We start from the raw sequence: 55,606 nt of genomic DNA, 5'->3' as shown, positions 1-55,606 counted from the left end.
CGACGGCTGCCACAACGAGGACGACGCCTACACCTTGTCGCGCAGGCGCATGCACCACCTCACGTTCTACGGATTCATGCTGTGTTTTGCGGCCACCAGCGTGGCCACGCTGTACCACTACCTGCTTGGCGCGCCTGCACCGTACGACCTGCCCAGCCTGCCCAAGCTGCTGGGCGGCGTGGGCGGCATCAGCCTGGCGATTGGCACGGCCGGCCTGTGGCGGCTGAATCTGCGCCGCCACCCGCAACACGGCGATGCCGCACAAAAGCCCATGGACCGCGCCTTCATCGCCCTGCTGTTCCTCACCGCCACCAGCGGCCTGGCCTTGTGGGCCGCGCGTGGCACCGCAGGCCTGCCGCTGCTGCTGTGCCTGCACCTGGGCGCGGTGATGGCGCTGTTCGCCACCATGCCCTACGGCAAGTTTGCGCACGGCATTTTCCGCACCGCTGCGCTGCTGCGCCACGCGGTGGAAAAGCGCCAGCCCCACCCCATCGGTTTGAGCGCCGACTGAGCCAACGATCCATACACCACCCACGATGAAGGAGACACCCATGAAAAAACGCACCCTGCTGCACTGCGCCCTGGCGCTGGCGACCGCCCCCCTGGCGTTCGGCGCTGCTGCGCAAGACTTTCCGCCCAAGAAGCCCGTCACGCTCGTCGTGGGCTTTGCCGCGGGCGGTGCAGCCGACGCGGCGGCGCGACTGATTGCCAAGAAGCTGGGTGAGAACATCGGCCAGTCGGTGGTGGTGGACAACAAGGGTGGCGCCGGCGGCAATATCGCGCACCAGTTCGTGGCCAATGCGGCACCCGACGGCACGGTGCTGCTGTTCGGCTCGGTGGGCCCGCTCACCATTGCGCCGCACTTGATGAAACTCACCTACGACCCGTTCAAGGACCTGGCGGCGATCTCAGGCGGCGTGAACTTCCCCAACGTGCTGGTCGTGCACAAGGCTGCAGGCGCAAAGACGCTGGCAGAGTTTGTGCAGCTGTCCAAGAAGAAGCCTGGCAGCGTTGACTTTGCCTCCACGGGCGCGGGCTCGGCATCGCACCTGGCGGGCGAGCTTTTCAACCAGCGGGCGGGCATCGACATGACCCACGTGCCCTACAAAGGTGGGGCACCCGCCTTGCAGGATTTGCTGGGCGAGCGCATCACCTCCTACTTTGCAGCCCCACCCACGGCCCTGCCGCACATCGAAACGGGCAGGCTGATCCCGCTGGCCACCACGGGTCTCACGCGGCCAGCCTATCTGCCCAATATCCCCACCGTGGCGGAATCGGGCTTTCCGGGCTTTGAGGCGCTCAACTGGTATGCGTTTGTGGCGCCGGGCAAAACGCCGGTGCCGCTGCTGGAGCGCTGGAACCAGGAGATCGTCAAGGTGCTCAACGACCCGGCCGTGAAGGACGCACTGAACAAGCACGGCCTGACGCCCCAGCCCACCTCACGCGCCGAACTCACCACCTTCATGAAGAAGGAGTCGACCCAGTGGGCTGCCATCATCAAGGAGCGCAAGCTCACGGCGGACTGAGCTGGCCTCTGCGGCAAAGCGGTGCCCCCGCCGCCCCATGCAGGTCAGGCCATCTTCTTGCGCGCCGCGCTGCCGCGTGCAGAAAAGCCGGCCCGTTCGCTGCTGGCCTGGGCCTCACCCAGCAGCCAGCGTGTGAACTGCGCGACCGCTTCGTTCTCGGCCAGTGCTGCACGGCTGCACAGGTAATAGCCCCGGTCCGTGTTCACGGCCGGGCTGAAGGTCAACACCAGCTGGCCCGACGCCAGTTCGGCTTCGATCAGCATGGGCTGGATCACCGTGACCCCCATGCCCGCACAGGCTGCAACGATCAGGTTGTTGCCCAGATCAAACCCCGGGCCCAGTACGGGGGCTAGGTCTATCCCTGCGGCCTTTTGCAGCCACAGCGCCCAATTGCCGGGAAAGTTGATGTGCTGCAGCAGCGTTGCCTTGAGCAGATCACGCGGTTGGCGCAGCTTGGCCGCCAGCGCCGGGGTGCAAGCGGGCACGATCTCCCGCCCCGCCAAGTAGCGTGCACGGATGCCGCGCGGCCAAGTGCGCCCGGGGCGCTTCACATTGACCCACAGGTCCACGTCGTCGCGCGTGAAGCTCTCATCGTGGTGGAACGGCCGCAGCTCGATCTCGATGTCCGGGTGCAGCGTGTGGAACTGGCCCAGCCGTGGGACCAGCCAGCGGGTGGCCAGGGTGGGTACTACGCTGACCCGCAGCCGACGCTTTGAAGCACGCACCCCGAACCGGCTCACGGCGGTCTCCAGGCCTGCCACATGGGCCTCCACCAATTGCTGGAACTCGCGGCCCCGTGCGGTGGGTAGCACCCGGGGGCCGGAGCGGTCCAGCAGCGTGCATTCCAGCCGCTGCTCCAGCCGCTGCACTGCCCGGCTGACAGCCGCCTGGGTCACGAACAGCACACCCGCCGCCTGTCGAAAACTGCCCAGCTGGCAGACCGCAAGAAAGGCGTGCAACTCGGGCAGTGAGGGGGACTTGAACTGCATGGTGGTGATTACATCCGGTTATCAGCGCAGATCAAATTGTCGTTTGCCCGCAGGCACCTGGCTCCCTACGCTTCGCCCATCTGTCCCACCTTGATCCCCGAGAACCATGCAGCTACCCGAAGCCCTTCTTCCCGCCACGCCCGTCCAGGTGCTCCGGCCCGCCACCGATGCCCCCATCCCTTTGGTCTGCGACTCTCCGCACAGCGGCACCGACTATCCGCCCGACTTTGGCTATGCCGTCTCCACCGCCGATCTGCGCAAGTGCGAAGACACCCATGTGCACTGGCTGTGGGACGCGGTGCCGCGTGTGGGCGGCACGCTGGTGCACGCCACCTTTGCGCGCAGCTACATCGACCCGAACCGCCATGAGTACGACATCGACCCCATCATGCTGGCCGATGCCTGGCCCGGCAATACCGCCCCTACCGCCCGCACCCTGGAGCTGGGCATGGGGCTGGTTCCCAGCCACACCCCCACGCACCAGCCCATCTACGCGCGCCGCCTGTCGGCCCAGGAGGTTGCGCACCGCATCACCCACTACTGGCGCCCATACCAACATGCGCTGGCGCAGGCACTGGAGGCCGCCGCCCAGCGTGGCCCGCGTTGGCACCTGAACTTGCATTCCATGCCCAGCAACGCCTACGAGCGGCTGGGCCGCGTGGCGCCCGGCCCGCTGGCCGACGTGGTGCTGGGCGACCTGAACGGTCGCAGCTGCAGCAGCGCATTCACCCAGCGCGTGGCCGAAGCTTTCCGCCGCCGCGGCTACTGCGTGGCCATCAACGACCCCTACGCAGGCCAGGAGCTGCTGCGCCGGTTCGGGGCGCCTTCGCGGGGTCATGAAAGCCTGCAGATCGAGATCAACCGGGCCATCTACCTGAACGAGCAGACGCGGGAGCCGCTGCCACACGCTAACCGCGTGCGCGCGGACATCACCGACCTGCTGCACGAGATGGCCGCCCATATCCGCAGCGCTTGCCTGGACAACGCCTGATTTCAACCAAGAGGACCCACCATGCCCACCCCCATGAACCGCCGCCGCTTTATCGCATCGACCAGCGCCGTGACGGGCGCCATTGCCCTGCCGGCACTGGCCCAGGCGCCCGACCGCTATCCCACACGTCCGATCACACTGGTGGTGCCGTTTCCGCCCGGAGGCGCCGTAGACAACTCCGGCCGGGCGATAGCCGACAGGCTGGGCCGAGTGCTGGGGCAGCCCGTGATTGTGGAAAACAAAGGGGGCGCTGGCGGCACCATCGGCACCACACAGGTGGCCAAGGCCCAGCCCGATGGCTACACGCTGATCGTCACCTCGCAGACCACGCATGTGATCAACCCCGCCCTGTCGCCCAGCCTGCCCTACGACGCGGTCAATGACTTTGCCCCCATCACGCTGATTGATCGCCTGGCCAATGTGCTCTTGATCACCCCCGGCCTGCCCGTGAAGAACTTCGCCGAGTTCGTGAAATACGTGAAGGAGAACCCGGGCAAGCTGAACTACGCCTCCTCGGGCAATGGCTCGCTGGCGTACCTGAGCATGGAGCTGCTCAAGGCCAAGCTGGGGCTGTCCATCACCCACATCCCATACAGGGGCGCTGGCCCCGCGCTGACCGACCTGCAGGCGGGCCAGGTGCACATGACCTGGAACAACCTGTCCTCCAACCTCAGCATGGCTCAGAACGGTCGCCTGCGCGCGCTGGCGGTGGCATCGCCAATCCGCGCGCCCCAACTGCCGGATGTCCCGACCTTCGACGAGCTGAAGTTGCCGGAGCTGAACCTGACTTCCTGGACAGGTCTTGCCGCACCTGCAAAAACGCCGGAATCCATCGTTGCGCAGCTCTACGAAGCGATGCGTACCGTGTTGCGTGATCCGCAAACACAAAGGGCATGGAATGACCGCGGCGCTATGCTGCCTGATACCGTGAAGCCCGCAGAGTTTCGCAATGAGATTCAGCAGCGCATCGGTTTTTACAAGAACATCGTGAAGACCCACAAGATCTCCGTGGATCAATAGTGCCCACTCCCCATCCGTGCGGAATGGACGAAACATATCCCCGACCTCGTGCGCATGTGTGCATGTGGGCAAGCCATCAGTACGTTGGAACATCGCCTTCAACAGGCCCATCCGCTCGCACCAGCCCATCATCCAGCAACTGCGCAAGCCAGCCGCCGAGCACAGTGGGGTCGCCTTGCCACAGGCCGCTGCCCAGCAGCGCCGCGCAGGCGTCGTGGACCGAGGCACCGGCGTGCAGCGCTTGCACCCAGGCGGCCTCGGCCGCGTCGAGCGTGCGAAAGTGCGGCTGGTGGCCTTTGCGCCAGACCAGCAGCGTGGCCGGTGCAGGCAGGGCCACGGCCTCGGGCACGTCGTCGTCGGTATGGATGGCGTTCCACACCCCCACAACGTTCGTCGTGATCGCGCGCAGCAAGGCGCTGGGGTGCAGTACACCAGGGCGGGTGGTCCAGGTGTCCGACGCCTGAGCAGCCGCAGTCTCCAAGGTCGGCACATCGGCACTGTCAAAGCGGGTGCGCAGGTCCCAGTCGAGCTGGGCCAGTTCGTGCAGCTCGGGGTTGTCGGGGTACGCCGCGCGCAGCGTGCCCACCAGGCCTTCGCCATAGCGGTTCAGGCTGCGCGTGCGCGGCGGATGGGCCACGGCGTAGTCGCGCGCATGGGCCTCGAAGGTGTCGGACCCCATGTAGAGGCAAGTCTTGGCATAGGTGTCGGCCAGCACCTCGGCCAGCCGGGCGCGGTAGGCATGGTGGTAGATGGGCAGGCGACCTGTGATGAGGTCTTCGGGCATTTCAGGCGGCAGCGCATTCGCCAGCACGCGGTCGGCAAAGTGGCGCTGCACCACAGCCAACCCTGCCGGTCCCACTATGGGGTCCAGGGTGATGGCGGAGATAGCGGGGATGGCGACGGGCACAAAAGAGGGGACAGGCGAGGCCACATGCTCAGCGGCAATGCGACGGGCAATGGCCATTTCATCCAGCAATTCAGCCAGCGGCGGGATGTGGTCGTCGCGCTCGATCATCGCGGCCACAGCGCCAAAACGCTGGCAGGCCTGTGCATACAGGTCCCACACCGGCAGCGCCACAGGGTGGTCGTGCGTGTCGATGATGTGGTCGCCTTTGTCGCTGTGCCCAGCCAGGTGAATTTGCTGCACCCGGTGTGCGGGCAGGGCATGCAGATAGCTCAGTGGGTCAAAGCCATGGTTCACGCTGCTCACGTAGATGTTGTTCACATCCACGAGCAGCAGGCAGTCGGCCTCTTGCGCAATGTGGGCCAGAAACTGCCACTCGCTCGCGCTGTCATGCCGGTAGCGGATATAGCTCGACACGTTCTCCAGCACCAGCCTGCGTCCCAGCACATCCTGTGCGCGACGGATCTGTGCGATCACATGGCGTGCAGATTCGTCGGTGTAGGGCAGCGGGTACAGGTCGTGCAACTGCTCGGGGCCAGGGCCCGTCCAGCACAGGTGGTCGGACACCCACAGCGGCTCGATACGGTCGGCCAGCGCCTTCACGCGTTGCAGATACGGCACATCCACGCCCTGCGACGCACCGATGGACATGGCCACGCCATGCATGGCCACGGGGTAGTCGCGCCGGATGGCATCGATCACCGCCAGAGGTTTTCCACCGTCGATGAGGTAGTTGTCGGTGATGATTTCCAGCCAGTCCAGTGGCTGCTTGCGCGCCAGGAAATCGGCGTAGTGCTGCGTGCGCAGCCCCAGGCCAAAGCCGGTGCCGCGCGTAGCGATGAGGTCATGTGCCATGGCGAAATCAAGGTATCAAAGTGCGGGCACTGGGCAGGATCGCCGAGACTGGCACGCCCTAATGCCAGCACCGCCGCGCAAGGGCCGCCCCGCCGCGCTGGCGGTGTCCCCCTGGGGGGATGGCGCGCAGCGCCTCAGGGGAGCTTGTTGCCTTATCCCTTGATGTCGCCGATGGTGCCCTTCTCCATCAGGCACTGGGCCGCGGTCTTGGCCTTGAAGCCGTGGCCCTTGCAAGCGTTCTGGCCCTTGCAGCTGTGCTCGGCCGTGGAGCAGTCGCTATTGCCCTTGCAGTCGTGCACGTTGTAGCAGTGCACCTTGTCGTTGGCGCCGATGGCGGCGCCTTTGGAGCCCTTGGGCGCGTCGGCTGCAAAGCTGCTGGATGCCAGTGCCAGCAGGGCGGCAGACAGGGCAAAAGAAGCAGTGGACTTGGCTTGGGTAGACAGCATGGTGGTAACTCCGAAAACGTTGAGGGATGAATAAAGCGGGTAGATCACGCTGCACAACACAGCGCTCTCTGCCTGGTAATTCGTCCCCCGCGCGCTGCGGGTTACATGCAATCCAAAAATTTTTGCGTTGCGCCTCAGCGCTCCTGCGCTACTGCACAGAGGGTTCGGTCACAGAGATGTCGGTGTGCACCAGCGTGAGCGGAAAGCGCTGGCCCGCCAGGTAGTCCTCCAGGCAGCGCAGCAGCAGGGGGCTGCGATGGCGCTCGGGGCAGGCGCGGATCTCATCGGCCGTGAGCCACAGCGTGCGCACGATGCCGGTGTCGAGCGTGCGCCAGTCGTGGTGCGTGCCCAGCGAGCCCGCAAACGCAAAGCGCATGTAGGTGATGTCGTCGCCCGTGCGCGTCTTGGTGAAGCGGTTGAGGTACACGCCGATCAGCGCCGTGGGCTCGAAGTCGTGCGCGGTTTCTTCCAGCACCTCGCGGGCGCAGGCCTGGATGGGCGATTCGCCCGGGTCCAGGTGGCCGGCGGGGTTGTTGAGCTTGAGGCCGTCGGTGGTTTCTTCCTCGACCAGCAGAAAGCGGCCATCGCGCTCAATGAGGGCGGCCACGGTGACGTTGGGTTTCCAGCGGTGGGGCATGGCGCGCATTATGACGAGGGGCGGTGACGCCAAGCCTACAGCGTGCGCGCCATGTACACAGCGCCTTCGCCGTAGCTGGCCAGGCGGGCCTGCTGGGCGGCGTCCGGCAAGGGGTGCAGCGCGTAGCCCTGCCGCTCCCAGTAGGCCTGCGAGCCCTGCACCGAGACCAGCGCGCTGTGCCGCAGCCCTTCTGCACGGGCCTGCGCCCACAGGGGCTGCAGCAACGCGTGGGCCAGGCCTTGCCCCGCATGGGCAGGGAGCACGGCCATGTCGTGCAGGTACAGCGTGTCGTGTAGGGCCACGGCCTCAAAGTCGCCGTGCAGCGGGGTGACCTTGCCGCGCACGCTGCGGTAGGCCGCCAGGTGGGCGCACACCATGCCGCCGCGCTCCAGCACCACCGAGCAATTGGCGGGGCTGGCGAGGCGGCGGGCAAACACCTCGCCACTTTCCACAAACCCCTCGCCATAGCAGGCCAGCTGCACGGCCAGCAGGTCGGCCAGATCGCTCAGCGCCAGCGGGCGCACCACCACAGACATGAGTGAGCTTGGTTCAATCAGTGCGGCAGCACGGGCGCCTGCACGAAGTCGTCGAGCGACAAGCCCTTTTCCTTCAGCAGCGCCTCCAGCACGGGCTGCAGGCGGCCCAGGCTTTCCTGCACGGCCTCGCGGACGGTGTCCACCACGACCTGGGTGCTGCGCTCGATCTCGATGTTCAGGCGGTCGCCCACCTTCTTGGCTTCAAACACCGTGGCACGGCGTGTTTCGGGAATCATCCAGATCTCGAACCAGCCCTCCTGCCGGTTCACCTCGGCCACCGTCAGGCTGGCCCCGTGGATGGCGATGTAGCCCTTGGCAAAGATGTAGCGGCGAAACGCCTCGGGCACGGCCACGCGCCACACCAGGTTGTTGTCGAACTCGCGCCGCTCGATGAGCGTGCCGGTGAAGTCCACATGGCCCGACAGCGGGTGGCCGCCAATCTCGGCACCGTCCTTGGCCGCGCGCTCCACGTTCACGCGGTCGCCCTGGCCGTAGCTGCCCAGCGTGGTGATGTTCAGGCTCTGCAGCATCACGTCGAAGTTGGCCCGCGTGGGCGACAGGATCTCGGTGACCGTGAGGCACACGCCGTCGGTGGCCACGCTGGCGCCAATGGCCAGGTCCTGGCAGAAGCCTTCGGGAAAATCGAGCGTGAAGGTGCGCAACCCTGCGCGGTCGTGGATGGCGGCAATGCCTGCCGTGGCTTGGACGATGCCTGTGAACATGGTGGCGCGGCTTGTGGAGCGTTGGAACGGGAACCGGGAATTTTGCCACCCGGCCCCCACCGCGCGCTGGTGCCGGGTTACTTGGCGCGCAAGAGTTCGCCCACTTCCAGCAGCACCAGCTCGTTGTCATCCGCCTTGTTGGGGTCGCGACTGCTGCTGAAGGGCAGGTTGTTGTCGTTGCCCACCACGATGTGCGTGCTGTCCACGATGTCCACGTTCTCGATGGTGAAGAACGGGAAGGTGAGCACGCCGTTGTTCAGCGGCTTCTTGGCCAGGCGCTGCGGGTCCTGGATGTTCATGAGGTCGATGTAGCCCACCTTGCGGATCTCGCCGCCCACGTTGGCGTCGCTCATCTCCACCTTGTAGACGCGCTTGAACTTGGCCAGGTCGTGGAAGCAATCCGTGCGCTTCTGGCCTTCGGGGCAGGCCTTGTCGGCCGTGCCTTCGCCGTTGTCGCGCTCGATGATGAGGCCCATGCTGGCGTCGATCATGTTGAAGTCGCCAATCGCGTGGTGGTTGGCCTCCAGCACGTACTTCCAGTGGCGGCCGGTCCATTGCTCGGTCTTCACGTCGAACTCCAGCACGCGCAGGTACTGCTTGCCGCCCACGTTTTCATACGCCTTGGCATCGTCGTTCCACAGCGCGCCTTCGAGCAGGGCGTAGAGCTTGCTGCCGTCCTTGCTGGCGGCCATGCCTTCGTAGCCCTTGGAGCGCTTGACCACAAACGCAGTGGGCTTGGCATCAGGCGCGCCGGGCATCAGCACGCCGGGCGCATCGGGCGATCGCACGGTCTTGCCGTCCACCTGGGTCTCGAAAACGCCGAGCACCTTGCCATTCAGGTCGGCCTTGATGAGGAAAGGGCCGAACTCATCGCCAATCCACAGCGCGCCACCGGCGAACTGGAAGCTTTCGGGGTCGAAGTCGGCGCCGGTCAGGTAGCGGCTGCTGGTGCCTTCGTGCGTGATGCGAAACGGGATCTTCTTGTCCGGGTCGTGCAGGAAGATGGTCTTGAGGCGATTGAACTGGCCGCTTTTGAAGTCCACGGTGTAGTGGCTCAGGTGCAGCATGAAGTCGGGCGAGTTGGCCTTGGAGCCGGCACCGTTGTCAGTCAGGATCCAGAACGATCCATCGGCCATGCGCTTGATGCCCGAGTGGCCCTGGATGGGCTGGCCCTGGAACGGCAGCGACGCGCCGGTGTCGCGGCCGCCCGACTGGCCCATCACGCTGCCCACGGCGTCCACCCGGCGGGGTGTGGTGAACTTGCCCGCCACCTGCAGGTCGTGTGGCGCGTCCTTGGGGGCGGCAATCATCGTCAGGGCGGGCAGCACCGCGTGGCCGGTCAGCGTGGCGGGGTAGGCCTGCTGGGCCAGGGCTGCAGAAGAGGCGGCGCACAGCAGGGCTGCACTGGCGGCGATGAAGGAGAGTCGGGACATGTTCATGGGGAATAAAGCCAAAACCCGCACGATGCCGCGCCCTTGTGACGCCACCATGAAAGGCAGGCACCAGGATATGCCCTGGCATGCAGCCGATGGACACGGACCTTTTGCCAGGTTCGAGAGTCACACCCGCCTTGCGCTCCCCCACCATTCCCCACCCAAACGCTGGACAGCACCTATTCCCTATGGACACCCTTTCTGCATTGCAATCCCTCGGACTGGAACTGCCCAGCCCCGCCTACATCGCGGGCGCCATCGTGTTTGGCCTGATCGGCATGGCGGCTTACTGGCACGGCAAAAGAGCGCAGCTGCCACGCACCCGCTGGTGGGGCGTGGCGCTCATGTTCTACCCCTACGCGGTTTCGCGGACCTGGATGCTGTTTGCGGTGGGCGTGGCGCTGTGTGCGGGTCTGTGGCTGGACATGCGGCGCGGCTGAAACGCAGGCCAGGGCTGCGCAAACGCTATGATTTTCATAGCTTATTGCGCTTGATGGATAAGCGACAGGGCCATTTTTAGTGAAAATTTCTGGCGCATCACACCAGCCGCTGCAATGCCTGGCGCCGCCATACCCCGTGGAAGTACAGCCCCTGCAGCACCAGGGCGCACAGGTACGTGGCGGGGTAGGCCACCCAGGTGGCCACCAGCCCAAACTGGCGCCCCAGCAGCCAGCCCAGCGGCACGATGAGGCAGGCTAGGCACCCCAGTGAAATGAGCGTGGGTGCCAGCACCGTGCCACTGGCACGCATCACGCCGGAATACACGCTGGCCCATCCAAAAAACACCGCGCCCCACACCGTGATGGGCAGCACGCGTGCGGCGATGTCGATCACGCGGGCGTCGGCCACAAACAGGCCCACCACCCAGGGCGCTGCGCCAAACATCAGCAGGGCCAGGCCGCCGGTGAGGAGCAGGTTCATGCGCATGCCGGTGCGCGTGACGGCCGCCAGCTGCTGCCCGTGGCCCGCACCAATGGCCTGCGCCGCAAACACCGACGACGCAATGGCTACGGCCATCGCCGGGAACAGCACATACGACATCACCTGGCTGGCGGCCCCCCACGCCGCCGTGGCTGCCGAGCCGTGCGCGTTGACCAGGCTGAGCAGGCCCAGGTCGGCCAGCGAGCCGGTGATGAAGAACAGGCCCGTGGGCACGCCCAGCCGCACCAGGGTGCGCAGCAAGGCAGCGTCCAGCCGCAGATGCACGGCCAGCGCCCGCGTGGGGGCCAGCACATGCGCGCGGCGCCGCAGGTGCCAGGCCGTGTAGCCCAGCGAGCACAGCGTGGCCAGCAGCAGCGCGGCCACGCCACCCAGGATGCCCAGCGCAGGCAGCCCGAGGGCAGGCACGCCCCGGATGAACAGCGGCGCGCACACCAGCGTGACCGACAGCGACACCACCAGCGCGCGCAGCGGCGTGACGGTGTCGCCCGTGCCACGCAGCAGCGCCGCCGTGAGCATGGAGGTGAACAGCACTGGGAACAGCACCATCATCCCCCGGGCATAGGCCACCGCCTGGGGCAGCACGTCGGCCGGCGTGCCCAGCAGCAGCATCAGAGGCCGCACGGCCAACAGCCCCAGGGCGGCCAGCACCAGGCCCAGCAGCACCCCGGCGCACAGCGTGGTGCCCGCCACGGCATGCAGCCGCGCGTGGTTGCGCGCGCCAAAGGCCTGGCCCACCAGGATGGACGACCCATTGCCCAGCCCAAAGATGAAGGCACTGAGCAGCAGGAACAGCGGCATGAACGAGGCCACCGCCGCCAGCGAGCCCGCACCCAGCAGCCGCCCCACGTAGATGTGGTTCACCGTGCCGGTGAGCGCCTGCAGGATGTTGGTGAGCACCAAGGGGCCCAGGAACACGAGAAAGCGCCGGTCGAGCGAAGGCGGCGGGCTGCCGGGGTGGGCCTTGTCCGTCATGGTGCTGCGCCCTCCATGAGCTTGGGGGTCTGGGTGCTGTGGATGCACACCCGCGTGCCCACGGCCACCCGGTCAAACAGGTCGATCACATCCCCGTTGGTCATGCGCACGCAGCCGTGCGAGGCGGGTACGCCCATGGGCAGGCCATCGGGGCAGCCGTGCAGGTAGATGAAGCGGCGCAGCGTGTCCACCGCGCCGCCCCGGTTCACGCCGGGCTCACAGCCGGTGAGCCACAGGATGCGGCTCAGGATCCAGTCGCGGCCGGGGTGTGCTGCAGCCAGCTCGGGGGAATACACCTCGCCCGTGGCCCGCCGCCCCACAAAGACCGTGCCAGGCGCACAGCCCGCGCCCACCTTGGCGCGCACGCGGTGCAGACCGCGGGGAGTGCAGCCGCTGCCGTTGTGTTCGCCCACGCCGTTCAGGGCGGTGGATACCGTGTAGCTGCGCTCTGTGGCCCCGTCCAGCATCAGGTGGAGCTGCTGCCGCGCCACGTCGATGTGCACTTCGGGGCCCGCCATCGGCATTCAGCCCGCAGCCACCAGCCCGGCACCGTGCCCGCGCGTGAAGGCCTCTTCAAACACCGAATAGCCCGACCAGTCGCTGTGCGCAAACGCGAGCCGTGCGGTGGTGGGGGTGGGAATCCAGGGCGATTGCTCACCATTTGATAGCTGTTTGCGCTTTCCAGGCAAGCGCTGGAGGCCAATTTGGCTTAAAAACTGCTGCGTACCCGGCACCGGGATGGCCATGGCGTGGCCGTAGCGCGTGATGTCCACGCGTGTGGCGCGCTGGCGCAGGTCGGGGTGGGGCACGGCCAGGGTGGCCAGCGCGGCCTCGGCCCATGGTTGCCAGGGCTGGGTGGCCAGCTGCTGGCGGCCGCCCTGCACATCGCCCAGCGCCTGGTAGTAGGTGAGCACGGTGGGCCCGGCCAGCGCAGCGCCCGTGTCCAGCCGCTGGTGCCCGGCGTTCACGTACCCCAGGCCGCCGGCGGTGGGGTCGGCGTAGAGCACGTTGTCCCACGCGGGGGCGGCGCCGGGGCGGTCGGTGAGCGGGCTGTCGATGTGGATGTTGGCCACCAGCCAGGGGGCCGACTGCAGGCGCTGCGCTGCGCCGGTCAAAAAAGCGGGCGGATTGTGCACCACCCGCGCCGCCACGAACACGGGCAGCGCCACGACGCAGCGCGGCGCCTGCCAGCGCTCCACGCTGTCGGTGGCATGGTTGAAGGCGTCCACCTCCACGCCGTGGCGGGTTTCGGTAATGCGCAGCACGCTGGTGGCAGTGCGCAGCTGGCCGCCCCCATTCACAGTGTTGGCAAGCGGCTCGGCCAGGCGCTGGGTGATCCAGCCGTTGCCTTCAGGCCAGGTGAGCACGCTTTCGCGCGCCTCATCCACCGCCTCGCCCGGCGCGTGAAAACCGTGGCGGCTGGCAAAGTAGTGGATGCCCGCCCAGGCCGACACGCGCGCCACGCCCGCGCCGTAGTCGTCGCGGCAGCAGTAGTTCAGGTACCAGAGCAGGTGCTCGTCATCCAGGCCCTCTTGCGCCAGCCAAGCACTGAAAGTCATGGCATCCAGCGCTTGATGGGCGGGCGTTAGAGGCTTTTTTGGCCCCAACAGCTTGAGCGCAGGCATGGCAAACCGCGCGGCCTTCGCCTCCCCCTCCACCGCCTCTGCAAAGCGGCGGTATTGGGCCAGCGTGGCTTCGCCCACACCGTGCACGGGCAGCAGGCCTTCTTGCCACTCGCCGTCAAAAAACAGGCGCTCCTGCGGGCTGTGGCACAGGTGGCGTTCGTCGTACTGCCAGCGGCCAGCCACGCGGCGGCGCAGGCCCAGCTCTTCCAGCAGATCCTGCACCTCGCGCGCATCGTCGCCGGGCACGGGCAGGTAGTGCGCGCCCAGCGGGCAGGCAATGCCGCTCACGGCCCCGCCCCGGCTGTTGCCGCCAGCACCGTCTTCCAGCTCCAGCAGCGCAAAGTCCTCCACCCCCGCCAGCCGCAGCGACCGCGCCGCAGCGAGCCCCGCCACGCCACCGCCCGCGATGATGACCTGGGCACGGCGGACTACGCTGGGGGCGGGCAAGGTGCCGGTCTTGAGCAGGTCGCGCAGCTGGTGGCCACGCGCCATGTCGATGCCGGTGAAGCCGCCTTCCAAGACGCGAGGGGCCTTGTCGCAACCCGGCAGGAGCACTGCGGCGGCAGTCGAGGCGGCGGCGGTGGCTAGGAAATGGCGACGTTGCATGGCGTCAGTGTCTCCGGGTGTACTCAACGCCTGCGCCGCTTGCGACCGGCGCGGCCCAGACCAGCGGCCCCCGCGCAAGGGCCGCCCCGCCGCGCTGGGGGCGTCCCCCTGCCCGCTGCGCGCAGCGCTGCGAGAGTGGGGGGATGGCGCGAAGCGGCTCAGGGGGGCTTCTCAATGTTTTCCCCATTCGCGTTCGTACGTGTGCACCAGCGCCTGGTTCGACAGCCGGTTCACCTCGGCCGGCACGCGCGCCATGTCGAGCGGAAAGTCGAACAACAGCGGCAGCGTGTCGGCACCCAAGAACCGCAAATCGGCTGGCAGTGCCTCCGGCAGGCGCCAGGGCCTGCGGCTGGCGATGATGAAACCCCATTCGCCAAAGCTGGGCACATGCGCGTGGTAGGGCGCCGTCTGCAGGCCGATGGATTCGATGGTCTGCGCCACCGTCCAGTAGCTTTTGCGCGCGACCAGCGGGGAGGTGGTCTGCACCACCGCGTAGCCGCTGGCGGCCAGGCGCTTGTCCAGCAGCGCGTAAAAGCTGTTGGTGTAGAGCTTGCCGATGGAGAAATTGGTGGGATCGGGAAAGTCCACCACGATGACATCAAACGTGTCCGACTCATCCTGCAGCCAGCCAAATGCATCGGTGTTGACGATCTTCACCTTGGGGTTCTGCAGCGCGTGGCCGTTGAGCTGCGCAAGGCGTGGGTTCTCGCTGAAGATCTTCGTCATGGCCGGGTCCAGCTCCACCAGCGTCACGGACTCGACCGAGGGGTACTTGAGGATCTCGCGCACGGCCATGCCGTCGCCGCCGCCCAGCACCGCCACCTTCTTGGGCGCGCCGTGGGCGGCCATGGCGGGGTGCACCAGGGCCTCGTGGTAGCGGTACTCGTCGGCCTGCGCAAACTGCAGGTTGCCATTGAGGTACAGCCGGTGGCCTGCGCGCCCCTGCGTGACCACGATGCGCTGGTAGGGCGACGCAGTGCTGAAGACGATGCGGTCCTGGTAGAACTTGTCTTCGGCCACGCTGGTGATCTGCTCGGCCCCCGCCAGCGCGGCCAGCAAGATGCCCAGCACCATCACGCAGGCCGCTAGGTGCGCCTTCAGGCGCCGCAACTCGTGCCGAAACAGCCACACCGCCCACAATGCGACGGCCGCATTCATCACGCCAAACAGCAGCCCCGTGCGGATGAGCCCCAGGTGCGGCACCAGGAGCAGCGGAAACGCCATCGACACCGCCAGCGCGCCCAGGTAGTCAAACGTGAGCACCTGCGAGACCAGGTCCTTGAGCGCCACGTTGCGCTTCAAGATGCGCATCACCAGGGGGATCTCCAGCCCCACCAGCGTGCCCACCATCAACACCATGCCGTACAGCAGAAACCGGAAAGCGCCAGGCGTGTACGCATTGGCCAGGAACAGCGTGGCTGGCAAGGCTCCGCCAATCAGCGCCACCAGCAATTCGATGCGCAAGAAGTGCGCGGGCAGTTGCCGCTCGAAGTACCGCGACAGCCACGAGCCCACGCCCATGGCAAACAGGTAGGTGCCGATGATGGTGGAGAACTGCAGCACCGAATCGCCCAGCACATACGACGCCAGCGCGCCCGCAGCCAGCTCGTACAGCAGGCCGCAGGCGGCCACCACGAACACGCTGATGAGCAGGGCGATTTCGATGGGGCGGGGGCCGGCGGTGGCGCCCGGGGCCTCGGACGGCGAGGCAGGAGAAGTCAGGTCGGATTGCAAGGCAGGTACCGGCGCGCCGCAGGGGCGCGCGCCGTTTCAGGCAAGGTGCGTCAGTGAATGGCCGCCGCCACGATGATGCTGATCCCCAGGCACATCGCCGCCACCACCATGGCCAGGGCCTTGTTTTGTTTCTCGACGATCTCGCGCCACAGGTCGTAGGGCGTGATCTTGTCCACGATGACAAAACACAGCCAGAAAATGACCACGCCAATCAGCGCGTACAGCATGGACCCGAGGAAGGCTGCGGGCCGGAGCCATTCGATTCCCATCATGGTGTGAACTCCTTGAAACGGTAGTGTGTGGGGGGTGGTGGGGTGGTGAAGACGGGGCTCATGGATCTGTCTGCAGGCAGGCGCCTTGGAGCGCCCGCCTACTTGTGGCTTCCGCCGGACGAGTATCCGCCGAACGAGCCGCCCGAGCTGCGGTAGCCGCTGCCCGATGACCCCGAACAATTGCTCAGGATGATCAGCAGGATGATGATGATGATCGCAATCAGGATGATGGTGCCGCAGCCCAGGCCCGACTTGGCCGTGAAGGGGCCCGGGTCGTCGCGCTGCAGTACATCGGCCTTGTCTTCGAGCTTGAAGGCCTTGGCCACGGTGTCGCTGGCCAGCTTGTCACCGGCGGACCAGGTGACTTCGTTCGGCGTTTGCTCCAGCGACAGCAGGCCCTTGGCGCTCGCAAAGTCGCGGTTGCTGGTTTTCTGGCCCCGCGTGACCTGCCAGTAGAACTCGCCCAGCACGTAGGTGGTTTCGGCCTCGTAGGTGTACTTGAGCTCGTACTTGGTGCCCATGTAGGTGGCGGTGCGGCCGTTGGACGAGAGCTGCGGCGCGCCGGTGGTGGGGCGCACCATGCTCCAGCCTTCTTCGGAATCGACCAGGAAGGCAAACCCGCGCTTCTGGTTGTAGAGCAGGTATTCGCTCCAGCCAAAGTGTTCATCGTCGCCCGGCTCCACGCCCATGCGGTGCTGAAAACCCACCACCTGCCAGTGCACACCCTGCAGCTGCCCCTTGCTGCCCAGCGGAATGAGGGGCTGCACGGGCTCGTCCTGCTCGGCCGAGCGCAGTTCGCCGCCCACGCCGCTATCGAGGCTGATGATGCTGGCGCAGGAACCGCAGGTGATGCTTTTGGTGCCCGCCAGCTTCACCTGCACGGGCGCGCCGCAGTGCGGGCAATTGAACTGGCGGCCTTTTTCGTCCTTGGCGGATTCGTCTTTCAGGCCCTGGAGCTGCAGGTCTTCCAGCAGTACCGACTTGCCGCGCTCCACGTTGGGCGGGGTGTGGCCGTAGTCGATGCTGACCACTTCACCGTCGGCGCTGCGCAGCTCGACCATGCCGAACGGCTGGCCCAGCGGGGGCAGCTTGGGCAGCTCGCCCTGGGCAGAGATCAGCGATGCCTGGCCGGTGTAGGCCACGCTGTAGGGCTTGCCGTTGATGGCGGTGGTGGTGCCGATGCGAAAGCGCTCGGGCGCAGGCATTTCGCGGCCGGGGTCGATGGGGCGCGTGAAGACATAGGCACCGTTGTCCTCGCCCAGCGTGGCCAGGGTGCCGTCGTTCAGGAAGGCGGCCCATTCGGTCCAGACCCCTGCATCGCCTTTGTATTGCAGGCGACCCACCAGGGTGAAGGGCACATCCTTGCCGTCGAGCTGGATGCGCCCGCTGGCCATGAGCTGCAGGGGGCTGTGGTCGTCGAACAGCTCGGCCATCTTGCCCAGGCGCGTGAGCACGTCGCCGCTGCGCACGACGGTGCTCTGGCAGTAGCCGCAGACGGCGTGCGTGGACTGCGCGCTGCGGAACTCAACCGGCGCGCCGCAGCCCGGGCAGGGCGCGCGGTAGTAACGCTGTGTGGGGTCGGTGGCCATCGTGGGGCTGCTGCCTGCGCCGCGCTACACGGCTTTGAGGCCTTTTTGGCCTCTAGCGCTTATCCCTTCAGCGCAAACAGCTATATTTATGATAGCAACCGGGTTCAGACCAGCTTCTTGAGCAGCTCAGCCTTCTTGGCGTCGAACTCTTCCTGCGTGAGGATGCCCTTGGACTTGAGTTCGCCCAGCTTTTCCAGCGTTGCCATGACCTCTTCGGGCTTGACACCCACCGGGGTCGCAGCGGCCTGCGCTGCCGCAGCAGCAGCGGGAGCCACCGGGGTCTGCAGGCCCTGCTGCAGGTTTTGCGCCAGCACCTGGCCCAGCGCCACGCCCGCGCCGAGGCCCATCGCATCGCCCGCAATGCCGCCACCACCGCCACTGGCTTCGGCGAACTTGGGGATGGCCTGCGCCGTCTGGTACTGCATGAATTTGGCCATGTCGTTGCCCACCATGCCCATGCCGATCTTCTGGTCGAGGATCTTTTGCAGCTCTTCGGGCAGCGAGACGTTCTGCACCGTGAGAGATTCGATCAAGATGCCCAGCTTGGCAAAGATGGGCGCCAGTTCCTTGACCATCGCCTCCGCAAACATCACCTGGTTGGCCGCCAGGTCGAGGAACGGCAGGCCGCTGCCCGCAATGGCGTTGCTGATGTTCTGCAGCACCAGGCCGCGCAGCTGGCCTTCCAGGTCGGCCACGGGATACGACTCGCGCGTGCCCGAGATTTCGGTGTGGAACGCCTTGGGGTCGGCAATGCGGAAGGCGTAGTTGCCGAACGCGCGCAGGCGCACGGCGCCAAAGTCCTTGTCGCGGATCGTGATGGGCTGGGGCGTACCCCACTTCTGGTCGATCTGCTGGCGTGTGCTGAAGAAGTACACATCGCTCTTGAAGGGGGACTCAAAGAGCTTGTCCCAGTTCTTCAGGTACGTGAGCACCGGCAGCGTCTGCGTGGTGAGCTTGTAGGTGCCGGGACCAAACACGTCGGCCACCTGGCCTTCGTTCACGAAGATGGCCATTTGCGACTCGCGCACCACCAGCGTGCCGCCGTTCTGGATTTCCATGCCCGCCATGGGGAAGCGCCAGGCCAGCGTGCCGTCCCCCTCTTCGGTCCATTGAATGATGTCAATGAACTGTTTCTTGATGAAGTCCATGAGGGCCATGTGTGCTCCCAAAGCAAAAGAGGGGGTTGAAAAGAGCGGCCATCATAGCAACGGGGGCATGGCGCGGAGCGGCTTTTTTTGAGCCCCATCGGTGAACTGGTTCACGCGCTGAACCAGTTTGCTTGGCATGGGGCCGCCCGACCGGGATGCATGGCCGCTTGATAGTGGCTATCTCCGGCTTAGTGATGATCAATTAGCCAACGCTATTGAGAATTACTACCATTTCAACATCCCTGCTCACCGCCGCAGGCCCTGATGAAGAAGTGAAAAGGAGTCCGCCATGTCCCACATCCGCCGCGCTGCCCGCCAGAACAAAACCATGCTGATGAAAACTGGCAGCTACTACGTGATCCACATTTGCGTGGCCGCCCTGGTGGCCTATGCCGTCACGGGCAACCTGTGGGCCTCGCTCACGCTGAGCCTGCTGGAGCCCACGGTGCAGGCGGTGGCGTTCTTCTTCCATGAAAAGGCGTGGGACCGGGCTGCGCGGCGCGGCGCTGACGACGCCACACAGGCACCCAGCCCAGCCGCCTTGCAGGCCGTTTGAACCACCGTCTGAACCACCCGTACGAAGGAGCCCCCATGTACAGCATTCCCTTGCGCAGCCGCACCGCTACCGGCTTGGCCTTTCAACGCTGGCTCGTTCACCGGCTGGCCGGGCTGGTTGTAGCCAGCTGAGGTCGCCCGAGGCCACTCCAGCACTGGCGCTGAAAACAACAATGCCCCGGCTGGCGGGGCATTGTCGGGAGCGCGGGAGAAACGACTCAGGCCTTCACGTCGAGCAGCGAACCCATCATTTCGTCTTGTGCCTTGATGGTCTGCAGATTGGCCTTGAAGGCGTAGGTGGCCGACATCTGCTCGACCGCCTCCTTCTCCAGCGCCACGCCCTCGGCCTCTTGCTGGCGCTGCACGGTGGCGCGCACGCCAGCGCTGTCGGCGGCCTCTTCCTGCGCCACCACCTGGCGGCGGTAGTTGGGGGTGTTCATGTTGGCCACGTTGTTGGCCGAGGCATCCAGCCGCAACTGCGCGGCCTGCAGGCCGGAACTGCCAATCGAAGAAATGGTTGCCATGGTGTGCCCCGCTCAAAAGCGCCAAAGAGCTGGCATTGTCTGCCTGCGCCGCGCTGCGGGCAAGTCATCAACCATGGGCCTCCAGTAGGCATTGTGCAAACGCCTGCGCCGCCCTCGGCGGTTGCGGCGACTTGCGCAGCACGCTCACAAACTGGCAGCGGTAGTGGAACTGCGCGGGCAGAACGGCCTGCATGAGCCCCTGGCGCTCGAAGCCTTCGGCGTAGTGGTCGGGCAGAAAACCCAGGTAGCGGCCTGAGAGGATCAGCGTGGCAATCGACTCCTGGTCGAACCCGGTGGCCTTGCGCGGCAGGCGGGTGCTGTGGCTCAGCTCCATGTTGGGGGAGTGGTAGCCCAGGCCCGCAAACTGGTAGGCGCGCAGGGATTCCCAGGTGAGCGCAGCATGGTCGGTGCCATACAACGGGTGGCGCGCGCCGCAGTACAGCAGCATGGTTTCGGTGAACAGGTCGGCGTAGACCAGGCTCTGCGACGTGCGGTGCGCGGGGATGATGCCCACGTGGAAGCTGCCGTCGATCAGCCCACGCTCGATGGCCGGGATGGACGCCACGTGCATCTGCAGGCTGACTTCGGGCGCTTGGCTGGCAAAGAGCGCAATCGCATCGCCAATGTGCGCCGCCGGGTTGCTGGCCGTCTTGTCGAACACCGCCACCTCCAGCCGCCCGCCCATGCGGCGGTGGATGTCGTCGATGCTGCTGCGAAAGGCGTCCACGGCCGACAGCAGGCGCAGGGTCTCGTCGTACACGCGCTGCCCCTCGGCCGTGAGGGCAAAACCGGCCCGGCCCCGGCGGCACAAGGTGAGGCCCAGGCGGGTCTCCAGGTCCTTCATGTGGCGGCTGACGGTGCTGGTGCCAATGTTCAGCTCCAGCTCGGCGGCCGACATGCCGCCGCACTCGACCACGCTCTTGAACACCTGCAGCAGGCGCAGGTCCATGTCGCTGAGCTGGCCCAGTACGGCGCGGTGTTTGGGGGAAGGGTGGGGTGGAGGTGTTTTTACTTGCATAAACCGTCAAGTAAACATTGATATTGGAGTATTGGAGAGATTAACAGGCAGCGCAACAATGCCCTACGTCAAGCCCCAGACCGCTGGGGTTGCCCGCCTTTTTTCGCCGCCTTTGCACTGGAGAACCCCATGAGCTTCGTCAACATCGAAAAACCCGCCGCTGGTGCCGAAGGCCCCCGCATGGACGCCGAGTGGCTGGACGCGCACTGGATGCCCTACACGGCCAACCGCCAGTTCAAGGCCAACCCGCGCATGATCGTGGAGGGCAGCGGCGCCTACTACACCGACGCGGACGGTCGCAAGATTTTTGATGGCCTCTCGGGCCTGTGGTGTGCGGGCCTGGGCCATGGCCGTCGCGAGATCGCCGAAGCCATTGGCAAGCAGGCGATGAAGCTGGACTACGCGCCCGCCTTCCAGTTCGGCCACCCCCTGTCGTTCGAGCTGGCCAACCGGGTCAAGGAACTGACGCCTGCGGGCTTGGACTATGTGTTCTTCACCGGCTCGGGCTCCGAGTCGGCCGACACCTCGCTGAAGATGGCGCGCGCTTACTGGCGCAACAAGGGCCAGGCGAGCAAAACCCGCCTGATCGGCCGCGAAAAGGGCTACCACGGCGTGAACTTCGGCGGCATCTCGGTGGGCGGCATTGTTGCCAACCGCAAGATGTTCGGCCAGGGCATTGAAGCCGACCACCTGCCCCACACCCAGCCACCCGCTGGCTCGTTCCACAAAGGCATGCCGCCCACGGGCAAAGAGCTGGCCGACCGCCTGCTGGACGTGATTGCGCTGCACGACGCATCGAACATTGCCGCCGTGATCGTGGAACCTTTCTCGGGCTCGGCCGGTGTGGTGATCCCGCCCGTGGGCTACCTGCAGCGCCTGCGCGAGATCTGCACGCAGAACAACATCCTGCTGATTTTTGATGAAGTGATCAGCGGCTTTGGCCGCAGCGGCGCCTGGACCGGGGCCGAAGCCTTTGGCGTGACGCCCGACATCCTGAACTTTGCCAAGCAGGTGACCAACGGCGCGCAACCGCTGGGCGGCGTGGTGGCCACCAAGGAGATCTACGACACCTTCATGGCGGCGGGCGGCCCGGAGTACATGCTGGAGTTTGCGCACGGCTACACGTACTCGGCCCACCCTGTGGCCTGCGCGGCGGGCATTGCGGCGCTCGACATCCTGCAGAAGGAAGACATGATCGGCCGCGTGAACGCGCTGGCGCCGTACTTCGAGCAAGCCGTGCACAGCTTGAAGGGCGCCAAGCATGTGGCTGACATCCGCAACTTTGGGCTGGCTGCTGGCTTCACCATTGCCGCGCTGCCGGGCGAGCCGGCCCGCCGCCCCTATGAAATTGCGATGAACTGCTGGAAGAAGGGCTTTTACGTGCGTTACGGTGGCGACACTATCCAGCTGGCGCCGCCCTTCATCAGCGAGAAGGCCGAAATCGACCGCCTGATCAACGCACTGGGCGATGCCCTGGCGGAAACGGCGTGATGCCACACCCCCGGCCCTTGCACGGCGGCCGCGGGCCTGGCGCGCGCCGTTTCATCCGCCAGCGGGAATCCTCCTGATTCAATAGCTGCTAGCGCTTTCTAGATAAGCGCTAGCGGCACTTTTTACCCATATTTTTGCCATGAACCACGACAAGAACGTCACCACCACCGTCGGCCACCTGATCGACGGCAAGATCGTTGCGGACACGGCGCGCACGCAGCCGGTGTTCAACCCCGCCACGGGCCAGTCGACCACCAGCGTGGCGCTGGCCAGCAAGGCTACTGTGGAGGCCGCCATTGCTTCGGCCGAAGCCGCCTTCCCGGCCTGGCGCAACACGCCGCCCCTGAAACGCGCCCGCGTGATGAGCAAGCTGAAAGTCCTGCTCGAAGAAAACGCCGACAAGATCGCCGCCCTGATCACCGCCGAACACGGCAAGGTGCTGGCCGATGCACACGGTGAGCTGCAGCGTGGCATTGAAAACGTCGAATACGCGAGCTACGCGCCCGAGCTGCTCAAGGGCGAGCACAGCCGCAACGTGGGCCCCAGCATCGACTCATGGAGTGAGTTCCAGGCGCTGGGCGTCACCGCAGGCATCACGCCCTTCAACTTCCCGGCGATGGTGCCGCTGTGGATGTGGCCCATGGCCGTGGCCTGCGGCAACACCTTTGTGCTCAAGCCTTCGGAGCGCGATCCCTCCTCCACGCTGTTCATCGCCCAGCTTGCGCTGGAAGCGGGCCTGCCGCCCGGCGTGCTGAACGTCGTCAACGGCGACAAGCTGGCCGTGGACACCCTGCTGCAGGACCCGCGCGTGAAGGCCGTGAGCTTTGTGGGCTCCACGCCGATTGCCGAATACATCTACAGCGAAGGCTGCAAACACGGCAAGCGCGTGCAGGCCCTGGGCGGCGCCAAGAACCACGCCGTGCTCATGCCCGACGCGGACGTGGACAACGCCGTGAGCGCCTTGATGGGCGCGGCCTACGGATCGTGCGGCGAGCGCTGCATGGCCATCCCGCTGCTGGTGGCCGTGGGCGACGAAGTGGGCGACGCCGTGATCGCGGGCCTGAAGACCGAGATCGCCAAGATGAAGGTCGGCCCAGGCACCGACAACAGCAACGACATGGGCCCGCTGGTCACGAAGCCGCACTTCGAGAAGGTGAAGGGCTATGTCGACCAGGGCGTGGCAGAGGGCGCCACGCTGGTGGTCGATGGCCGCGGCGTGAAGGTTGCGGGCCATGAGGAAGGCTACTTTTTGGGCGCGTGCCTGTTCGACAACGTCAAGCCCGGCATGAAGATCTACCAGGAAGAGATCTTCGGCCCCGTGCTCGGTGTGGTGCGCGTGAAGACGCTGCAGGAAGCCATGCAGCTCATCAACGACCACGAATACGGCAACGGCACCTGCATCTTCACGCGCGACGGCGAGGCCGCCCGCTACTTCACCGACCACATCCAGGTGGGCATGGTGGGCGTGAACGTGCCCCTGCCCGTGCCGGTGGCTTACCACTCGTTCGGCGGCTGGAAGCGTTCGTTGTTCGGCGACCTGCACGCCTACGGCCCCGACGCCGTGCGCTTCTACACCAAGCGCAAGACCATCACCCAGCGCTGGCCCAGCGCCGGTGTGCGCGAGGGCGCGGTGTTCAGCTTTCCGAGCAGCCGATAGAGCGCAGCGCGCGCCCAGGGCCCGTTCAAAGTCCCCCCGAGGGGGTGACAGACAGGCCGGGGAGTGCGTTCGCGTGTGTGAAATGCCTCTTGCAGCATATTCGTTGACCGCTCCCGTGTTGCCGTCATAGTATTCCTGAGCCTATCACTCACTAATGGAGGAGAACTCATGGAAGCATTTATGGGGATGATCATGCCGGTCGGTTTCAACTACGCGCCGCGCGGCTGGGCGTTCTGCAACGGACAGACGGTTCCTATTCAGCAAAACTCAGCCATGTTCGCCTTGCTGGGAACCACGTACGGGGGGGATGGCGTGAACACCTTCGGCCTGCCGGATTTGCGAGGCAGGGTCCCCGTCGGATCACAAGCCGCTGGACCAGGATTGACCCCCATTGCACAAGGCGAGAAGGCGGGTACCAACACCAACACTGTGATTGGCACGGGCTCGGCCACGGTGACACTCAATGCCTCGAATCTGCCACCGCACACGCACCCGGCCACCTTCGACCCCGCAGGGCTCACGGGCACAACGCATTTGCAGGCGTCCACGGGCACCACGGGCACCAGCACGACTCCCGCCAATGGCTCTTTCCTCAGCGCATCGCCGAGTGGCCCGAGCAGCGCATCCATCTACTCACCGACCGCAACGGGTCCTGTCAACCTGGGCGGCGTCAGCACCGCCATTGGTGGTACAGGTGCGGTGACGGTGGGCGCCAATACCGGCGGCCAGCCGTTGGCCGCCCCCGTGACGACCACATCCATGGTGTCCAACATGCAGCCGTATCTGGGCCTCAACTACATCATTTGCATGGAAGGCATCTTCCCGTCGCGCAACTGAGATCGTTGGACGGTCTCGCGCAAGCAGCGCTGCGGTCGCTGCGGTCGCTGCGTGCGGCGTGGGCACCTGTGCGGCTGTCGCATAGCTGCACTGGGGCACCTGGTCTGGGGCATGGATTGTCTGCAGCCAGGTGGCCAGCAAGCGCCGCAGCTTGTTCTGCGGCCCCCGGCACCGTGATCTACTTGCAGTGTGTCCCCGTTGGCGATGCAGGAACCGCCCCACCGATGGCGTTGCCTGCAAGCGCTACGCGGTCAGGCACATTTCATTTCCCCCGTCGAAGATGGCTTCAACAACGGGGCGATTGCGCTGGCAGGTCTCACTGCGAAGTGCTTCTCCAGATCATCTGTACGAACAGATCGTCTTCGGTCACGGAAGTGAATCCGCATTTTTGATACAGGCACTGCGCTGGACCGTTGTATCGCCCTACCGCCAGACACAGTGGCAGGCCCTGCGCTGCTGCATGGCGCTGCAGCGCAGCCAACGCAGCCATTGCGGCGCCGCTGCGGCGAGCTGGCGGCGCAATGGCGATATCCACCAGACGCAATTGTTCGGGTGAGGCGTCTACCACCATGCGCCCTATTGGGTGGCCGGAACGCAGCAGTACCAACTGGCGGGCCAAGGGGAACTGGTGGCGGTAGCCGGTCTCCTGTGCATTGAACTGCATGGCTATCAACTGCTGGAGCAGCGCGAGGTCGGGGATGGCCTGCTGGAGGTCATCGCGGGTAGACAGATAGAGTTCCAGCAGAAAAGGCTGATCGTCGTCGGCCCTCTCACGCAGGGCGAATGGTTCAGATAGCAAATACACAGTGGATTCTCGGCTGTAGGATGTTGAGTGGGTCGTGGATACCAGCCCATTCTGGCGACTCAATGGCCTGTATCCAACCCTTTTGTGATCCCTCAACACACGCCATCGATGAGCACCACTTTTGAATCCGTCAACACCCTGGTGGGCAGTCCCTTCGTCGCACTGACAGAGCATGGCCCTGTGGAGCTGGTTTTGGTAGAAGCTACCGAACGGGCGCGCGGCCATTTGCCAGAGCAATTTCGGACACCGTTCACACTGCTATTTCATGGACCAGATGTTCCAAGGCTTTCTCAGGCAACGTACACCCTGAGCCACCCGCAATTGGGAAGTGTGCAGTGGATGCTGGTGCCCAGCATGCCGGATACGCGCTCGCCGAACATCGCCCGCTATGAGGCGCTGTTTGGCTAACAGCTTGCCCCCATGGGAAGCACCGCTAACGATAGCGCCCGCTTCGATCTGTTGCCCGCTGGAGCTGGAAACGAACTGGAAACCGTCGATGACAGAAGGACCTCTGCAGTCCATTTCAGCGGTCTTTTTTCCGTATCTCGGCCATGGACTGCGCTGACCGCAAAACAGCCCTGGCTGGGAATGATTGTGGTGAAGCCTACGGTTTCGCAGTTCGAAGCCCAGGCTGGACGGGCTCGAAGCGGAGCTCCAGACCACTTCGGCAGCGGTTGCATAAAGGTTGCACTTCGCGCTGGAGCGATACGCCGCATTCCAACCCAGACGGCAAAGCTGAATTTCCCATGTAAGCAGATTCGCTTACTAGGGTTTTTACCGAACGCGGCCTACAATCGCCCACCCTTACGAAAGCTGACAACCTGCGCCGGACCTGCTTGAACCGGCGTGGCATTGACACCCCAAGCTGGAGACAATTGAATGCCCGAAAACACCACGGCCCAGAACAACAACGATTCCGACAAGCGCGCCCAGTTGCGCCGTGCCGCTCTCGAGTACCACGAGTTTCCCAAGCCCGGCAAGATCGCCATTGCCGCCACCAAGCAGATGGTCAACCAGCATGACCTGGCGCTGGCCTACTCGCCCGGTGTGGCTGCACCTTGCGAAGAAATCGTCAAGGACCCGGCCAATGCCTTCCGCTACACCTCGCGCGGCAACCTCGTGGCCGTCATCACCAACGGCACTGCCGTGCTGGGCCTGGGCGACATCGGCGCGCTGGCCTCCAAGCCTGTGATGGAAGGCAAGGGCGTTCTGTTCAAGAAATTCGCCGGCGTGGATGTGTTCGACATCGAGATCGACGAAAAAGACCCCCAGAAGCTGGTGGAAGTGATCGCCGCGCTGGAGCCGACCTTCGGCGCCATCAACCTCGAAGACATCAAGGCCCCCGATTGCTTCTACGTGGAACGCGAGCTGCGCAAGCGCATGAAGATCCCGGTCTTCCACGACGACCAGCACGGCACGGCCATCACGGTGGCGGCGGCCATCGTGAATGCGCTGAAGGTGGCGGGCAAGAAGATCGAGGAGGTGAAGCTGGTCACCAGCGGCGCGGGTGCAGCGGCGCTGGCCTGCCTGAACCTGTTGCTCAAGGTGGGTGTGCAGCGCAAGAATGTGTTTGTCACCGACTTGGCTGGCGTGGTCTACGAGGGCCGCGAAGAGCTGATGGACGACGACAAGCGCCAGTTCATGCAAAAGACCGACGCGCGCAAGCTGGCCGAGGTGATGGTGGGCGCGGACGTGTTCCTGGGCCTGTCGGCGGGCAACGTGCTCAAGCCCGAGATGGTGGCCACCATGGCCGAGCGCCCGGTGATCTTCGCGCTGGCCAACCCTAACCCCGAAATCACGCCCGAGCTGGCGCACAGCGTGCGCAGCGACATCATCATGGCCACGGGGCGTTCGGACTACCCGAACCAGGTCAACAACGTCCTGTGCTTCCCGTATATCTTCCGTGGCGCGCTGGACTGCGGCGCCACCACCATCACCGATGAGATGGAGATTGCCGCCGTCCACGCGATTGCCGAGCTGGCCCAGGCCGAGCAGAGCGAAGTGGTGGCCGCCGCCTATGTGGGCGAGAAGCTGTCGTTCGGCCCCGAATACCTGATTCCCAAGCCGTTCGACCCGCGCCTGATGATGAAGATTGCGCCGGCCGTGGCCCAGGCCGCCATGGACAGCGGCGTAGCCCAGCGCCCCATCGCCGACATGGACGCGTACCGCGACCGGCTGCAGACCTTTGTCTACGCCTCCGGCACGACGATGAAACCCATCTTCGACGCAGCACGCACCGCCGCCAAAAAGCGCGTGGCCTACGCCGAGGGTGAGGAAGAACGCGTGTTGCGCGCCGCGCAGATCGTGGTGGACGAAAAGGTGGCCCGCCCGACGCTGATCGGCCGCCCCGCCATCATTGCCCAGCGCATCGAAAAGTTTGGTCTGCGCCTGAAAGAAGGCGTGGACTACGACGTGGTCAACACCGACTTCGACCACCGCTACCGCGACTTCTGGCAGACCTACCACCGCATGACCGAGCGCAAGGGCATCACCCAGCAGGTCGCCAAGATCGAAATGCGCCGGCGCCTCACGCTCATCGGCGCCATGATGCTGCACAAAGGCGAGGTGGACGGCCTGATCTGCGGCACCTGGGGCACCACCGCCAACCACCTGCTCTACATCGACCAGGTGATCGGCAAACACGCGGGCGGCGCCGACAGCACGGCGCAGGATGTGCCGGTATACGCCTGCATGAACGGCCTCATGCTGCCCGGCCGCCAGGTGTTCCTGGTGGACACCCACGTCAACTACGACCCGACACCCCAGGAGCTGGCAGAGATCACCGCCCTGGCTGCCGAGGAAATGATGCGCTTTGGCGTCAAGCCCAAGGCCGCGCTGCTGTCGCACTCCAACTTCGGCACCAGCAACCACCCCAGCGCCGTCAAAATGCGCCAGACGCTCGAACTGCTGCGCCAGCAAGCCCCCTGGCTGGAAGTGGACGGTGAAATGCATGGCGACGTGGCGCTGGACGGCAAGGCCCGTGCGGCCCTCATGCCCAGCAGCGAACTGACGGGTGACGCCAACCTGCTGGTGTTCCCCAACATCGACGCCGCCAACATCGCCTACAACCTGCTCAAGACCGCCGCAGGCGGCGGCATCGCCATCGGCCCCGTGCTGCTGGGTGCGGCCAAGCCGGTCCATATCCTGACGCCCAGCGCCACCGTGCGCCGCATTGTGAACATGACAGCACTTACCGTGGCCGATGCCAACGTGTCAAGATAAGCCAAAAATTGATAGCAAGCGCTAACTTAAAGAGCTTGTTTTTCCCTTCAGCGTCTGCCCAATCTTTGTGCAGACGCTTGCTTTTTGGGGGCCGTTGAGCGACACTAGCGGCTCGAAATTTCGGGTTAACCCGTAGTTTCTGAAAGGTTCGTTGATGCTGAAGGCTGTAGCCACCCGGGCGCGCAAAGCAGGGTTTTTGTGTGTTTTGGGTGTTGCGTTCGTGTTGTCCCCGGTGGCGGGGCATGCCCGGAACTCCCCGTCCACCGACGGCTCCATCCCCCCTATCGCATTGGCCGAGTTGCCGCCCCAAGGGCGGGCGACGTATGCGCTGATCCGTGAAGGAGGGCCCTTTCCGTATGACAAGGACGGAACAGTTTTTGGCAATCGCGAGCGGCTGTTGCCCGCCCACAAGCGGGGCTACTACCGTGAGTACACCGTCAGAACACCAGGATCGCGCAACCGGGGAGCCCGGCGCATTGTGTGTGGCGGCAAGCCCCGGGTTCCGGACGCCTGCTACTACACCAGCGATCACTACGCCAGTTTTCGCGAGATCGTCGAGTGACCCCCGTTGCGCTGCACGCAGGCCAGAGATACGCTGGCAGCGGTAAGCGCGCCCCCTTGAATCCCCCACCCGCAGGCTGCATCCCGCAGCCCTGCGAAATGCCAGAAGTTTGTGGACTTTAAAAAGAAAGAGTAGCGGAGATGCAGACGCCACTTCGTAAAGACCTGGAAACGCCACTGCGTGGCGTGCGCACCAACATCGTGCAGTCCATTCGCGCTTTCCGCGTGCAGGACCTGCAGGATGCGGCCACCTCCATGGGTCACCATTTCTTGTACGCCAACCTGGCCCACGCACAGTCCAAGCAGGATGTGCTGGACCTGATTGCCGGGCAATTCACCTTCCCGTCGCACTTCGGCAAGAACTTTGATGCGTTGTACGACTGCATGACGGATCCCTTGCATAAATCGGGCCCGCAGCCTGGTTTCATCGTGGTGCTGGAGCAGATCCCCGCCACGGGCAAGTTCGACAAGGAAGCGCGTGAACAACTGCTCGATATCTTCCGCGACGCCGCCGACTACTGGGGCGACCGCAAGATACCGTTCCGGTGTTTCTATTCTTTTCTGTAGCCCGTTCTGCATCCACCAGCCAAGCAGAACGGGCGAACGAGGCTACCGGCACCCAACAAGGTGTCGAGGGCATTGAAATCGGCACGGATTCCGCCGAAAAAATGCCGACCGACAAGCTTGTCGATGTCTCCCCGATGGCGCTGCGCATGAGCAGCCCTTTCAACGCGGGTTACTGGCTGAGCGCGGCGTAACTCGGTATATCCCCCTGAGCGGCTACGCCGCTTCCCCCTTCTCTCGGCTTCGCCGGGAAGGGGGACGACACCAGCGCGGCGGGGCGGCCCTTGCGCGGTGTCACTGGCCTGGGCCGTGACAGTTGCCAGGGTCGTGGCGAAATGAGGGGCCGAAGCTGTAGGCGCGACGCCATCGCATCTACGGCAAAAATGGCGCCTTGCGCGCGCCCATCAAGCGCCAACAGCTATCAATTCAAGAGCAAACCTGCGCCAGCGCCACGTATTCGGCCACGGGCACTTCCTCGGCGCGGCGCTGGGTGTCGAAGGTGCCAGCGAACTGGCGCGCTTCGAGCCAGCGGCCCAGGGTGTGGCGCAGCAGCTTGCGGCGCTGGCTGAAGGCGACCTGCACCAGTTCTTCCAGCAGGGGCACCGACAAAGGCGCAGGCTCTGCGTGCGGCACCATGCGCACGACGGCGCTGTCCACGCGTGGGGGTGGGTCAAAGCTCTCAGGCGGCACGAACAGCACGTTTTCCATGGCGTAGCGCCACTGCAGCATGACTGACAGGCGCCCATAGTCGCTGGTGGCGGGCTTGGCCACCATGCGGTCGATCACTTCCTTTTGCAGCATGAAGTGCTGGTCTTCAATGACCTGCACATGGGCCAGCAGGTGAAACAGGATGGGCGTGGAGATGTTGTAGGGCAGGTTGCCCACCACGCGCAGCTTGAGGTCGGGCAACGCGGCTTTCTCGCGCATGGCCAGTGCCAGCGCGCTGAAGTCCACCTTGAGCACGTCGGACTCGATCACTTCCAGCTGGCCGTGCAGCCGCAGGCGCAAGGCCAGATCGCGGTCCAGCTCGATGACCGTGAGGCGCCCCAGGCGCTCGACCAGGGGCTGGGTCAGCGCCGCGAGGCCCGGACCGATCTCAACCATGGGCTGGCCTGGCTGGGGCGCAATGGCCTGCACGATATCTTCGATGATGCCCTTGTCGGACAGAAAATGCTGTCCGAAGCGCTTGCGGGGGATGTGTTTCAACGCGTGCTTACCTGTCTGATCATCGATCGGTCACTGCGGTGGGTCGCGGTATTCGACATACGCGCGTCCGCGCAGCTCCTGCGCCCAGGTGGCGTAGGCCTCGTCCAGTTTCTTCTCGCGCACGGTGTCGCGCGCCATGTCGCGCTGCTCGCGCTGGGTGAGCTTGGCCTCGCGGCGCTCCAGCAGCTGGATCAGGTGCACGCCGAAACGCGAAACCACGGGTTCGCTGATGTCGCCGGGCTTGAGGGCGTTCAGGGCCTGCTCGAACTCAGGCACATAGCGGCCGGGGGTGGCCCAGCCCAAGTCGCCACCTTCCTTGGAGCTACCGTCCTGCGAGTGCTCGCGGGCCAGTGCCGCAAAATCGGCCTGCCCCATCTGCACACGGCGGCGGTAGTCGGCCAGGCGAGCGGCGGCGGCGCTTTCGGAAAGTTGCGGCCCCGTGCGCAGCAGGATGTGGCGGGCATGGTTTTGCACCACCGTGGTGGGCACGCCAGCCGTGACTCGCTCGATCACCTTGAGCACGTGGAAGCCCGCTGGCGAGCGCACGGGCCCGACGATGCTGCCCACAGGCAGGCCCAGCGTGGAGTTCACAAACAGCTCGGGATACCGGTCGGCCGGGCGCATGCCCAGTTGGCCGCCCGCGCGCTGTCCCTCGGGCGCATCCGAAAACTCGCGGGCCACGGCCGCAAAGTCTTCCCCCGCGCGCACCTTGTCGGCCGCGCGCTGGGCGCGTGCCTGCCGCTCGGCCACCTGCACGGGGCTCGCGTTCTCGGGCACCAGCACCAGCACATGGCCCAGGTTGATCTCCATCGAAGCGACGTCGTTGCCCTTTTGCTGCTCGCGCAGGTACTGGTCGATGTCCAGGTCGGTGACTTTCACGCGCGCCTCCACCTCGCGCTCGCGCAGGCGCTGCAGCAGCAACTGGTTGCGCAATTCCTCGCGGAAGCGCTCCTTGCCCATGCCGTCCCGCGCCAGGCGGCGGTAGAGGTCATCGACCGACATGTTGTTCTGGCGGGCCACGCCCTGTTCGGCCTGCGACACGGCGTAGTCATCCACCTTGAGGCCCGACTCCTTGGCTTGCTGCAGCTGTGCGCGCTCCAGGATGATGCGCTCCAGCACCTCGCGCGCCAGCAGCTCCCGGGGCGGCATGGCGCCCCCTTGCTGGGCCAGCTGGGCTTCGGCGCGGGCCAGGCGCGCGCGGACCTCGTTGTTGGTCACGGGCTCGGAATTGACCACGGCGACAATGAAATCCGCCTGCCGGGGTGCCGAGCTGCTGCTACCACTTGCCGTTTCTGCAGGCAGCGTGATCGATGGTGCGGCCGCCGGGCGCGCCGTCAGCCCTTTGCCCGACGGTGCGCCGGAAGGGCGCAGCCCTTGGGCCAGGGCGCCCTGGGAGAGCAGGGAAGCCAGGGTGGCAATGGCCAGTGCAATGACACGGTGATTCATGGCGTTAAGCGTAGGAGCGTTGGGCGTTAGTCGTAGTTGCTGAAACGGCTGGGCGTTGTGACCTGCTCGCGCAGGTTCTGGTAACGCGGCACATTCTGCTTGAAGGTGTCCAGGGGGCTGGAGCCCAGGCTCAGGCGCGAGAAGCCGACGAACTCGATCTGGAACAGCAGGCGAGTGTTGGAGGTGGTCACGCTGCTTTGCAGGCGCTCCAGCACCACACGGCCAATCCAGCAGCAGCTGTCGTACTCCAGGCCGACCACGGTGTCCACCAGCTTGCGGTCCTGCAGGCTGTAGTTCAGGCGGCCTACGCTGTACCAGCGCCCGCCGCCCTGGCCACGGCCTGCGCCCAGGTCTTTGCCCTTGTCGCCCCACAGGTCGTTCAGCGGCCACTGCCAGCCGATGTCGATCTGCTCGCTGGTGCCACGCTGCAGGCGGTAGGCCGCGCTCACGGTGCGGTAATTGCCGGGGCTGTAGCGCGCGCCGATGGTCGAGCGGATGGAGCGCCCCGTCTTGGGGTTGTACTGCACGGTGGAGTCAAAGCCCCACTGGGGCGTCCAGCTGATACCCGCGCCTAGCAACAGGTCCGACAGGCGCTCGCTCACGGGGGTACCGCCGGGCAAGGTGACCTTCTGGTCCGAGAACCGCAGCCGCTGGGCAATGCCAAAGCGTGCGGCCTCGGCGCCCGTGTTCGGGTCCAGTAGCCGGGTGGTCACGCCCAAGGTGAGCAGGTTGTTGTCTGCCAGCCGGTCGTTACCCCCGAAAGCGTTCTCGGTGTAGATGGTGGCGAAGTTGAAATCATTGGCCGCCGTGTCGTACACGGGCAGCATGCTCTGGTCACGGTAAGGCGTGTAGGTGTAGAACGCGCGCGGCTCCAGCGTCTGCAAAAAGGCGCGGCCAAAGTAAGCGGCATCGCGTTCGAACACCAGCCCGCTGTCCAGGCTGAAGGTGGGCAGGGTGCGGTTGGCTGAACGCTGCCCGTTGGACAGCGCCGAGTCAAACTGGTACTGCGTGGCGTGCAATTGCAGGCGCGGGGTCACGAAGCCACCGGGCGCCAGAAACGGCCGGCTGATCTGCGCCATCGCATAGCTGCGGTTGGCATTGGGCTGGCCTGTCAGCTCGCGGGCGGCCTGGAAGCGGGTGGTGTCCAGCTCCACGCTGGCATCGAGCCCGCCACCCAACTGCGACGGTGCATAGCGCCACTGCAACTGGGGCAGCCGGTCATACGGCGGCACGATGGGGGAGGTCACGTCCTGCAAGGTCTGCCACTTGAGGGTGCGCACGCTGGCGGACATGTCATTGCGCGCCCACGACAGCGTGGCGTCGCCCGGCAGCAGGCGCTGGCGCAGCAGGTCGGACGCCCGGCCAAAGTCGCGCCAGTAGTTGTCGTCGCTCACGCGGTTGACGTTCAGATTGAGCCCCAGCCCGCCCATCGGCGTGTCAAAGGCGCCTTGGTGCTGGCCCGAAAAGCTCCAGCGCATGCGGTCGCGCAGGCGGTCGGTGGGCATCACATCGGCACTGATCTGGCCGGTGTAAGTGGGCTCCAGGTAGCGGAACTCGCCCCCCAAGTTGGCGCCGCGCTTGGTCATGAGTGCCGCGCGCAGCGTGGCGTCGCGGTTGGGTGCGATGTTCCAGTAGTAGGGCTGGATGTACGCCACCCCGTCGCGGCTGTCCAGCCCGATGGTGGGCGGCAGCAGGCCGGACTTGCGCTTGTCCGACAGCGGGAAGGTGATGTACGGAATGGGCAGCACAGAGACGCCCTTGAACTCCAGCACCGCGTCTTCGGCGGTGCCGACCTCTTCCTCGTTGTCGATGCGAATGGTGGCGGCGCGCAGCACCCAGTCGGGCTGCCAGCTTTCTTCATTGCCGCGCTCGCAGGTGGTGTAGGTGGCGTTGTGCACCACGGCACGGTCGCGGTCGATGAAATCCACGCGCGTGGCGTCGCCGTGCGCCTGGGTGGCCAAAAATTGGTAGCGGGCGTCGCTGAAGAATCCCTCAAAGGCATCCACCCGCAGCTCCAGCGCCGTGCCTTCGTACACGTTGCCCGCGCGGTTGATGCGCACCTTGCCGTTGGCCTTGGCCAGGTCTTCGGGCACGTTGTAGTCCAGGCGGTCGGCACGGATCACGGTGTCGCCCCGGCGCAATTCGGCATTGCCTTCGATGACGGCGTTCAGGTCGGTCTGGCCGCTGATCCGGTCCCCCGTCACAAAAACGGGGAGCTGGGGCCGGACCGCCTCGGGAATCTTTTCCTGAAGCAGGGGCGAGGTGCGCAGCGCAGGGGGTGCATCCCAGGCGCTGGCAGGCGGGGCGGCGTCAGACGCCTGCGCCAGCACGGAGAGCGGCAGACCGCACCAGGCCAGCGCCACGCCATAAGCCAGGGCCCGGGGTACGGGAGCGCGCAGCCGCTCGGGCTTCGCCTTGGCGGGCCGGGGCCGGAGGGAGGATGTCTGCACGGTGGGGGGCTTGCAGCGTGGCACGTGGGGCGGTGGGCAGGGGCGGATCAAAGAAGGAGGAACCCGCCCACCTCAGAGCCTGGGGGGAGCGGGTTTGTAAAATCGGATTATCCATGAGCCACCCATCTTCCCCTTCTCCCGCCTGCCCGCCCCCGGGCACGGCCGTGGCAACCCCCGCAACTTCCACCGTCGCCTGGCCCGACGCGGCCCGCCAGACAGCCTTCGAGGCCTGGCTGGCGCCCCTGGTGGGCCCGCACCAGCTACTGCCCGCCACGCTGCGCCCCGCCTCTGCCGATGCCAGCTTCCGCCGCTACCTGCGCATCGACAGCACCACGGGTGCCAGCCGCATCGTGATGGATGCGCCGCCGGACAAGGAAAACTGCAAGCCCTTCGTGCAGGTGCAGGGCCTGATGGCCGCCGCCGGTTTGAACGTGCCCGAGATCCTTGCGTTCGATGAACCGACCGGCTTCATGCTGCTGTCCGACCTGGGCCACCAGTCGCTGATCGAGCTGCTGAACCCCGAAAAGCCCCAGGACGCCTACGCCTGGTACCAGCAGGCCACCGACGTGCTGCTGGACTGGCAAAAAGCCTCCCAGCCCGGCGTGCTGCCGGCCTATGACGAGGCGCTGCTGCGCCGCGAACTGGCGCTGTTCCCCGATTGGTACCTGGCCAGGCACCGCAGCATCACGCTGGACGACAAGCAGCAGGCCACGCTGGCCAGCGCCTTTGATGCCATCGTGGCCCACAATCTGGCCGCTCCCCAGGTCTATGTGCACCGCGATTTCATGACCCGGAACCTGATGGCCCCCACCGAACAGGGCGCGCCCCTGGGGGTGCTGGACTTCCAGGACGCCGTCTACGGCCCCATCACCTACGACATCGCCAGCCTGCTGCGCGATGCGTTCATCAGCTGGGAAGAAGAATTCGTTATTGACATTACCGTGCGTTACTGGGAGAAGGCGCGCAAGGCCGGACTGCTGGGGGCCCGCAGCGCCAGCGGCTGGGGCGATGACTTCGGCGAGTTCTACCGTGCCGTGGAATGGATGGGCCTGCAGCGCCACCTCAAGGTCGCCGGAATCTTTGCGCGCCTGACCCTGCGCGACGGCAAGCCCAAGTACCTGGCCGATGCGCCGCGTTTCATGGCCTACATCCGCGCCACGGCCAACCGCTACCGGCAGCTGGGGCCGCTGCTCAAGATGCTCGACCAGATCGAAGGCACCGAGCCGGTGGTGGGCTTTGCCTACGGCCGGATGTAGCGGCGCGACTGGGCGCACGCAGTAAAACAGAATAAAATTAGGCTCTAGCGCTTATCAATCAAGCGCAAGTAGCTATAAATTAAGTAGCAAATGCCCCGTTTCCATTGCCCGGCCCTTCTGGCCACCGGCGCCGAGCTAGACCTGCCCACCGGCGCTGCGCGCCACGTACAGGTGCTGCGCCTGCAACCGGGCGACACCATCACGCTGTTCCACGGCGGGCAAGCCGAGGGCGACCCGGGCGGCGAATTCGACGCCACGATACTGAAGATGGGCCGCAGCGATGTGCGCGTGGTGGTGGGCGCCCACCATGCCACCGAACGTGAAGCCCCGCGCGCCGTGCACCTGCTGGCCGGTATCACCGCCAACGAACGCATGGACTGGCTGGTGGAGAAAGCCACCGAGCTGGGCGTGGCGAGCATCACGCCCCTGGTGGCCGAGCGCAGCGTGCTCAAGCTCAAGGGCGAGCGGGCCGAGAAAAAAATCGCCCACTGGCAGGCCGTGGCCGTGGCCGCCTGCGAGCAGTGCGGCCGCAACCGCGTGCCCGTGGTGCACAACGCCGTGGACCTGGCCGGCTGGGTACGCGCCCAGGCCCAGGCCACCACAGTGCAGCGCCTGCTGCTGTCGCTGCGCGCGGGCACGGCGCCGCTGCACACGGCGGCGGGCCCGGATGGGCCCGTGGTGTTTCTCTCCGGCCCCGAAGGCGGGCTCTCCAGCACCGAGGAAGACCTGGCACTGCAACACAGCTTTGCCCCGGTCACGCTGGGCCCCCGTGTGCTGCGCGCCGAGACCGCACCGCTGGCCGCCTTGGCGGCACTCACCCTTCTTTAAGGATGACCTGCATAACTCCCTGCGGTCTGTGATAGCGCGGCCTCGGGCGGTTCGCTGCGTTGCTTTTCTTGCCAATAGCCAGGCTATTGGCTGCCAAAAGACGCCTTGCGCCCCATCCCGATCCGCACTACCACCGCCTCGCGAGGGTTATGCAGGACATCCTTAACGGGGTCAGGGACCTTCGGCGAAACCCCAGGCCGCGCCTGGGCAGGGCTGTACGCCGGGCGATGACCCTCCTAGAATGAAAAGCGCACGGCCAGGCCCCGTTGCACGCCGCAGCGCAGCCCCACCCATCCACACGCCACCCGACCGCCCGGGCAGGAGCACCCACCTTGCGCACACCTTCCCGCTGGCACCGCATTCGGGACGTGGTTCTCTCCACCGACCGTCGGCGGCGCACGCTGGTGGCCATGGCGTTGCTCGCGCTGGTGCTCATGACCAGCAGTGCGGGCGTCATGCTGATGGTGGCAACGGCGAGCAGCGCAGTGAACGCCGTTGCCGTGCAATGGTGGGCCGCCATCTCGGTCGGCGGGATGGTGGTGATGACCGCGTTCATCCGTTCGGGCGAGACCGCGCGGCTCAGCGACCCCTCACTCACCGTGCCCCAGATGGTCTGGACCATCACCAGCGGCGCCGTGGCTTATGTGCTGGCGGGCGATGCGCGGGGCGTGGTGCCCGCCGTGCTGGCCATGATCCTGTTCTTTGGCACCTTTGGCCTGACCGTGGCCGAGGTGATCGGCATCGGCGTGTATGCACTGCTGGCCTTCGGCTGTGCGGTGGCGGCCACCACGCGTTTTAACGCCAGCCCGTTTGGCTACCTGGATACCGCCTATGCGCTCATGGTGCTGATCGTGCTGGGGGGCAGCATTGCGCTGAACCTGCGCATCCAGCGCATCCGCGCACGGCTGCAGGAGCAGCGCGAGGCGCTGGCCCAGGCGCTCGCCGTCAACCGCGATCTGGCCACCCGCGACGAGCTGACCGCCCTGCCCAACCGCCGCGCCATGCAGGACCTGATGGAGCTGGAACGCCGCCGCAACCTGCGCAACGGCCGCCCCCTGCTGCTGGCCCAGCTGGACATTGACCACTTCAAGCGCGTCAACGACACCCATGGCCACGCCACGGGCGACCGGGCGCTGCAGGCCTTTGCGGGCATCGTGCGGGCCAGCGTGCGCGACACCGATGTGCTGGCCCGCTGGGGTGGCGAAGAGTTTGTGCTGCTGCTGTCCGACACCCAGATGGACGATGCCCGCGACCTGCTGGAGCGCGTGCGCCAGGCCGTGGCCGCGATGGAGATTCCGCACGCTGCCGGCGTGCTGCGCATGACGGTATCGGCTGGCCTGGCACTGCACCTGCCCGGCGACATGGTGGAGCAGACGCTGGAGCGCGCCGACCAGGCGCTGTACACCGCCAAGTCGCTGGGGCGCAACCGCGTTGTGGTGGCGCCCTCCGGCCCGCGCGCCGCGCGGGCCTCGGCCGCGTCCTCCTGACTCCCGCCTCACTGTCCGGTGCAGGTGCTCAGGCACTCAGCCGTGGCGGCGCGCGCATCTGCTCCGGGGTGGTGAAGTAGGCTGCTAAGGTGCCGAGCTGCTCGCGCGCCTGACGCAGTTCGTGCCGCGCCACAGTGCGCAGGTGCACCTCGTCGGGCCCATCCATCAGCCGCAGCGCGCGGCCCCAGGTCCAGAACGCCGCCAGCGGCGTGTCGGGCGACAGGCCCATGGCGCCAAAGATCTGCATGGCGCGGTCCACCACGCGCTGCTGCAGGCGCGCGGCCACCACCTTGATGGCGGCAACCTGGGCACGCACAGTGCGCGCATCCGAAGCGTCGCCCTGGTCCAGCAGCCAGGCCGCATGCAGCACCAGCAGGCGCGCCTGGTCGATCTCGATGCGCGACTCGGCCAGCCATTCCTGCACATTGGCCTGCTCGGCCAGCGGCTTGCCAAACGCCGTGCGCTCCAGCGCCCGCTCGGTGGCCAGGGAGAGCGCCAGCTCGCACTGGCCGATGGTGCGCATGCAGTGGTGCACACGGCCGGGGCCCAGGCGCGCCTGCGCCATCGCAAAGCCGGCGCCCCAATCGCCCAGCAGGTGGTCCGCAGGCACACGCACACCCTGCAGCAGGATCTCGCAATGCCCCTCGGGCGCATGGTGGTGCAGCACACTGATGTTGCGCACGATCTGCACACCCGGCGTGTCCACGGGCACCAGCACCATGCTGTGGCGATGGTGGCTGTCAGTCTGGTCATCACCTGCATTGCGGCACAGCACGATGAGCAGCTGGCAATGCGGGTGCGCCGCGCCGGTGATGAACCACTTGCGACCGCTGAGCACCAGGTGGTCACCCTCGCACCGCACCGTGGTCTGCAGGTTGGTAGGGTCGGACGAGGCCACGTCGGGCTCGCTCATCGCAAAGGCCGAACGCATATGGCCGTGCAGCAACGGCACCAGCCAGCGGGCGCGCTGGGCGGGTGTGGCAAAGCGGTGCAACAGCTCGATGTTGCCGGTGTCCGGCGCGTGGCAGTTGAACACCTCGGCCGCCCACGGCAGGCGGCCCATGGCCTCGGCCAGCGGCGCGTAGTCGAGGTTGGACAGCCGCGTGCCGGGCTCGTCGTCCTCAAGCGTGGGCAGGAACAGGTTCCACAGGCCTTCTTCGCGCGCCAGCGCCTTCAGGTCCTCCACAAAAGGCGGCGGGTAGTCGCCCGCCAGCACGGCCGCATGCCAGGCAGGGTTGTAGGGCAGCAGATACCGGTCCATGAACGCCAGCAGGCGATCACGCCATTGAAGGGCCAGAGGAGAAGGTGCGAAGTCCATGCGGACATTGTGAAAACAGCGCCAGCGCGCGTCACAACGCAGGCGACAACGGGCTTGATACAAGTCACGACCGGGCCGGATGGGTGACACAGCGGGCTCGAAAATGCTTCTGTTTTTATAGCTGTTAACGCTTATCAAACAAGCGCTAGAGCCCTATTTCATGCAAGAAACCTCAACGCCACACGCTACCATCGCCCCATGAGCACCCATTACGAAACCCTGCCCCACGCCGACACCTACCGCGAGGCCTTTGCGGTCGAGCCACCGCAGGCCCTGGGTGAACGCCACCTGTGGCCACGCAAGCCCGGCTTCTTCATCGTGCATGCGGCCACGGCAGCCGCCATCGCCCAGCCAGTGGTGGCCAAAGCGGCGGCCGACGCCGAACCCAGCCCTCCGGCAGACACGCCCACAGACGCACCCGCCGCCAGCACGGAACGCGTGCTCGTGCCCGCGCAATGGGGCCTGGTGCCGCACTGGGTCAAGTCGGCATCCGATGCCAAGCTGCGCGCGCCCAAGCTGGTCAATGCCAAGTCCGACACCGCCTCCACCGGCACCGCGTTCCGCGACGCGTGGCTGAACGGCCAACGCTGCATCGTGCCCATGGTGGCGTTTTACGAAGACGACCTGCGCAGCGGCAAGGCCGTGCCTACTCGCGTGGCGCGCGTGGACGGCAAGCCCATGGGCGTGGCGGGCCTGTGGGCGCGCTGGCAGGGGGCCGATGGCGAGGTGATCATCAGCTACTGCCTGCTCACGGTGAACGCCAACAACCACGCACTGCTGCACCGCTACGGCCAGCCCGGCAGCGAAAAAAGCATGCCCGCCATCCTGAACGAAGGCGCCTACGACGCGTGGCTCACGGCCCGGCCAGAGAAGGCCAAGGAGTTCATGCGCCAGTACGCGGCGCAGTGGCTCACGGCCAACCCGGTGGAGAAAAAGGCAGACAAGGTGCCCAAGGGCCTGCTGGGCTGATTCCGCGCCGCGTGAGCGGCACGGTGGCGCGGTAGGGGACTCAGGACGGCCGCTTCATCTGGCAAGACGTGGGCTGGGCGCTGATGTAGTTGTCCCACGCCACTTCGGAGCGGAAGCCGTAGCCGGTCTTCTCCGCGTCGTACTTCACGCCCTTGCTGCCCTGCTTGGCCCAGATGCCCAGGTACAGCGGCGCTTCGAGCTGGTGGTCGGTCTTGCGCATGCGCACCTCGCCCATGGGGCTCTTGTAGGTCATATTTTCCAGCGCAAAGGCCACCTTCTTCGCATCGGTGGACTGGGCTTTGCGCATGGCTTCACGCAGCATGTGCATGCTGTTCCAGTGCGCGGCAAACACAAAGTCGTCGCCGGTCTTCTTCTTGTAGTCCACGTAGATCTTTTCCAGCTCGGGCGTGGGGGCGTTGTGCACCCAGTTCCAGATCACCCCGACCTTGCCCTCGCCCCAGGGTCCGATCTGCGCGGGCGTGCCGGGGTTGTTGGCGTTGAGCGTGAAGTAGTTGATGTTCAGGCCATAGTCGCGCGAGGACTTGAACAGCAGCGTCAGGTCGCTGCCCCAGTTGGAGGTGATGACCGTGTCGGCCTTGGCAGCGGCCATCTTGGCCACATAGGGAGCGAAGTCGCGCGTCTGCGCGATGGGGATGAAGTCGTCGCCCACGATCTCGATGTCGGGCCGCTTGCGCGCCAGGTATTCCTTGGCGGCCTTGGAGACCTGGCGGCCGTGGGTGTAGTCCTGGTTGAGCAGGTACACGCGCTTCACGTCCTTGCGGCCTTGCAGGTAGGTGGTCAGCGCCTCCATCTTCATCTCGCTCGATGGATAGAAACGGAAGTGCCAAAAGCTGCAGCGCTCGTTGGTGAGCTGCGGGTCCATGGCGGCGTAGTTCAGGTACACGGTGGCGCGCTCCGGGTCGCGCTCGGCGAGCTTGTTGAGCCCGTCCACCAGCGCCAGCGCCACCCCCGATCCACCCCCTTGGGTGATGTAGCGCACGCCCCGGTCGGTGGCAGCCTTCAGGGCGTTCAGGCTCTCCTGCGGCGTGCCCTTGTTGTCAAAGTCCATCACCTCGAACTTGGGCTCGTTGGGCCCGGCCTTGGCATTGACCTGCGCCACCACCTCGCGCAGCTGGTTGAGCGAGCTTTGGCCGGTGAGCGCAAAGGGGCCGGACAGCAGATCGATAAAGCCGATCTTTACCGTCTCGGCCGCCCCGGCGTGCGTCGCCATCACCAGCGCTGCGGCGCAGGCGCCGGCCTTGAGCCATTGATGAGGCCATTTCCTGGGAACCATGTTCATAGGTGTCTCCGTGAGGTGGGTGGGTGGATGGGTGGGAAAGGCGTCAATGCGGGGCGGCTTCATTCACCGCCGAACACCGCGCCATGGCGTTGCCGCAGCTCGTTTTTCTGGACCTTGCCGGTGCCGCCCAGCGGCAGGCTTTCGACAAACAGCACTTCGTCGGGCAGCCACCACTTGGCAACACGCTCTGCGAGGAAGTCCAGGATCTGCGCCTTGTCGAGCGACTGACCGGGCTTGCGCACGATGAAGAGCAGCGGGCGTTCGTCCCACTTGGGGTGCTTGACGCCGATGACAGCGGCCATGGCCACCGCCGGATGCGCCACGGCGGCGTTCTCCAGGTCGATGGAGCTGATCCACTCTCCGCCCGACTTGATCACGTCCTTGGTGCGGTCGCGGATCTGCACCACGCCCTGGGGGCTGATGGTGGCGATGTCGCCCGTGGGGAACCAGCCATCGGCCAGCGCCGAACGCTCGGCCTTGTGGTACCGGTCCACGATCCACTGGCCGCGCACCATCAGCTCGCCCTGCGCAACGCCATCGCGCGGCAAGGTGGTGCCGTTTTCATCCACCAGCTTGAGTTCGATGCCGAACACCGACTTGCCCTGCTTGGCCACCAGCGCATGGCGGTCCTCGGGTGGCAGTTCGGCGTCGGCCGCGCCCAGCACGCTCATGGTGGCAATGGCCGTGGTCTCGGTCATGCCCCAGCCGTGGCGCACCTCCACGTCGTACACGTCGTTGAACTTGGCAATCAGCGCCTTGGGCATGGCCGAGCCGCCCACGCCCGTGCGCCGCATGGTGGTAAAGCGCAGCTGGTTCTGCTCCACATGCTGGATGAGGCCCATCCAGATCGTGGGCACGCCCGCGCTGACGGTGACGCGCTCGGTCTCCATCAGCTCGTACAGGCTGGCGGCGTCCAGGCGCGGGCCGGGCAGCACCAGCTTGGCCCCCCCAATCAGGGCCGCATAGGGCAGGCACCAGGCGTTGATGTGGAACATGGGCACCACGGGCAGGATGGTCTCCCGCGCGCTGATGCTGAGCACGCCCGGCATGCAGGCCGACAGGGCACTGAGCGCCAGCGCCCGGTGGGAATACAGCACGCCCTTGGGGTTGCCGGTGGTGCCGGATGTGTAGCACAGCGCCGCGCCGGTCTTTTCATCACATTCGGGCCACTCAAAGCGGTCATGCTGGCCGGCCACCAGGGTCTCGTAGGCCTCGACCCCGGGCACCCCTTGCAGGTCGATGCTGCCTAGCGTGTCGGCATCACACAGCGCCACCCAGTGCCGTACGCGGGGGCACGACCCCGCAATGGCGCGCACCAGTGGTGCGAAGGTAGTGTCAAACAGCACCACCTCGTCGTCGGCGTGGTTGACGATGTAGGCCAGCTGCTCGGGGTGCAGGCGCGGGTTGCAGGTGTGCATGACCATGCCGCTGCCGGACACGGCGTAGTACGCCTCCAGGTGGCGGTGGTTGTTCCAGGCCAGCGAGCCCACCACGCTGCCAGGGCGCAGGCCCAGCGCCTGCAGCGCGTTGGCCAGCTGCCGGGCGCGCCGGGCCATGTCCGAAAAGCGGTAGCGGTGCAGGCTGCCATTGGTATCGCGCGAGACGATCTGCTGGTCGCCGTATTGGTTCTCACCGTGCTCGAGGATGGCCGAGACCAGTAACGGCCGATCCATCATGCTGCCGGGCTGCTGCATTGCTGTCGTCTCCTTGTGGTGTGCGCGGTGCTGCATCCCGGCATCCGTGGGATGCCGGTGCAGAGCCCTCTTTGCCGGGGCTGGCGCATCGTCGCAAACAACGCGGGGCGTGCTTGTCTTCTACGTGACTGGGGAGCTCTGCACCGCCGCGGTGCGCGGTGGTGTCACAGGCCCAGCGCCATAAAAAGCCCGTCCATGCGCGCCTGCACGGCGGCGTCCATCGCCATGGGGCGGCCCCATTCGCGCTGGGTCTCCCCCGGCCACTTGTTCGTGGCATCCATCCCCATCTTGCTGCCCAGGCCGCTCACGGGCGAGGCGAAGTCCAGGTAGTCGATGGGGGTGTGCTCCACCAACAGCGTGTCGCGCGCCGGGTCCATGCGGGTGGTGATGGCCCAGATCACATCCTTCCAATCGCGCACGTCCACGTCGTCGTCCACCACCACGATGAATTTCGTGTACATGAACTGGCGCAGGTGGCTCCACACGCCCATCATCACGCGCCGCGCGTGGCCGGCGTAGGCCTTGCGGATGCTGACCACGGCCATGCGGTAACTGCAGCCTTCGGGCGGCAGGTAGAAGTCCACGATCTCGGGGAACTGCTTTTGCAACAGCGGGATAAACAGCTCGTTCATCGCCAGGCCCAGCACGGCGGGCTCGTCGGGCGGTTTGCCCGTGTAGGTGCTGTGGTAGATCGCGTCCTTGCGCAGGGTGATGCGGTCCACGGTGAGGACGGGGAACTCGGCGCATTCGTTGTAGTAGCCGGTGTGGTCGCCGTAAGGGCCTTCCAGCGCATGCTGCCAGCCGCTCGCGTGATGGGCATCGGGCTGGATGTGGCCTTCGAGCACGATCTCGGCGGTGGCGGGCACCTGCAGGGGCACGCCCAAAGCGGGCGTGACTTCGGTGCGGGCGCCGCGCAGCAGGCCGGCGAACTGGTATTCGCTCAACGCATCGGGCACTGGCGTGACAGCCCCCAGCAGCGTGGCCGGGTCGGCCCCTAGCGCCACGGCCACGGGGTAGGGCTGGCCCGGGTGGGTGGCGCAGTGGTCGGCAAAGTCCAGCGCCCCGCCCCGGTGGGCCAGCCAGCGCACGATGACCTGGTTGCGCGAGAGCACCTGCTGGCGGTAGATGCCCAGGTTCTGCCGCGCCTTGCGCGGGCCGCGCGTGATGGTCAGACCCCAGGTGATGAGCGGGGCCACGTCGTCGGGCCAGCAGTGCTGCACGGGCAGGCGGTCGAGATGAACGTCCGGCCCCTCCCACACCTCCTGCTGGCAGGGTGCGCCGCGCGCCACGGTGTGCGGCGCCATGTTCCAAAGGGTCTTGAGCAGCTGGCCCATGCCCAGCATGTCCTTGAGGCCTTTCGGCGCCTCGGGCTCCTTGAGGGTGGCCAGCAGTTCGCCCAGGGCGCGCACGCCGCGCAGGTCGGCCACGCCCATGGCGCGGGCCACGCGGTCTGTGGTGCCAAACAGGTTGGTGAGCACCGGCATGCGGTGGCCCGTGGGCAGGGTGAAGAGCAGCGCCGGGCCGCCTGCGCGCAGCACGCGGTCGCTGAGCGCAGTCATCTCCAGGTGGGGCGAGACGGGCTCCGCCACGCGACGCAAGTCGCCCGTGGCTTCAAGCTGGGCCATGAAGTCGCGCAGGTCGCGGTAGGCCATATCGGGTCCAGAATTTGAATGAAATTGGCCGCTAGCGCTTTTCCAACAAGCGAAAACAGCTATCAATTAAGGAGCATTCAGCTCCAGACCCTGCCACCGGGGCGCCAGGGCGTGCGGCACATCCATGAGGTCGAGCACGCGCGCCACGCTGTAGTCCACCACCTCGCCCACGGTCTGCGGGCGCAGGTAGAAGGCGGGCAGCGGCGGGCAGATGATGCCGCCCATCTCGGTCACGGCCACCATGTTGCGCAGGTGCGTGAGGTGCAGGGGCGACTCGCGCACCATCAGCACCAGGCGGCGGCGCTCCTTGAGGGCCACGTCGGCCGCGCGGGTGAGCAGGTTGTCGGCCAGCCCATGCGCTATGGCAGCCAGCGTGCGCATGGAGCAGGGCGCGACCACCATGGCATGGCACTGGAACGAGCCGCTGGCGATGGCCGCGCCCACGTTGGCCACGTCGTGCACGCGGTGGGCCAGGGCCTCAACGGCGGGGCGGTCCATGTCCAGCTCGTGCTGCAGGTTGCGCCAGCCAGCGTCGGAGACGACCAGGTGGGTCTCGATGCCGCTTTGGCCCTGCAGCACCTGCAGTAGGCGCGCGCCGTACACGGCGCCGCTGGCGCCCGAGATCGCGACGATGATGCGGCGGGGGTGGGCAGCATCAGCCATGCGAGGGCTCCATGGCGGCAGAGCGAACCAAGGGCTGCGCCTGCTGATCGGCCTCCACCTGCTCCAGCACCAGCGCGGCCTGCACGGGGTCGAAGTCTTCGTGCGCGCGTTTTTTCACGCCGTACTGCTGCAGCTGGTAATGCCGGTCGGCCACGATGCCGTGGCGCGCCAGCGTGCTTTTGACGCAGACCAGCGGACAGCCGTCGAGCGCGATGATGGGCCGGCCCGAGCGCACGGTCTTCATCAGGTGCGGCACATCGCCGCCCACCCCGGCGATGCACGACATCTCGGCCACGCCGCGCCGGTCGAGCTGCAGCGCCACGTGGTTGGCCAGCTGCGCGGCGCTGGAGCAGCCAGAGCAGGAATAGACCAAGGGGTGGTTCTGGGGATCGGTGTTGGTGGCCATGCTTATCCTCCGTTGCGTGGTGTGGGGTCCAGGCGGCGCCGCAGGTGGCCCAGCACCTCGCGCGGCGCCAGCCTCTGCGCCCACTGGCGCGGGTCCAGCACGGGAAGCTCGATGGCATCGAGCGCGTTCTTCACCACCAGGCCCAGCTCGGTGTCGCCCTCCATCGACAGGCGGCGGCTGAAGAACAGCGTGTCCGGGTCTTGCTGGCGCTGGGCCAGCAGCAAAAAATCATGGGCTGTGGCGCTCAGCGTCACGTCGGCCACCTGCGGCAGCACCAGCGGTGCGTGGGGGGCGAAGCGCTGGCCCGTCCAGGCAAAGTCGAAGGCCAGACGCGCATCGCGCACTTGCACGCGCATCTTCTTGTGCAGCAGCAAGCGGCCCACGTCATCGGGCAGGTGCCGCGCGAGCGCCAGGTTGAGCGCCGTCACCAGCAGCATCGAGCCGGGGTAGGCGGGCAGGCGCGCCAACAAAGCCCCCACGGGCGGCGGCACCAGCCGTGGGTTCGCGGCAGGCGTGGGCGAAGAAGGGAAAGCAGCCATTGGTAGAAGACGGGCCCTCAGGCCACGTAAAAAAACACGGTGAAAAAGTGGCACACGCTGCCGCCCAGCACAAACAGGTGCCACAGGCCGTGGCCATGGCGCACGCGGTGGTCCAGTGCATAAAAGACGATGCCCAGCGTGTAGCAGGCCCCGCCCGCCAGCAGCCAGGCAAACCCGGCTGGCGTGAGCGCCTGCCACAGCGGCACCACGGCCACCAGCGCCAGCCAGCCCATGAGCACGTAGATGACCAGCGACAGCACGCGTGCACCCCGCGCCCACCAGATCTCCTGCGCAATGCCCAGCAGGGCCAGCCCCCACACCACGCCCAGCAGCGACCAGCCCCAGGCACCGCGCAGCGACACCAGCGCAAACGGCGTGTAGCTGCCCGCAATCAGCAGGTAGATGCTGCAGTGGTCCAGCTTTTGCAGCACGGCCTTGATGGTGCGCCGGCGCACGCTGTGGTACGCGGTGGAGGCGGCGTACAGCGCCACCAGCATGGCGCCGTAGATGCTGAACGCCACCACCTTCCACGGATCGCCCAGGCGTGCAGCAAGGGTGATGAGCACGGCCGTGCCTGCCGTGGCGAGCAGGGCACCCACCAGGTGGCTGATGCTGTTGAAACGTTCTCCGGGGTACATGCGGTGATTCGCTTCGCGTTATGGATGCATGGCAGGCCGCGCGGCAGCACCACCCGCGGCCCCTTGCAGCCCCTGCTCCAGGCCTGGGCGCCCGAACCAGTAGCCGTTGCAGGGCAGATCGGGCATGAAGGGCTGCATGCGCTCCACAAAGTCGGGGGTCTTTTCAGCAGTCTCTTGCGTAGCCACTGCGCGGCGGGCTTCGTCAAACGCGGTGATTACCTGCGGCATGTGCTGCGCCTGCGGGCTCAGCCGCACCACGTCCACGCCCTGGGCCTGCATCGCCGCCAGTTCGTTGGCCAGGTTGTAGACGCGGGCCGACTGGGTCTGCGTGCCGTTGAGCACGAGAAAGCCCTCGCTCTCGCGCGTGCGCAGCGGCAGTCCGTCAGCATGGTCAAGGCAGCTGAACTGGCAGTCGTCCTTGGGCAGGTTGCGGTGGCGCGCAGTGAAGCAGCGCGCCGAATAGGCCAGCGGCATGCGTCCGTAAGCAAACACCTCTGTCTCCAAACCTGCGGGCCGCTGCGCCAGCACGGCAGCGAGCGCGTCCTGCGACATTTCAAGCGGCATCACCCAGCGCGTGGCGCCCTGCTGCGCCATCCATTGCAGCGAGTGCGCGTTGTACAGGTTCAGGTGCGACCCGGCCACAAAGGCCTGCGGCCCGGCGGGTGCGCGCGCAAGGCAGCTCACGGCGCCCATGTCATTGGCCTCAACCAGAAATTCGCCGTTGCCCGTGATCTTGTGCATCACACCCACGTCGGCGCTGGACTCGATGAGCACCTGGCTGGACAAGACCGCCTCCTTGCCCGCGTCCCGCAGCATGCGCGCCAGCGCCAGCCAGTCGGCCAGGCGCAACTCATGGCGGCGTGAGCACACCGTTTCGCCCAAGTACACCACATCCACGGGCGTTGCGGCCATGGCCTCGTAGAACGCGAACACGGTGTCGCGGGGCCAGTAGTACAGCAGCGGGCCGAGAGAGAGTTTCATGGGGCGATCTCCGGGGTTTCATCGTGATATTTCGGATTCAAAGCGGCGCACCGACCTTCGATCTGGCGCGATCCAGGCCAGGGGACGCCGCGCAAGGGCCGCCAAGCCGCGTATGCGGCGCTTCGCTGTCGTGCGCTGGCGTTGTCCCCCTTCCCCTAGCGCGAAGCGCGTAGAGAGAAGGGGGAAGCCGCGCAGCGGCTCAGGGGGTTGTCGCCTGATCATTTCATTTCCAGGGGCGGTGGTAGGCACCCAGCGTGTGCTGCTGGCCTTCTGCCACCTGGTCCAGGCTGGCCATCCAGCGCGTCTTGGGCGCATAGCGGTGCGGGTGGGCCAGACACTGGTCCATGGCCTCGCGCCAGACCTGGGTGACCTGCGCCACATACGCGGGGCTGCGCTGGCGGCCTTCGATCTTGATGGCGCGCACGCCCATCTTGAGCAGCTGGGGCAGCAACTCCAGCGTGTTGAGGCTGGTGGGCTCTTCGATGGCGTAGTAGTTCTCGTCGTCCCCCACATCGAAACGCCCCTTGCACAGCGTGGGGTAGCCCGCGTTCTCGCCGGGCGCATAGCGGTCGATGAGCACGCCGTTCAGGCGCGACTCGCGGCCCTGCGGCGTCTCCACCCAGCGCACGGCCTTGGGCGGAGAGCACACGCCGTGCGTGTTGGGCGATTCGCCGGTCACGTACGACGACAGCGCGCAGCGCCCCTCGACCATCACACACAGGCTGCCGAAGCCGAAGACTTCGATCTCGACCGGCGTGCGATCGATGACCTGGCGCACCTGCTCCATCGAGAGCACGCGCGGCAGCACGGCGCGCACGATGCCGAACTGCTCGCGGTATAAGTTGATAGCCTCGTAGTTGGTAGCCGAGCCCTGCACCGACAGGTGCAGGCGCAGCCGGGGATGGTGCTGCACCGCGTAGTGCATGAGGCCGGGGTCGGCCAGGATGACCGCGTCCACGCCCAGGTCCACCGCCTTGTCCAGTGCGCTGCGCCACGGCCCCGGGTTGGCCGCCTGCGGGTAGGTGTTGAGCGCCATGAAGACCTTGCAGCCGCGACCATGCGCATAGGCAATGCCGTTGGCGATGGCGGCCTCGTCAAAGTTGAGGCCTGCAAAATTGCGCGCATTGGTGGCGTCGCGCAGGCCCAGGTAGACGCAGTTGGCGCCGTGGTCCACAGCGGCCTTCAGGGCGGGCAAGCTGCCGGCGGGACAGACGAGTTCCAGACCGGGGGTTGCAGCTTCAGGCAGCACCGCCTCCATCGATTTCAGGGGTTCCATCACAAACATTCAAACGCGGGCCCCGGGCCGGGCCACAGCACTGGGCGCCACCATAATGAGGACACCCCACGCATCCGCTGATCTTCATCAACGGCGGTGCACAATTCCGGAGCAAACCAGTCGGGTTTTGATGTGGCCCGCCTCCGCAGCGCACCCCATAGCCGCCAGGCCTTGACTTGCGTCTACGCTGTCCCACTTTTCGTTCCTTCCTTTTGCCCAACCCGGGCGCTGCCCTGTCATGAACAAGAACCTGTGGCTGCTGGCGCTGTGCCAAGGCCTTTTCCTCACCAACAACGTTGTCTTCATTGCTATCAATGGCCTGGTGGGCCTGCAGCTGGCGCCCTTTGGCTGGATGGCCACGCTGCCGGTGATGGGCTACGTGGTGGGCGGGGCACTGTCCACCCCGCTGGTGGCGCGCACGCAGTCGCACTGGGGGCGCAAGGTGTCGTTCCAGATCGGGCTGGCCGTGGCCGTGGCATCGGCCGCGCTGTGTGCCTGGGCGGCGTTCAGCGGCAGCTTCTGGCTGCTGTGCACCGCTACGCTGGTGGCGGGCTACTACAGCGCCAACGGTGGCCTGTACCGCTTTGCGGCCGCCGAGCTGGCGGCCCCGGACTACCGCGAGAAGGCCGTGTCGTTGGTGCTGGCCGGTGGCCTGCTGGGCGCCGTGGCAGGCCCCAACCTGGCCAGCGCCACGCGCACCTTGTTCCCGGTGCCGTTTGCGGGCGCGTACATCGCACTGATCGGCGTGGCGCTGTTGTCCATGCTGTGCATGGCAGCCATCCGGTTCGAAGTGCAACCCGTGGTGCTCAACGCTGCGGGCCAACGCGAGCCAGGGCGCCCCCTTTCTGTACTGATGCGCCAGCCCGCCTTCATCGTGGCCATTGTGGGCGCGGCGCTGGGTTATGGCGTGATGAACCTGCTGATGGCGGCCACGCCGCTGGCCATGCAGGTGTGTGGCTTTGACTTTGATGCCTCGGCGCTGGTGCTGGAGTGGCATGTGATCGGCATGTTCGCTCCCGGCTTTGTCACCGGCCACCTCATCAAGCGGTTTGGCGTGCTGCCCATCATGGGCACGGGGGTGTTGCTCAACTTCGCCTGCGTGGCCGTGGCGCTGATGGGCGTGGAGCTGCACCACTTTGGGATTGCGCTGTTCTTCCTGGGAGTGGGCTGGAACTTCCTGTTCACCGGCTCCACCACACTGGCCATGACGGCCTACCGCCCTGAAGAAAAGGACCGCGCCCAGGCGGCGATCAACTTCTGCGTGTACGCCACGCTGGCGCTGAGCGCGTTCTCGTCGGGCGTGCTGGTCACGACGCAGGGCTGGACGTTGCTGAACGCCGGTTCGCTGGTGCCCATTGTGGTGACGGGGCTGGCACTGGCCTGGCTGGGTCTGCAGCGCAAGCGCGTTTCAAGCAGCGTCTGAAGGCACCTCAGCCACAGCGCCTTCTGCGGCCACCGTGGTGCGCAGCCACTGTGCAAAGGCCGCCACCGCCCGGTCTCCCAGGCGCCCCGGCGCCACGAACAGGCTGTAGCCCCGCGCACCGCTGTCGTGGTGCGGGTGGGCCAGCACCAGCTCGCCCGATTGCAGTTCGCGCTCCACAAAATACCGGGGCACCAGGCCTAGCCCCAAGTCGGCGCGCACGGCCTCCACCAGCATCGAGAACAGATCAAAGCGGTGGCCTCCCAACGTGTGGCCGGGGATGCGCGTGATGCCCGCACGGGCCAGCCAGTCGTCCCACGCCCCCAGGCGCGAGCTGAGCTGCAGCAGCGGCACGGCCCGAAAATCGCCGCGCTCTGTCGCACGCCGGTGGCGCGACTGCGGTGCACACACGGCCACGCAGACCTCGGGCATCAGGGGCGCTGGCACCACGCCGGGCCAGGCCGCGTCGTCGTACTGCACGGCCACGTCGAACGGTATCTCCGCCATGTAGATCTGCGTAGGGTACACCTGCAAATGCAGGCTGCAGCCTTTGTGCTGTGCAAGGAAGGCAGGCAGCCGGGGCAGCAGCCAGCGCTCGGCAAACACGGGCACACAGCCCACCAGCAGGCGCGCGCCATCGGGCCGCTGAGCCATGGCTTCGAGCGTGTGGTTCTGCAGCCGCAGCAGGTCGCCCACGATCTGCGCGTGGTAGCGGCGGCCCACGTCGGTGAGCGTGGATCCGCGTGCGCCGCGCTGCACGAGCTGCAAGCCCAGCTGGCCCTCCAGCAGGCGCAGCTGCTGGCTCACGGCGCTGTGCGTGAGACAGAGTTCTTCGGCGGCCTTGCTCACGCCGTGGTGGCGTGCCACGGCATCGAAAACAAGCAGGGCGCGGGTGCTGGGGATGTGTTTGCGCATGTAAGAAAAACTGTCGGCTGGGCAGATTAAAGCAGAGCCCAGGGGCGGGGTTCGGTCCAACAATTGCGTGGCACTGCATGCCGGCCCACGGCTCCATCCACGATGGCTGGACCGGCCGGTCACCCCTTCCGTTTGTGTTCGTGTTTCGCTGGATCACCATGACTCTCCCTCTCCATACCTTCCGTGCCACAGCCCTTGCGGGTGCCATGGCCCTCGCCTGCGCCGCCTTGCTGCCCGGTGCCGCCCATGCGCAGTTCGGCGCCGTGGCGCCCACGCCCACTGTGCTGCGCCCCGCCGTCGACAAGGCCTATGGCCAGCTGATGGCTGCGCCCCAGATCCTGCAGCTGCTCGACGCCGTGAAGGCCGACCACGACCGCGCCACCGAAGACCTGCGCATGCTCACCGAGATCGAGGCGCCGCCGTTCAAGGAACAAAAGCGTGCCGAAGCCTTCCTGGCCCGGCTCCAGGCCCTGGGCCTGACCAATGCCGCCATTGACGCCGAAGGCAATGTGGTGGGGGTGCGCAAGGGCACGGGCAACGGGCCCAAGCTGGTCATCTCGGCCCACCTGGACACCGTGTTCCCCTCCGGCACCGACGTGAAGGTGAAGGAGCGCGACGGCAAGCTCTATGCGCCCGGCATTTCCGACAACACGCGCGGCCTGGCCGTGCTGCTGTCGTGGCTCAAGGTGCTGAACGACCAGAAGATCGCCACCGTGGGCGACCTGGTGTTCGTGGGCAATGTGGGCGAGGAAGAGCTGGGCAACCTGCGCGGCATGAAGCACCTTTTCAAGGAACACCTGGACATCGACGGCATGGTAGCGCTGGAGCCCGCGCCCGATGGCACGGTGCTGGTGCTGGGCACGGGCAGCCACCGCCACGAGGTGACCTTCAAGGGCCCGGGCGGCCACAGCTACGCCGCGTTTGGCGAGGTGCCCAGCGCCATCCACGGCATGGGCCGCGCCATTGCCAAGATCGCCGACATCCGCACGCCCAAGAGCCCCAAGACCACGTTCACCGTGGGCACTGTGGGCGGCGGCACATCGGTCAACACCATCGCGCCGGATGCGCGCATGGCGGTGGACATCCGCTCCGACGAAACAGCCCCGATGCTGGCCACCGAAAAGCAGGTGCTGGCCGCCGTGGACAGCGCCGTGACCGAAGAGAACGCACGCTGGGGTGTGAACACCCTGAGCGCATCGACCAAACTCATCGGCGACCGGCCCGGTGGCCGTACGGCGGCGGATTCGGTCATTGTGGAAGCGGCCGTGCGCGCCAACACGGCGTTTGGCCGCAAGACGGTGCTGGGCGGCGCGAGCACCGATGCCAACGTGCCCATGTCGCTGGGCATCCCCGCCATCGTGATCGGGGGCGGCGGCAAGACGGGCGGCTTCCACGCACTGTCGGAGTGGATCGACCTGACGGATGCCTGGAAGGGCGCCCAGACCTCGCTGGTCACGGTGCTGGGGCTGGTGGGGGTACAAGGTGTGAGTGCGCCGCTGCTCGACAAGCGCCCACCCCGCACCAAGTAGTGGCGCGGCACCCCAGCGGCGTCACCCCGTTCACGATTGTTGACAAAGGCGCCGCCGAGGTGCGTACCATGGGCGGTTCCGTCCGGGCTGGCACACTGCCGCCCTTCATCCCTCTGCAGGAGAACACCATGGGTTTGCTCGATTCCGTTCTGGGTGCCGTCATCAACAACGCGTCGCAAGGCGGCAGTGGCGCCGCTGCGGCGGGTGGGGCCGGTGGTGGCCTGGGAGGACTGATCAGCCTGGCTGCGCAGAACCCGCAGTTGGTGCAGGCCGTGATGTCCCTGATCAGCAACGACGGCCCGGTGGGTGGTCTGCCGGGGTTGATGGCCAAGTTTCAGCAGGCGGGGCTGGGCAATGTGATTGCGTCCTGGCTGAGCGCGGGGCCGAACCAGGCGATCTCAGGCGAACAGTTGTCCAGCGTGCTGGGCAGCGGCCCGCTGTCGCAGATCGCGTCGCAACTGGGCGTAGGCCCCGGCGCGGCAGCAGGCCAGCTGGCCCAGGTACTGCCGGGCCTGATCGACCAGCTCAGCCCGCGCGGCGAGGCGCCGCAGGGCGGGTTTGGCACCTCGAACGACCTGTTCGGAATGCTGGGCGGATTGTTACAAAAATGATAGCCTCTAGCGCTTGATAGATAAGCGCTGGCGGCCATTTTGGCTTGAAATTTTGGGTAACCGCGACGACCCGGCTACCTCACTGCCGGACAGCGCCGCACCAGCCACTGCTGCAGCAGGTCGAACACCGGCTCGGCCAGTTCCGGGCTTTCATTGAACAGCTCGTGGAACAGGGGTTCAAAGCAGTGTGCATGCACGACGGCCTTGGGGGCTGCGGCCGCAAAGGCACGGCTGCCCGCAGGGTGGACCAGCTTGTCGCTGCCCGCCCACATCAGCAGCGTGGGCACGCTCCAGTGCGCGGCGCGGGCCACGGTGGCGGCGCCGCCGTTGGCGATGAAGCGGGCCAGGCGGGCGCTGATGCGGTCGTGGCACAGCGGGTCGGCCAGGTAGGCCGCGACCACGGCCGGGTCGTGCGAGAGGTACTGCGCATCGAGCCCATTGCCCACGCGCAGGTTGGGTGCGATGCGCGGCAGCGCGGCCAGCAGCAGCTTTTGCACGGCGCCCAGGCCCGCATCCAGCGCGGGGGATGACAACACCAGGGCGTCCACAGGCCGTATCTTCAACGACACAAAACGCGAAGCCACAAGCCCGCCCATGCTGTGGCCCATCAGCACGAGGGGCTGGCCTGCGGGCATGCGGGCGCGCGTGGCGTCCACCAGGTCGGCCAGGTCATCCAGCAGGCGCAGGTCCGAAGTGAGGCCGCCACGTGGCCCACCAGATTCGCCGTGACCATACTGGTCGTAACCCCGCACGGCAAAACCCCAGTCGTTGAGGCGGCGGGCCACCGCGTCATAGCGACCCACATGTTCGCCCAGGCCATGCACCAGCAGCACGGTGCCCC

At 66.3% G+C, this 55,606-nt stretch carries 53 protein-coding genes (2 of these 53 only partly in view); 21 read left to right on the top strand and 32 right to left on the bottom strand.

Annotated features, from left to right (window positions below; all coding sequences use genetic code 11):
• Positions 1-511, top strand: the end of a protein-coding gene (gene tcuB / locus ACQ4MJ_RS22110; RefSeq protein WP_431151259.1) for a tricarballylate utilization 4Fe-4S protein TcuB. Its footprint begins 671 nt before the window's first position; 511 of the gene's 1,182 nt are visible here — the last part of the coding sequence; its start codon lies beyond the left edge, outside the window; it ends in the stop codon at positions 509-511.
• A 40-nt stretch (positions 512-551) separates the two neighbouring features.
• Positions 552-1,526, top strand: coding sequence for a Bug family tripartite tricarboxylate transporter substrate binding protein (locus tag ACQ4MJ_RS22105; RefSeq protein ID WP_431151260.1), 975 nt, complete (start codon positions 552-554; stop codon positions 1,524-1,526).
• A 44-nt stretch (positions 1,527-1,570) separates the two neighbouring features.
• Here the strand turns inward: ACQ4MJ_RS22105 and ACQ4MJ_RS22100 are convergent, their stop codons facing one another.
• A complete protein-coding gene (locus ACQ4MJ_RS22100) occupies positions 1,571-2,515 on the bottom strand; it encodes a LysR substrate-binding domain-containing protein (RefSeq protein ID WP_431151261.1) in 945 nt (314 codons plus the stop codon).
• 106 nt (positions 2,516-2,621) lie between these two features.
• On the opposite strand from ACQ4MJ_RS22100, the gene ACQ4MJ_RS22095 reads away from it, so the two are divergent.
• On the top strand, positions 2,622-3,506 hold the full coding sequence (locus ACQ4MJ_RS22095) for an N-formylglutamate amidohydrolase (protein WP_055398054.1): 885 nt from the start codon (positions 2,622-2,624) through the stop codon (positions 3,504-3,506).
• 21 nt (positions 3,507-3,527) lie between these two features.
• Positions 3,528-4,526: a Bug family tripartite tricarboxylate transporter substrate binding protein gene (locus ACQ4MJ_RS22090; protein ID WP_431151262.1), complete on the top strand. Its 999-nt coding sequence runs from the start codon at positions 3,528-3,530 to the stop codon at positions 4,524-4,526.
• 76 nt (positions 4,527-4,602) lie between these two features.
• Here ACQ4MJ_RS22090 and bufB read toward each other — a convergent pair whose 3' ends face one another.
• The 6 genes from bufB to ACQ4MJ_RS22060 all read right to left on the bottom strand — a co-directional run bounded on the left by bufB (position 4,603) and on the right by ACQ4MJ_RS22060 (position 10,059).
• On the bottom strand, positions 4,603-6,285 hold the full coding sequence (gene bufB, locus ACQ4MJ_RS22085) for an MNIO family bufferin maturase (RefSeq protein WP_431151263.1): 1,683 nt from the start codon (positions 6,283-6,285) through the stop codon (positions 4,603-4,605).
• Between the two features lie 152 nt (positions 6,286-6,437).
• A complete protein-coding gene (gene bufA2, locus ACQ4MJ_RS22080; protein ID WP_431151264.1) occupies positions 6,438-6,731 on the bottom strand; it encodes a BufA2 family periplasmic bufferin-type metallophore in 294 nt (97 codons plus the stop codon).
• Between the two features lie 148 nt (positions 6,732-6,879).
• Positions 6,880-7,368 (bottom strand): NUDIX hydrolase, encoded by a 489-nt coding sequence (locus tag ACQ4MJ_RS22075; RefSeq protein WP_431151265.1) that lies wholly within the window; start codon positions 7,366-7,368, stop codon positions 6,880-6,882.
• Positions 7,369-7,403: 35 nt separating this feature from the next.
• Positions 7,404-7,904: a GNAT family N-acetyltransferase gene (locus ACQ4MJ_RS22070; protein WP_431151266.1), complete on the bottom strand. Its 501-nt coding sequence runs from the start codon at positions 7,902-7,904 to the stop codon at positions 7,404-7,406.
• A gap of 17 nt (positions 7,905-7,921) precedes the next feature.
• Positions 7,922-8,626, bottom strand: a complete 705-nt coding sequence (locus tag ACQ4MJ_RS22065) for a riboflavin synthase subunit alpha (RefSeq protein ID WP_218300792.1) — start codon at positions 8,624-8,626, stop codon at positions 7,922-7,924.
• A gap of 77 nt (positions 8,627-8,703) precedes the next feature.
• On the bottom strand, positions 8,704-10,059 hold the full coding sequence (locus ACQ4MJ_RS22060; protein ID WP_431151267.1) for an esterase-like activity of phytase family protein: 1,356 nt from the start codon (positions 10,057-10,059) through the stop codon (positions 8,704-8,706).
• Positions 10,060-10,247: 188 nt separating this feature from the next.
• On the opposite strand from ACQ4MJ_RS22060, the gene ACQ4MJ_RS22055 reads away from it, so the two are divergent.
• A complete protein-coding gene (locus tag ACQ4MJ_RS22055) occupies positions 10,248-10,499 on the top strand; it encodes a hypothetical protein (RefSeq protein ID WP_228897132.1) in 252 nt (83 codons plus the stop codon).
• 97 nt (positions 10,500-10,596) lie between these two features.
• On the opposite strand, the gene ACQ4MJ_RS22050 is transcribed toward ACQ4MJ_RS22055, so the two are convergent.
• The 7 genes from ACQ4MJ_RS22050 to ACQ4MJ_RS22020 all read right to left on the bottom strand — a co-directional run bounded on the left by ACQ4MJ_RS22050 (position 10,597) and on the right by ACQ4MJ_RS22020 (position 18,956).
• Complete coding sequence (locus tag ACQ4MJ_RS22050) at positions 10,597-11,973, bottom strand: MATE family efflux transporter (protein ID WP_431151268.1); 1,377 nt, start codon at positions 11,971-11,973, stop codon at positions 10,597-10,599.
• Entirely contained in the window at positions 11,970-12,491 is a 522-nt protein-coding gene (locus ACQ4MJ_RS22045) for a L,D-transpeptidase family protein (RefSeq protein WP_431151269.1), read from the bottom strand. The genes ACQ4MJ_RS22050 and ACQ4MJ_RS22045 overlap by 4 nt, the downstream gene beginning before the upstream one ends.
• A 6-nt stretch (positions 12,492-12,497) precedes the next feature.
• Entirely contained in the window at positions 12,498-14,204 is a 1,707-nt protein-coding gene (locus tag ACQ4MJ_RS22040; protein WP_431151270.1) for an NAD(P)-binding protein, read from the bottom strand.
• 171 nt (positions 14,205-14,375) lie between these two features.
• Complete coding sequence (locus ACQ4MJ_RS22035; RefSeq protein ID WP_431151271.1) at positions 14,376-15,938, bottom strand: polyamine aminopropyltransferase; 1,563 nt, start codon at positions 15,936-15,938, stop codon at positions 14,376-14,378.
• A 50-nt stretch (positions 15,939-15,988) separates the two neighbouring features.
• A complete protein-coding gene (locus ACQ4MJ_RS22030) occupies positions 15,989-16,210 on the bottom strand; it encodes a DUF350 domain-containing protein (protein ID WP_055398038.1) in 222 nt (73 codons plus the stop codon).
• Positions 16,211-16,308: 98 nt separating this feature from the next.
• Positions 16,309-17,799, bottom strand: a complete 1,491-nt coding sequence (locus tag ACQ4MJ_RS22025; protein WP_055398036.1) for a DUF4178 domain-containing protein — start codon at positions 17,797-17,799, stop codon at positions 16,309-16,311.
• Between the two features lie 104 nt (positions 17,800-17,903).
• The gene (locus ACQ4MJ_RS22020) at positions 17,904-18,956 is read right to left on the bottom strand and encodes an SPFH domain-containing protein (RefSeq protein WP_055398033.1); all 1,053 of its coding nucleotides are present in this window, start codon (positions 18,954-18,956) and stop codon (positions 17,904-17,906) included.
• 280 nt (positions 18,957-19,236) lie between these two features.
• Here ACQ4MJ_RS22020 and ACQ4MJ_RS22015 point away from each other — a divergent pair, with 280 nt between their 5' ends.
• Positions 19,237-19,503, top strand: a complete 267-nt coding sequence (locus ACQ4MJ_RS22015; protein WP_055398031.1) for a DUF2061 domain-containing protein — start codon at positions 19,237-19,239, stop codon at positions 19,501-19,503.
• Positions 19,504-19,720: 217 nt separating this feature from the next.
• On the opposite strand, the gene ACQ4MJ_RS22010 is transcribed toward ACQ4MJ_RS22015, so the two are convergent.
• Together ACQ4MJ_RS22010 and ACQ4MJ_RS22005 are read right to left on the bottom strand one after the other, a co-directional pair.
• Complete coding sequence (locus ACQ4MJ_RS22010; RefSeq protein ID WP_055398029.1) at positions 19,721-20,026, bottom strand: flagellar basal body protein; 306 nt, start codon at positions 20,024-20,026, stop codon at positions 19,721-19,723.
• A gap of 67 nt (positions 20,027-20,093) precedes the next feature.
• Entirely contained in the window at positions 20,094-21,044 is a 951-nt protein-coding gene (locus ACQ4MJ_RS22005; protein ID WP_431151272.1) for a LysR family transcriptional regulator, read from the bottom strand.
• A 129-nt stretch (positions 21,045-21,173) separates the two neighbouring features.
• Between ACQ4MJ_RS22005 and ACQ4MJ_RS22000 the strand changes: the two genes are divergently transcribed.
• The 3 genes from ACQ4MJ_RS22000 (at position 21,174) to ACQ4MJ_RS21990 (ending at position 25,029) form a co-directional block, all read left to right on the top strand.
• Positions 21,174-22,535, top strand: a complete 1,362-nt coding sequence (locus ACQ4MJ_RS22000; protein WP_055398024.1) for an aspartate aminotransferase family protein — start codon at positions 21,174-21,176, stop codon at positions 22,533-22,535.
• A 139-nt stretch (positions 22,536-22,674) separates the two neighbouring features.
• Positions 22,675-24,192, top strand: coding sequence for a CoA-acylating methylmalonate-semialdehyde dehydrogenase (locus ACQ4MJ_RS21995; protein ID WP_121508119.1), 1,518 nt, complete (start codon positions 22,675-22,677; stop codon positions 24,190-24,192).
• Between the two features lie 168 nt (positions 24,193-24,360).
• Complete coding sequence (locus tag ACQ4MJ_RS21990; protein ID WP_431151273.1) at positions 24,361-25,029, top strand: phage tail protein; 669 nt, start codon at positions 24,361-24,363, stop codon at positions 25,027-25,029.
• 316 nt (positions 25,030-25,345) lie between these two features.
• Here ACQ4MJ_RS21990 and ACQ4MJ_RS21985 read toward each other — a convergent pair whose 3' ends face one another.
• Complete coding sequence (locus ACQ4MJ_RS21985; protein WP_228897124.1) at positions 25,346-25,897, bottom strand: GNAT family N-acetyltransferase; 552 nt, start codon at positions 25,895-25,897, stop codon at positions 25,346-25,348.
• A 45-nt stretch (positions 25,898-25,942) separates the two neighbouring features.
• Between ACQ4MJ_RS21985 and ACQ4MJ_RS21980 the strand changes: the two genes are divergently transcribed.
• From ACQ4MJ_RS21980 to ACQ4MJ_RS21960, 5 genes are all read left to right on the top strand, one after another.
• A complete protein-coding gene (locus tag ACQ4MJ_RS21980) occupies positions 25,943-26,242 on the top strand; it encodes a DUF6916 family protein (protein ID WP_158603284.1) in 300 nt (99 codons plus the stop codon).
• 471 nt (positions 26,243-26,713) lie between these two features.
• Entirely contained in the window at positions 26,714-29,056 is a 2,343-nt protein-coding gene (locus ACQ4MJ_RS21975) for an NADP-dependent malic enzyme (RefSeq protein WP_121421673.1), read from the top strand.
• A gap of 154 nt (positions 29,057-29,210) precedes the next feature.
• Positions 29,211-29,618: a ribonuclease domain-containing protein gene (locus ACQ4MJ_RS21970; RefSeq protein ID WP_055398013.1), complete on the top strand. Its 408-nt coding sequence runs from the start codon at positions 29,211-29,213 to the stop codon at positions 29,616-29,618.
• 140 nt (positions 29,619-29,758) lie between these two features.
• The gene (locus ACQ4MJ_RS21965; RefSeq protein ID WP_010464776.1) at positions 29,759-30,184 is read left to right on the top strand and encodes a barstar family protein; all 426 of its coding nucleotides are present in this window, start codon (positions 29,759-29,761) and stop codon (positions 30,182-30,184) included.
• A complete protein-coding gene (locus tag ACQ4MJ_RS21960; RefSeq protein ID WP_147433275.1) occupies positions 30,163-30,375 on the top strand; it encodes a hypothetical protein in 213 nt (70 codons plus the stop codon). Before ACQ4MJ_RS21965 ends, ACQ4MJ_RS21960 begins: the two co-directional genes overlap by 22 nt.
• 232 nt (positions 30,376-30,607) lie before the next feature.
• Here the strand turns inward: ACQ4MJ_RS21960 and rsmA are convergent, their stop codons facing one another.
• The 3 genes from rsmA to ACQ4MJ_RS21945 are packed head-to-tail and all read right to left on the bottom strand — an operon-like array spanning position 30,608 to position 35,232.
• Positions 30,608-31,387: a 16S rRNA (adenine(1518)-N(6)/adenine(1519)-N(6))-dimethyltransferase RsmA gene (rsmA, locus tag ACQ4MJ_RS21955; protein ID WP_431151274.1), complete on the bottom strand. Its 780-nt coding sequence runs from the start codon at positions 31,385-31,387 to the stop codon at positions 30,608-30,610.
• Between the two features lie 30 nt (positions 31,388-31,417).
• Positions 31,418-32,833 (bottom strand): peptidylprolyl isomerase, encoded by a 1,416-nt coding sequence (locus tag ACQ4MJ_RS21950; RefSeq protein ID WP_121508114.1) that lies wholly within the window; start codon positions 32,831-32,833, stop codon positions 31,418-31,420.
• A 26-nt stretch (positions 32,834-32,859) separates the two neighbouring features.
• On the bottom strand, positions 32,860-35,232 hold the full coding sequence (locus tag ACQ4MJ_RS21945) for an LPS-assembly protein LptD (protein ID WP_431153155.1): 2,373 nt from the start codon (positions 35,230-35,232) through the stop codon (positions 32,860-32,862).
• Between the two features lie 164 nt (positions 35,233-35,396).
• On the opposite strand from ACQ4MJ_RS21945, the gene ACQ4MJ_RS21940 reads away from it, so the two are divergent.
• From ACQ4MJ_RS21940 to ACQ4MJ_RS21930, 3 genes are all read left to right on the top strand, one after another.
• The gene (locus ACQ4MJ_RS21940; RefSeq protein WP_431151275.1) at positions 35,397-36,539 is read left to right on the top strand and encodes an aminoglycoside phosphotransferase family protein; all 1,143 of its coding nucleotides are present in this window, start codon (positions 35,397-35,399) and stop codon (positions 36,537-36,539) included.
• A 90-nt stretch (positions 36,540-36,629) separates the two neighbouring features.
• Entirely contained in the window at positions 36,630-37,367 is a 738-nt protein-coding gene (locus ACQ4MJ_RS21935; RefSeq protein WP_431151276.1) for a 16S rRNA (uracil(1498)-N(3))-methyltransferase, read from the top strand.
• Between the two features lie 332 nt (positions 37,368-37,699).
• On the top strand, positions 37,700-38,854 hold the full coding sequence (locus ACQ4MJ_RS21930) for a diguanylate cyclase (protein ID WP_228897118.1): 1,155 nt from the start codon (positions 37,700-37,702) through the stop codon (positions 38,852-38,854).
• A 28-nt stretch (positions 38,855-38,882) separates the two neighbouring features.
• Here ACQ4MJ_RS21930 and ACQ4MJ_RS21925 read toward each other — a convergent pair whose 3' ends face one another.
• Complete coding sequence (locus ACQ4MJ_RS21925) at positions 38,883-40,172, bottom strand: acyl-CoA dehydrogenase family protein (RefSeq protein ID WP_431151277.1); 1,290 nt, start codon at positions 40,170-40,172, stop codon at positions 38,883-38,885.
• A gap of 198 nt (positions 40,173-40,370) precedes the next feature.
• Here ACQ4MJ_RS21925 and ACQ4MJ_RS21920 point away from each other — a divergent pair, with 198 nt between their 5' ends.
• Positions 40,371-41,141, top strand: coding sequence for an SOS response-associated peptidase (locus ACQ4MJ_RS21920; RefSeq protein WP_055395818.1), 771 nt, complete (start codon positions 40,371-40,373; stop codon positions 41,139-41,141).
• Between the two features lie 40 nt (positions 41,142-41,181).
• On the opposite strand, the gene ACQ4MJ_RS21915 is transcribed toward ACQ4MJ_RS21920, so the two are convergent.
• The 9 genes from ACQ4MJ_RS21915 to ubiU all read right to left on the bottom strand — a co-directional run bounded on the left by ACQ4MJ_RS21915 (position 41,182) and on the right by ubiU (position 50,272).
• Positions 41,182-42,441, bottom strand: coding sequence for a branched-chain amino acid ABC transporter substrate-binding protein (locus ACQ4MJ_RS21915; protein ID WP_431151278.1), 1,260 nt, complete (start codon positions 42,439-42,441; stop codon positions 41,182-41,184).
• Between the two features lie 59 nt (positions 42,442-42,500).
• On the bottom strand, positions 42,501-44,135 hold the full coding sequence (locus tag ACQ4MJ_RS21910; RefSeq protein WP_431153156.1) for a long-chain-fatty-acid--CoA ligase: 1,635 nt from the start codon (positions 44,133-44,135) through the stop codon (positions 42,501-42,503).
• Between the two features lie 164 nt (positions 44,136-44,299).
• Positions 44,300-45,787 (bottom strand): 4-hydroxy-3-polyprenylbenzoate decarboxylase, encoded by a 1,488-nt coding sequence (ubiD, locus tag ACQ4MJ_RS21905; RefSeq protein WP_431151279.1) that lies wholly within the window; start codon positions 45,785-45,787, stop codon positions 44,300-44,302.
• 66 nt (positions 45,788-45,853) lie between these two features.
• Positions 45,854-46,450: a UbiX family flavin prenyltransferase gene (locus tag ACQ4MJ_RS21900; RefSeq protein ID WP_431151280.1), complete on the bottom strand. Its 597-nt coding sequence runs from the start codon at positions 46,448-46,450 to the stop codon at positions 45,854-45,856.
• Positions 46,443-46,856 (bottom strand): putative zinc-binding protein, encoded by a 414-nt coding sequence (locus ACQ4MJ_RS21895; RefSeq protein ID WP_431151281.1) that lies wholly within the window; start codon positions 46,854-46,856, stop codon positions 46,443-46,445. The genes ACQ4MJ_RS21900 and ACQ4MJ_RS21895 overlap by 8 nt, the downstream gene beginning before the upstream one ends.
• 2 nt (positions 46,857-46,858) lie before the next feature.
• Positions 46,859-47,395, bottom strand: coding sequence for a ubiquinone anaerobic biosynthesis accessory factor UbiT (ubiT, locus tag ACQ4MJ_RS21890; protein ID WP_431151282.1), 537 nt, complete (start codon positions 47,393-47,395; stop codon positions 46,859-46,861).
• Between the two features lie 17 nt (positions 47,396-47,412).
• Positions 47,413-48,033 (bottom strand): PAQR family membrane homeostasis protein TrhA, encoded by a 621-nt coding sequence (gene trhA, locus ACQ4MJ_RS21885; protein ID WP_056056758.1) that lies wholly within the window; start codon positions 48,031-48,033, stop codon positions 47,413-47,415.
• 18 nt (positions 48,034-48,051) lie between these two features.
• Positions 48,052-49,014, bottom strand: coding sequence for a U32 family peptidase (locus tag ACQ4MJ_RS21880; RefSeq protein ID WP_431151283.1), 963 nt, complete (start codon positions 49,012-49,014; stop codon positions 48,052-48,054).
• A gap of 223 nt (positions 49,015-49,237) precedes the next feature.
• The gene (gene ubiU / locus ACQ4MJ_RS21875; protein ID WP_431153158.1) at positions 49,238-50,272 is read right to left on the bottom strand and encodes a ubiquinone anaerobic biosynthesis protein UbiU; all 1,035 of its coding nucleotides are present in this window, start codon (positions 50,270-50,272) and stop codon (positions 49,238-49,240) included.
• Positions 50,273-50,528: 256 nt separating this feature from the next.
• On the opposite strand from ubiU, the gene ACQ4MJ_RS21870 reads away from it, so the two are divergent.
• On the top strand, positions 50,529-51,713 hold the full coding sequence (locus tag ACQ4MJ_RS21870; protein WP_431151284.1) for an MFS transporter: 1,185 nt from the start codon (positions 50,529-50,531) through the stop codon (positions 51,711-51,713).
• On the opposite strand, the gene ACQ4MJ_RS21865 is transcribed toward ACQ4MJ_RS21870, so the two are convergent.
• Positions 51,699-52,625 carry a LysR family transcriptional regulator gene (locus ACQ4MJ_RS21865; protein WP_431151285.1) on the bottom strand — a complete coding sequence of 309 codons (927 nt, stop codon included), beginning with the start codon at positions 52,623-52,625 and terminating at the stop codon, positions 51,699-51,701. The two genes, ACQ4MJ_RS21870 and ACQ4MJ_RS21865, sit on opposite strands and share 15 nt — an antisense overlap.
• A 158-nt stretch (positions 52,626-52,783) precedes the next feature.
• Between ACQ4MJ_RS21865 and ACQ4MJ_RS21860 the strand changes: the two genes are divergently transcribed.
• Together ACQ4MJ_RS21860 and ACQ4MJ_RS21855 are read left to right on the top strand one after the other, a co-directional pair.
• A complete protein-coding gene (locus ACQ4MJ_RS21860) occupies positions 52,784-54,154 on the top strand; it encodes a M20/M25/M40 family metallo-hydrolase (RefSeq protein WP_431151286.1) in 1,371 nt (456 codons plus the stop codon).
• A gap of 128 nt (positions 54,155-54,282) precedes the next feature.
• On the top strand, positions 54,283-54,765 hold the full coding sequence (locus tag ACQ4MJ_RS21855) for a YidB family protein (protein ID WP_431151287.1): 483 nt from the start codon (positions 54,283-54,285) through the stop codon (positions 54,763-54,765).
• A 74-nt stretch (positions 54,766-54,839) separates the two neighbouring features.
• Here ACQ4MJ_RS21855 and ACQ4MJ_RS21850 read toward each other — a convergent pair whose 3' ends face one another.
• Positions 54,840-55,606 carry the 3' portion of a lysophospholipase gene (locus ACQ4MJ_RS21850; protein WP_431151288.1) on the bottom strand. Its footprint extends 112 nt past the window's final position, so 767 of the gene's 879 nt are visible here — the last part of the coding sequence; its start codon lies beyond the right edge, outside the window; its stop codon occupies positions 54,840-54,842.

This window comes from Acidovorax facilis (genome assembly GCF_050626955.1).
Classification (GTDB): domain Bacteria; phylum Pseudomonadota; class Gammaproteobacteria; order Burkholderiales; family Burkholderiaceae_C; genus Acidovorax; species Acidovorax facilis.
The sequence above is the reverse complement of the archived record's forward strand: the minus strand, read 5'-3'. Positions and strand labels throughout refer to the sequence as shown.

Bases quoted from the DNA above. Each gene is read 5' to 3' on its own strand.
- ACQ4MJ_RS22105 (WP_431151260.1), top strand. From the start codon at position 552: ATGAAAAAACGCACCCTGCTGCACTGCGCCCTGGCGCTGGCGACCGCC.
- ACQ4MJ_RS22100 (WP_431151261.1), bottom strand. From the start codon at position 2,515: ATGCAGTTCAAGTCCCCCTCACTGCCCGAGTTGCACGCCTTTCTTGCG.
- ACQ4MJ_RS22095 (WP_055398054.1), top strand. From the start codon at position 2,622: ATGCAGCTACCCGAAGCCCTTCTTCCCGCCACGCCCGTCCAGGTGCTC.
- ACQ4MJ_RS22090 (WP_431151262.1), top strand. From the start codon at position 3,528: ATGCCCACCCCCATGAACCGCCGCCGCTTTATCGCATCGACCAGCGCC.
- bufB (WP_431151263.1), bottom strand. From the start codon at position 6,285: ATGGCACATGACCTCATCGCTACGCGCGGCACCGGCTTTGGCCTGGGG.
- bufA2 (WP_431151264.1), bottom strand. From the start codon at position 6,731: ATGCTGTCTACCCAAGCCAAGTCCACTGCTTCTTTTGCCCTGTCTGCC.
- ACQ4MJ_RS22075 (WP_431151265.1), bottom strand. From the start codon at position 7,368: ATGCCCCACCGCTGGAAACCCAACGTCACCGTGGCCGCCCTCATTGAG.
- ACQ4MJ_RS22070 (WP_431151266.1), bottom strand. From the start codon at position 7,904: ATGTCTGTGGTGGTGCGCCCGCTGGCGCTGAGCGATCTGGCCGACCTG.
- ACQ4MJ_RS22065 (WP_218300792.1), bottom strand. From the start codon at position 8,626: ATGTTCACAGGCATCGTCCAAGCCACGGCAGGCATTGCCGCCATCCAC.
- ACQ4MJ_RS22060 (WP_431151267.1), bottom strand. From the start codon at position 10,059: ATGTCCCGACTCTCCTTCATCGCCGCCAGTGCAGCCCTGCTGTGCGCC.
- ACQ4MJ_RS22055 (WP_228897132.1), top strand. From the start codon at position 10,248: ATGGACACCCTTTCTGCATTGCAATCCCTCGGACTGGAACTGCCCAGC.
- ACQ4MJ_RS22050 (WP_431151268.1), bottom strand. From the start codon at position 11,973: ATGACGGACAAGGCCCACCCCGGCAGCCCGCCGCCTTCGCTCGACCGG.
- ACQ4MJ_RS22045 (WP_431151269.1), bottom strand. From the start codon at position 12,491: ATGGCGGGCCCCGAAGTGCACATCGACGTGGCGCGGCAGCAGCTCCAC.
- ACQ4MJ_RS22040 (WP_431151270.1), bottom strand. From the start codon at position 14,204: ATGCAACGTCGCCATTTCCTAGCCACCGCCGCCGCCTCGACTGCCGCC.
- ACQ4MJ_RS22030 (WP_055398038.1), bottom strand. From the start codon at position 16,210: ATGATGGGAATCGAATGGCTCCGGCCCGCAGCCTTCCTCGGGTCCATG.
- ACQ4MJ_RS22025 (WP_055398036.1), bottom strand. From the start codon at position 17,799: ATGGCCACCGACCCCACACAGCGTTACTACCGCGCGCCCTGCCCGGGC.
- ACQ4MJ_RS22020 (WP_055398033.1), bottom strand. From the start codon at position 18,956: ATGGCCCTCATGGACTTCATCAAGAAACAGTTCATTGACATCATTCAA.
- ACQ4MJ_RS22015 (WP_055398031.1), top strand. From the start codon at position 19,237: ATGTCCCACATCCGCCGCGCTGCCCGCCAGAACAAAACCATGCTGATG.
- ACQ4MJ_RS22010 (WP_055398029.1), bottom strand. From the start codon at position 20,026: ATGGCAACCATTTCTTCGATTGGCAGTTCCGGCCTGCAGGCCGCGCAG.
- ACQ4MJ_RS22005 (WP_431151272.1), bottom strand. From the start codon at position 21,044: ATGCAAGTAAAAACACCTCCACCCCACCCTTCCCCCAAACACCGCGCC.
- ACQ4MJ_RS22000 (WP_055398024.1), top strand. From the start codon at position 21,174: ATGAGCTTCGTCAACATCGAAAAACCCGCCGCTGGTGCCGAAGGCCCC.
- ACQ4MJ_RS21995 (WP_121508119.1), top strand. From the start codon at position 22,675: ATGAACCACGACAAGAACGTCACCACCACCGTCGGCCACCTGATCGAC.
- ACQ4MJ_RS21990 (WP_431151273.1), top strand. From the start codon at position 24,361: ATGGAAGCATTTATGGGGATGATCATGCCGGTCGGTTTCAACTACGCG.
- ACQ4MJ_RS21980 (WP_158603284.1), top strand. From the start codon at position 25,943: ATGAGCACCACTTTTGAATCCGTCAACACCCTGGTGGGCAGTCCCTTC.
- ACQ4MJ_RS21975 (WP_121421673.1), top strand. From the start codon at position 26,714: ATGCCCGAAAACACCACGGCCCAGAACAACAACGATTCCGACAAGCGC.
- ACQ4MJ_RS21970 (WP_055398013.1), top strand. From the start codon at position 29,211: ATGCTGAAGGCTGTAGCCACCCGGGCGCGCAAAGCAGGGTTTTTGTGT.
- ACQ4MJ_RS21965 (WP_010464776.1), top strand. From the start codon at position 29,759: ATGCAGACGCCACTTCGTAAAGACCTGGAAACGCCACTGCGTGGCGTG.
- ACQ4MJ_RS21950 (WP_121508114.1), bottom strand. From the start codon at position 32,833: ATGAATCACCGTGTCATTGCACTGGCCATTGCCACCCTGGCTTCCCTG.
- ACQ4MJ_RS21940 (WP_431151275.1), top strand. From the start codon at position 35,397: ATGAGCCACCCATCTTCCCCTTCTCCCGCCTGCCCGCCCCCGGGCACG.
- ACQ4MJ_RS21935 (WP_431151276.1), top strand. From the start codon at position 36,630: ATGCCCCGTTTCCATTGCCCGGCCCTTCTGGCCACCGGCGCCGAGCTA.
- ACQ4MJ_RS21925 (WP_431151277.1), bottom strand. From the start codon at position 40,172: ATGGACTTCGCACCTTCTCCTCTGGCCCTTCAATGGCGTGATCGCCTG.
- ACQ4MJ_RS21920 (WP_055395818.1), top strand. From the start codon at position 40,371: ATGAGCACCCATTACGAAACCCTGCCCCACGCCGACACCTACCGCGAG.
- ACQ4MJ_RS21915 (WP_431151278.1), bottom strand. From the start codon at position 42,441: ATGAACATGGTTCCCAGGAAATGGCCTCATCAATGGCTCAAGGCCGGC.
- ACQ4MJ_RS21910 (WP_431153156.1), bottom strand. From the start codon at position 44,135: ATGCAGCAGCCCGGCAGCATGATGGATCGGCCGTTACTGGTCTCGGCC.
- ubiD (WP_431151279.1), bottom strand. From the start codon at position 45,787: ATGGCCTACCGCGACCTGCGCGACTTCATGGCCCAGCTTGAAGCCACG.
- ACQ4MJ_RS21900 (WP_431151280.1), bottom strand. From the start codon at position 46,450: ATGGCTGATGCTGCCCACCCCCGCCGCATCATCGTCGCGATCTCGGGC.
- ACQ4MJ_RS21895 (WP_431151281.1), bottom strand. From the start codon at position 46,856: ATGGCCACCAACACCGATCCCCAGAACCACCCCTTGGTCTATTCCTGC.
- ubiT (WP_431151282.1), bottom strand. From the start codon at position 47,395: ATGGCTGCTTTCCCTTCTTCGCCCACGCCTGCCGCGAACCCACGGCTG.
- trhA (WP_056056758.1), bottom strand. From the start codon at position 48,033: ATGTACCCCGGAGAACGTTTCAACAGCATCAGCCACCTGGTGGGTGCC.
- ACQ4MJ_RS21880 (WP_431151283.1), bottom strand. From the start codon at position 49,014: ATGAAACTCTCTCTCGGCCCGCTGCTGTACTACTGGCCCCGCGACACC.
- ubiU (WP_431153158.1), bottom strand. From the start codon at position 50,272: ATGGAGGCGGTGCTGCCTGAAGCTGCAACCCCCGGTCTGGAACTCGTC.
- ACQ4MJ_RS21870 (WP_431151284.1), top strand. From the start codon at position 50,529: ATGAACAAGAACCTGTGGCTGCTGGCGCTGTGCCAAGGCCTTTTCCTC.
- ACQ4MJ_RS21865 (WP_431151285.1), bottom strand. From the start codon at position 52,625: ATGCGCAAACACATCCCCAGCACCCGCGCCCTGCTTGTTTTCGATGCC.
- ACQ4MJ_RS21860 (WP_431151286.1), top strand. From the start codon at position 52,784: ATGACTCTCCCTCTCCATACCTTCCGTGCCACAGCCCTTGCGGGTGCC.
- ACQ4MJ_RS21855 (WP_431151287.1), top strand. From the start codon at position 54,283: ATGGGTTTGCTCGATTCCGTTCTGGGTGCCGTCATCAACAACGCGTCG.